58 protein-coding genes (2 of these 58 only partly in view) are annotated in these 55066 nt (G+C 60.1%); 32 read left to right on the top strand and 26 right to left on the bottom strand.

The window, feature by feature from the left end:
- From K0P33_RS27040 to K0P33_RS27025, 4 genes are all read right to left on the bottom strand, one after another.
- Window positions 1-1121: the 5' portion of a methyl-accepting chemotaxis protein gene (locus tag K0P33_RS27040; RefSeq protein WP_094949346.1), read on the bottom strand. Its footprint begins 799 nt before the window's first position; the window shows 1121 of its 1920 coding nt (coding positions 1-1121); the start codon lies at window positions 1119-1121; its stop codon lies beyond the left edge, outside the window.
- Window positions 1122-1286: 165 nt separating this feature from the next.
- Window positions 1287-3116, bottom strand: coding sequence for a CocE/NonD family hydrolase (locus K0P33_RS27035; protein ID WP_242156125.1), 1830 nt, complete (start codon window positions 3114-3116; stop codon window positions 1287-1289).
- Between the two features lie 19 nt (window positions 3117-3135).
- Entirely contained in the window at window positions 3136-4563 is a 1428-nt protein-coding gene (locus K0P33_RS27030) for an AbgT family transporter (RefSeq protein ID WP_242152481.1), read from the bottom strand.
- Window positions 4564-4672: 109 nt separating this feature from the next.
- Window positions 4673-5569 (bottom strand): LysR family transcriptional regulator, encoded by an 897-nt coding sequence (locus tag K0P33_RS27025; protein WP_094949349.1) that lies wholly within the window; start codon window positions 5567-5569, stop codon window positions 4673-4675.
- Between the two features lie 183 nt (window positions 5570-5752).
- On the opposite strand from K0P33_RS27025, the gene K0P33_RS27020 reads away from it, so the two are divergent.
- On the top strand, window positions 5753-6976 hold the full coding sequence (locus tag K0P33_RS27020; RefSeq protein WP_094949350.1) for an OprD family porin: 1224 nt from the start codon (window positions 5753-5755) through the stop codon (window positions 6974-6976).
- Window positions 6977-7081: 105 nt separating this feature from the next.
- Window positions 7082-7699 (top strand): FKBP-type peptidyl-prolyl cis-trans isomerase, encoded by a 618-nt coding sequence (locus tag K0P33_RS27015; protein ID WP_094949351.1) that lies wholly within the window; start codon window positions 7082-7084, stop codon window positions 7697-7699.
- 147 nt (window positions 7700-7846) lie between these two features.
- Here K0P33_RS27015 and K0P33_RS27010 read toward each other — a convergent pair whose 3' ends face one another.
- The 3 genes from K0P33_RS27010 to K0P33_RS27000 all read right to left on the bottom strand — a co-directional run bounded on the left by K0P33_RS27010 (window position 7847) and on the right by K0P33_RS27000 (window position 9772).
- Window positions 7847-8104, bottom strand: a complete 258-nt coding sequence (locus tag K0P33_RS27010; protein ID WP_003194088.1) for a hypothetical protein — start codon at window positions 8102-8104, stop codon at window positions 7847-7849.
- A 160-nt stretch (window positions 8105-8264) separates the two neighbouring features.
- Window positions 8265-8606, bottom strand: coding sequence for a zinc ribbon domain-containing protein YjdM (locus tag K0P33_RS27005; RefSeq protein WP_017254008.1), 342 nt, complete (start codon window positions 8604-8606; stop codon window positions 8265-8267).
- 197 nt (window positions 8607-8803) lie between these two features.
- Window positions 8804-9772, bottom strand: coding sequence for a polyprenyl synthetase family protein (locus K0P33_RS27000; protein WP_057724030.1), 969 nt, complete (start codon window positions 9770-9772; stop codon window positions 8804-8806).
- A gap of 239 nt (window positions 9773-10011) precedes the next feature.
- Here K0P33_RS27000 and rplU point away from each other — a divergent pair, with 239 nt between their 5' ends.
- From rplU to K0P33_RS26965, 7 genes are all read left to right on the top strand, one after another.
- On the top strand, window positions 10012-10326 hold the full coding sequence (gene rplU, locus K0P33_RS26995) for a 50S ribosomal protein L21 (RefSeq protein WP_003176051.1): 315 nt from the start codon (window positions 10012-10014) through the stop codon (window positions 10324-10326).
- A 34-nt stretch (window positions 10327-10360) separates the two neighbouring features.
- Window positions 10361-10618, top strand: a complete 258-nt coding sequence (gene rpmA / locus K0P33_RS26990) for a 50S ribosomal protein L27 (RefSeq protein WP_003176049.1) — start codon at window positions 10361-10363, stop codon at window positions 10616-10618.
- Window positions 10619-10811: 193 nt separating this feature from the next.
- Window positions 10812-12035, top strand: a complete 1224-nt coding sequence (gene cgtA / locus K0P33_RS26985) for an Obg family GTPase CgtA (protein ID WP_094949352.1) — start codon at window positions 10812-10814, stop codon at window positions 12033-12035.
- 124 nt (window positions 12036-12159) lie between these two features.
- On the top strand, window positions 12160-13278 hold the full coding sequence (proB, locus tag K0P33_RS26980; protein WP_094949353.1) for a glutamate 5-kinase: 1119 nt from the start codon (window positions 12160-12162) through the stop codon (window positions 13276-13278).
- A gap of 16 nt (window positions 13279-13294) precedes the next feature.
- Window positions 13295-13759: a CreA family protein gene (locus K0P33_RS26975; protein ID WP_015885841.1), complete on the top strand. Its 465-nt coding sequence runs from the start codon at window positions 13295-13297 to the stop codon at window positions 13757-13759.
- Window positions 13760-13860: 101 nt separating this feature from the next.
- Window positions 13861-14343 carry a glutathione peroxidase gene (locus tag K0P33_RS26970; protein ID WP_242152479.1) on the top strand — a complete coding sequence of 161 codons (483 nt, stop codon included), beginning with the start codon at window positions 13861-13863 and terminating at the stop codon, window positions 14341-14343.
- A 158-nt stretch (window positions 14344-14501) separates the two neighbouring features.
- Window positions 14502-15605, top strand: a complete 1104-nt coding sequence (locus tag K0P33_RS26965; RefSeq protein WP_094949355.1) for an NADH:flavin oxidoreductase — start codon at window positions 14502-14504, stop codon at window positions 15603-15605.
- 50 nt (window positions 15606-15655) lie between these two features.
- On the opposite strand, the gene K0P33_RS26960 is transcribed toward K0P33_RS26965, so the two are convergent.
- The 3 genes from K0P33_RS26960 to cysZ all read right to left on the bottom strand — a co-directional run bounded on the left by K0P33_RS26960 (window position 15656) and on the right by cysZ (window position 17963).
- Window positions 15656-15823 carry a hypothetical protein gene (locus K0P33_RS26960; protein ID WP_176462899.1) on the bottom strand — a complete coding sequence of 56 codons (168 nt, stop codon included), beginning with the start codon at window positions 15821-15823 and terminating at the stop codon, window positions 15656-15658.
- A 142-nt stretch (window positions 15824-15965) separates the two neighbouring features.
- Entirely contained in the window at window positions 15966-17144 is a 1179-nt protein-coding gene (locus K0P33_RS26955) for a glycosyltransferase family 1 protein (protein WP_094949356.1), read from the bottom strand.
- Between the two features lie 54 nt (window positions 17145-17198).
- Window positions 17199-17963 (bottom strand): sulfate transporter CysZ, encoded by a 765-nt coding sequence (cysZ, locus tag K0P33_RS26950; RefSeq protein ID WP_094949357.1) that lies wholly within the window; start codon window positions 17961-17963, stop codon window positions 17199-17201.
- Between the two features lie 294 nt (window positions 17964-18257).
- Here cysZ and trxB point away from each other — a divergent pair, with 294 nt between their 5' ends.
- A complete protein-coding gene (gene trxB, locus K0P33_RS26945; RefSeq protein WP_094949358.1) occupies window positions 18258-19220 on the top strand; it encodes a thioredoxin-disulfide reductase in 963 nt (320 codons plus the stop codon).
- 186 nt (window positions 19221-19406) lie between these two features.
- Here trxB and K0P33_RS26940 read toward each other — a convergent pair whose 3' ends face one another.
- The 6 genes from K0P33_RS26940 to K0P33_RS26915 are packed head-to-tail and all read right to left on the bottom strand — an operon-like array spanning window position 19407 to window position 22339.
- A complete protein-coding gene (locus tag K0P33_RS26940; protein WP_094949359.1) occupies window positions 19407-19745 on the bottom strand; it encodes a HopJ type III effector protein in 339 nt (112 codons plus the stop codon).
- Window positions 19738-20034 (bottom strand): DUF1244 domain-containing protein, encoded by a 297-nt coding sequence (locus K0P33_RS26935; RefSeq protein WP_065908484.1) that lies wholly within the window; start codon window positions 20032-20034, stop codon window positions 19738-19740. The genes K0P33_RS26940 and K0P33_RS26935 overlap by 8 nt, the downstream gene beginning before the upstream one ends.
- A gap of 23 nt (window positions 20035-20057) precedes the next feature.
- Window positions 20058-20429, bottom strand: coding sequence for a dihydroneopterin triphosphate 2'-epimerase (gene folX, locus K0P33_RS26930; RefSeq protein WP_003194073.1), 372 nt, complete (start codon window positions 20427-20429; stop codon window positions 20058-20060).
- Window positions 20430-20431: 2 nt separating this feature from the next.
- A complete protein-coding gene (gene folE / locus K0P33_RS26925; RefSeq protein ID WP_053257937.1) occupies window positions 20432-20992 on the bottom strand; it encodes a GTP cyclohydrolase I FolE in 561 nt (186 codons plus the stop codon).
- Between the two features lie 20 nt (window positions 20993-21012).
- On the bottom strand, window positions 21013-21723 hold the full coding sequence (gene folM, locus K0P33_RS26920) for a dihydromonapterin reductase (protein WP_242152476.1): 711 nt from the start codon (window positions 21721-21723) through the stop codon (window positions 21013-21015).
- A gap of 55 nt (window positions 21724-21778) precedes the next feature.
- Window positions 21779-22339, bottom strand: a complete 561-nt coding sequence (locus K0P33_RS26915; RefSeq protein ID WP_094949362.1) for an antibiotic biosynthesis monooxygenase — start codon at window positions 22337-22339, stop codon at window positions 21779-21781.
- Window positions 22340-22553: 214 nt separating this feature from the next.
- On the opposite strand from K0P33_RS26915, the gene K0P33_RS26910 reads away from it, so the two are divergent.
- The gene (locus K0P33_RS26910) at window positions 22554-23513 is read left to right on the top strand and encodes a MerR family transcriptional regulator (protein ID WP_094949363.1); all 960 of its coding nucleotides are present in this window, start codon (window positions 22554-22556) and stop codon (window positions 23511-23513) included.
- A 2-nt stretch (window positions 23514-23515) separates the two neighbouring features.
- On the opposite strand, the gene K0P33_RS26905 is transcribed toward K0P33_RS26910, so the two are convergent.
- A complete protein-coding gene (locus K0P33_RS26905) occupies window positions 23516-24121 on the bottom strand; it encodes a hypothetical protein (RefSeq protein ID WP_094949364.1) in 606 nt (201 codons plus the stop codon).
- Between the two features lie 59 nt (window positions 24122-24180).
- The gene (locus K0P33_RS26900; protein ID WP_094949365.1) at window positions 24181-24648 is read right to left on the bottom strand and encodes a PAS domain-containing protein; all 468 of its coding nucleotides are present in this window, start codon (window positions 24646-24648) and stop codon (window positions 24181-24183) included.
- Between the two features lie 129 nt (window positions 24649-24777).
- Between K0P33_RS26900 and K0P33_RS26895 the strand changes: the two genes are divergently transcribed.
- The gene (locus tag K0P33_RS26895; RefSeq protein WP_094949366.1) at window positions 24778-25233 is read left to right on the top strand and encodes a flavodoxin; all 456 of its coding nucleotides are present in this window, start codon (window positions 24778-24780) and stop codon (window positions 25231-25233) included.
- On the opposite strand, the gene K0P33_RS26890 is transcribed toward K0P33_RS26895, so the two are convergent.
- Window positions 25214-26110 (bottom strand): LysR family transcriptional regulator, encoded by an 897-nt coding sequence (locus K0P33_RS26890; RefSeq protein ID WP_094949367.1) that lies wholly within the window; start codon window positions 26108-26110, stop codon window positions 25214-25216. The two genes, K0P33_RS26895 and K0P33_RS26890, sit on opposite strands and share 20 nt — an antisense overlap.
- A 98-nt stretch (window positions 26111-26208) precedes the next feature.
- Here K0P33_RS26890 and K0P33_RS26885 point away from each other — a divergent pair, with 98 nt between their 5' ends.
- The 8 genes from K0P33_RS26885 (at window position 26209) to K0P33_RS26850 (ending at window position 36698) form a co-directional block, all read left to right on the top strand.
- Window positions 26209-26595: a CidA/LrgA family protein gene (locus K0P33_RS26885; protein WP_242152475.1), complete on the top strand. Its 387-nt coding sequence runs from the start codon at window positions 26209-26211 to the stop codon at window positions 26593-26595.
- A complete protein-coding gene (locus tag K0P33_RS26880) occupies window positions 26585-27271 on the top strand; it encodes an LrgB family protein (RefSeq protein WP_094949369.1) in 687 nt (228 codons plus the stop codon). Before K0P33_RS26885 ends, K0P33_RS26880 begins: the two co-directional genes overlap by 11 nt.
- A gap of 140 nt (window positions 27272-27411) precedes the next feature.
- A complete protein-coding gene (locus K0P33_RS26875; protein WP_094949370.1) occupies window positions 27412-28194 on the top strand; it encodes a class II aldolase/adducin family protein in 783 nt (260 codons plus the stop codon).
- Window positions 28194-29096, top strand: a complete 903-nt coding sequence (locus tag K0P33_RS26870; protein WP_094949371.1) for an alpha/beta hydrolase — start codon at window positions 28194-28196, stop codon at window positions 29094-29096. Before K0P33_RS26875 ends, K0P33_RS26870 begins: the two co-directional genes overlap by 1 nt.
- Window positions 29097-29412: 316 nt before the next feature.
- On the top strand, window positions 29413-30324 hold the full coding sequence (locus tag K0P33_RS26865; RefSeq protein ID WP_242152472.1) for an SDR family oxidoreductase: 912 nt from the start codon (window positions 29413-29415) through the stop codon (window positions 30322-30324).
- Between the two features lie 505 nt (window positions 30325-30829).
- Window positions 30830-32620, top strand: coding sequence for a DUF1302 domain-containing protein (locus K0P33_RS26860; RefSeq protein WP_242152470.1), 1791 nt, complete (start codon window positions 30830-30832; stop codon window positions 32618-32620).
- Between the two features lie 26 nt (window positions 32621-32646).
- Entirely contained in the window at window positions 32647-34005 is a 1359-nt protein-coding gene (locus K0P33_RS26855) for a DUF1329 domain-containing protein (protein ID WP_094949374.1), read from the top strand.
- 197 nt (window positions 34006-34202) lie between these two features.
- The gene (locus K0P33_RS26850; RefSeq protein WP_242152467.1) at window positions 34203-36698 is read left to right on the top strand and encodes a LuxR C-terminal-related transcriptional regulator; all 2496 of its coding nucleotides are present in this window, start codon (window positions 34203-34205) and stop codon (window positions 36696-36698) included.
- 32 nt (window positions 36699-36730) lie between these two features.
- Here K0P33_RS26850 and K0P33_RS26845 read toward each other — a convergent pair whose 3' ends face one another.
- The gene (locus K0P33_RS26845; RefSeq protein ID WP_242152464.1) at window positions 36731-37621 is read right to left on the bottom strand and encodes an AraC family transcriptional regulator; all 891 of its coding nucleotides are present in this window, start codon (window positions 37619-37621) and stop codon (window positions 36731-36733) included.
- A gap of 137 nt (window positions 37622-37758) precedes the next feature.
- Here K0P33_RS26845 and K0P33_RS26840 point away from each other — a divergent pair, with 137 nt between their 5' ends.
- Window positions 37759-38661: an EamA family transporter gene (locus tag K0P33_RS26840; RefSeq protein ID WP_242152461.1), complete on the top strand. Its 903-nt coding sequence runs from the start codon at window positions 37759-37761 to the stop codon at window positions 38659-38661.
- 122 nt (window positions 38662-38783) lie between these two features.
- Here the strand turns inward: K0P33_RS26840 and norR are convergent, their stop codons facing one another.
- Complete coding sequence (gene norR, locus K0P33_RS26835; RefSeq protein WP_242152458.1) at window positions 38784-40331, bottom strand: nitric oxide reductase transcriptional regulator NorR; 1548 nt, start codon at window positions 40329-40331, stop codon at window positions 38784-38786.
- A gap of 147 nt (window positions 40332-40478) precedes the next feature.
- Here norR and hmpA point away from each other — a divergent pair, with 147 nt between their 5' ends.
- Window positions 40479-41660 (top strand): NO-inducible flavohemoprotein, encoded by a 1182-nt coding sequence (gene hmpA, locus K0P33_RS26830; RefSeq protein WP_094949379.1) that lies wholly within the window; start codon window positions 40479-40481, stop codon window positions 41658-41660.
- A gap of 221 nt (window positions 41661-41881) precedes the next feature.
- Window positions 41882-42388: a disulfide bond formation protein B gene (locus K0P33_RS26825; protein WP_094949380.1), complete on the top strand. Its 507-nt coding sequence runs from the start codon at window positions 41882-41884 to the stop codon at window positions 42386-42388.
- Window positions 42389-42899: 511 nt separating this feature from the next.
- On the opposite strand, the gene K0P33_RS31455 is transcribed toward K0P33_RS26825, so the two are convergent.
- Complete coding sequence (locus K0P33_RS31455; protein ID WP_347341846.1) at window positions 42900-43154, bottom strand: hypothetical protein; 255 nt, start codon at window positions 43152-43154, stop codon at window positions 42900-42902.
- 27 nt (window positions 43155-43181) lie between these two features.
- Here K0P33_RS31455 and cyoA point away from each other — a divergent pair, with 27 nt between their 5' ends.
- The 6 genes from cyoA to queC all read left to right on the top strand — a co-directional run bounded on the left by cyoA (window position 43182) and on the right by queC (window position 48817).
- A complete protein-coding gene (gene cyoA, locus K0P33_RS26820) occupies window positions 43182-44123 on the top strand; it encodes a ubiquinol oxidase subunit II (protein ID WP_094949381.1) in 942 nt (313 codons plus the stop codon).
- 3 nt (window positions 44124-44126) lie between these two features.
- Window positions 44127-46145 carry a cytochrome o ubiquinol oxidase subunit I gene (cyoB, locus tag K0P33_RS26815; protein WP_094949382.1) on the top strand — a complete coding sequence of 673 codons (2019 nt, stop codon included), beginning with the start codon at window positions 44127-44129 and terminating at the stop codon, window positions 46143-46145.
- A 3-nt stretch (window positions 46146-46148) separates the two neighbouring features.
- Entirely contained in the window at window positions 46149-46775 is a 627-nt protein-coding gene (locus tag K0P33_RS26810) for a cytochrome o ubiquinol oxidase subunit III (protein ID WP_094949383.1), read from the top strand.
- On the top strand, window positions 46775-47116 hold the full coding sequence (gene cyoD / locus K0P33_RS26805) for a cytochrome o ubiquinol oxidase subunit IV (RefSeq protein WP_094949384.1): 342 nt from the start codon (window positions 46775-46777) through the stop codon (window positions 47114-47116). The genes K0P33_RS26810 and cyoD overlap by 1 nt, the downstream gene beginning before the upstream one ends.
- Window positions 47117-47127: 11 nt before the next feature.
- Window positions 47128-48015 carry a heme o synthase gene (gene cyoE, locus K0P33_RS26800; protein WP_094949385.1) on the top strand — a complete coding sequence of 296 codons (888 nt, stop codon included), beginning with the start codon at window positions 47128-47130 and terminating at the stop codon, window positions 48013-48015.
- A gap of 103 nt (window positions 48016-48118) precedes the next feature.
- On the top strand, window positions 48119-48817 hold the full coding sequence (gene queC / locus K0P33_RS26795) for a 7-cyano-7-deazaguanine synthase QueC (protein ID WP_094949386.1): 699 nt from the start codon (window positions 48119-48121) through the stop codon (window positions 48815-48817).
- 305 nt (window positions 48818-49122) lie between these two features.
- On the opposite strand, the gene K0P33_RS26790 is transcribed toward queC, so the two are convergent.
- Together K0P33_RS26790 and K0P33_RS26785 are read right to left on the bottom strand one after the other, a co-directional pair.
- Window positions 49123-50001, bottom strand: a complete 879-nt coding sequence (locus K0P33_RS26790; protein ID WP_094949387.1) for a queuosine precursor transporter — start codon at window positions 49999-50001, stop codon at window positions 49123-49125.
- Window positions 49988-50593 (bottom strand): helix-turn-helix transcriptional regulator, encoded by a 606-nt coding sequence (locus K0P33_RS26785; RefSeq protein WP_094949388.1) that lies wholly within the window; start codon window positions 50591-50593, stop codon window positions 49988-49990. The genes K0P33_RS26790 and K0P33_RS26785 overlap by 14 nt, the downstream gene beginning before the upstream one ends.
- A gap of 256 nt (window positions 50594-50849) precedes the next feature.
- Here K0P33_RS26785 and K0P33_RS26780 point away from each other — a divergent pair, with 256 nt between their 5' ends.
- Entirely contained in the window at window positions 50850-52205 is a 1356-nt protein-coding gene (locus K0P33_RS26780; RefSeq protein ID WP_242152455.1) for a serine hydroxymethyltransferase, read from the top strand.
- Window positions 52206-52301: 96 nt separating this feature from the next.
- Window positions 52302-53384 (top strand): pyridoxal phosphate-dependent aminotransferase, encoded by a 1083-nt coding sequence (locus K0P33_RS26775; protein ID WP_242152451.1) that lies wholly within the window; start codon window positions 52302-52304, stop codon window positions 53382-53384.
- A 118-nt stretch (window positions 53385-53502) separates the two neighbouring features.
- Here the strand turns inward: K0P33_RS26775 and K0P33_RS26770 are convergent, their stop codons facing one another.
- Together K0P33_RS26770 and K0P33_RS26765 are read right to left on the bottom strand one after the other, a co-directional pair.
- Entirely contained in the window at window positions 53503-54222 is a 720-nt protein-coding gene (locus tag K0P33_RS26770; protein ID WP_094949391.1) for a hypothetical protein, read from the bottom strand.
- Window positions 54223-54291: 69 nt separating this feature from the next.
- A complete protein-coding gene (locus K0P33_RS26765) occupies window positions 54292-54795 on the bottom strand; it encodes a DUF6622 family protein (RefSeq protein WP_242152448.1) in 504 nt (167 codons plus the stop codon).
- 201 nt (window positions 54796-54996) lie between these two features.
- Between K0P33_RS26765 and K0P33_RS26760 the strand changes: the two genes are divergently transcribed.
- Window positions 54997-55066, top strand: the start of a protein-coding gene (locus K0P33_RS26760; protein WP_242152445.1) for a c-type cytochrome. 1946 nt of this gene lie beyond the right edge of the window; 70 of the gene's 2016 nt are visible here — the first part of the coding sequence; its start codon is at window positions 54997-54999; its stop codon lies beyond the right edge, outside the window.

The raw sequence follows: 55066 nt of genomic DNA, 5'->3' as shown, positions 1-55066 counted from the left end.
GCGCTGGCGATCTGGGTCACGCCGTCGCGAATACCGCTGATCAATTCACGCAGGGTGGTGCCCATGCGCTGGATGCCTTGTTGCAACACGCCCAGTTCATCACGACGGGTCACTTGGATGTTGTGGCTCAGGTCGCCGGAGGCAATGCGCTCCACCACGGCCAGGGTTTCCTGGATCGGGCGAGTGATCTGGCGGGTAATCACCCAGGCAGCAATGATGCCGACCAGCAAAGCCAGCAACGTGCTGATCAGTTGCAGGCTACGGGCCTGGGCGCTTTCAACGTCACGGCGTTCGAGCTGGATGTCGTACAGCTTGTCGCTGATGGTGACGATATCCGCACCTTGGGTGGTCATTTCGGCGCGTGCGCTGACGATGTTGGCGTTGGCCGCCTTGTAGCTTTGTACGGCGCTGCGATAGGCGCCGAGTGCCGTTTCCAGTGAGGTCAAAGCGCTTTGTTGGCTGGTGCCGAATGCGGCGCTGAGATTTTTCAAACCACTGATGGCTTTTTCAATCTGTGCCGCGGCGCGGGCTTCGGTTTCTGCACTGGGACTATTGGTGTAACCGCGCACTTCGTAGCGGCCCAACTGGAATTCTTCTTTGGCGTGAGTGACGGCCTGGTACTGGGTGAAGCGCTCCGGGCTGTCGGGCATCTGCTGCACATTGGTTTCCAGGGCGTCGATCTGGGCGTTGGCGATGTCGGCCTTGTCGCCCATGACCTGGCGCGCGGCGTTGCCGTTACGGTAGGCCTCGCGCATTTTGTTCAGCGACTGTTGGTAAGCGGTGATGACGGCTTTCTGGTCGGTGAGCAGCTTGCGGTTTTCCGGGCTATTGAAGCTGTCCAGCAGCGTCTGTTGCTGGGCGGCGAAGGCGTCGAGGCTGGTTTGTACGTTCTGCGCCACGGCTTCGTCGCCGTTGGCCAGCATGTATTGCAAACGCACGATGCGTAGCTTGGTCAGCGAGGCGTTGAGCTGGGTGATGTCGCTCATCCAGTTGCTACGGTCGATCAGGCTGCCCAGGCTGGTCCAGCCCGTCAGGGCCAGGATCGAGGTGAGGACCAGCACCAGGCCGAAGCCCAGGCCGAGTTTGAGGTTGACGCTGATGTTGCCGAACCAGCTATTCATCGAATGCTCCGCAAGAGTGATGTCTGTCTGCTGGACGGTGTTGTTGTTTGAGCCAGCCAATTGTGTGTAGCGCTGTATCGGCGGCAAGCGATGATTCTGAAGTACTTTTCTTACGGGTGTGACGAGGGGTCGCCATCGCCGTGTGGCAATGGCGACCCTTCGGGCTCACAGTGCCGAGGCGTTGGGCACGACGGTCAGCCTCAGACAAGACGTGGCACCGGGGCTCATGTGCACGGTGTTATGTGCGACCCGCGGGTGGTTGGCCTGGCCTGAAGGTTCGCCACTGTTGGGGTTGACGTCAAAGCGCGGGAAATTGCTACTGGAGATGTCCAGGCGCAGGCGATGGCCGCGTTTGAACAGGTTGCAGGTGGCGAAGGGCTCGATCAGTACTTTTACTCGCTTACCGCGTGTGAGGAACGTCGGCTGCTCCCAGGATTCGCGATAGCGGCAGCGGTGGATGCCATCGGTAATATTCATCGCAAAGCCATCGGGGTAGTCGGCGCTCGGTGGATACACGTCGATCAGCTTGGCGGTGAAATCGGTGTCGGGCGCATCGCTGTCGATCCACAATTCGATCTGTACGCTACCGGCGACAATCAGGTCTGCCTCGAGTGGCTCGGTCTGAAAGCTCAGCACGTCATCGCGTTCGCTGAGTGGGCAGTTGTCGCCTCGGGTGCCGAAGAAATCGGCGCGCTCACGTTGATCGAAAGCACCGCCCACAAAAATTGGGGCGCCGGAAGTTAGCGCCCCGCCGAGGGTCGGGACCGGCTTTGCGGGGTCGGCGAAGTAACTCAAGTGCGCGTCGACGCCTTCGGGCGCGCTACGCGTCAGCTGCTTTTGCGCATTCAAGTACAAGGTCAATGGCTGGCTGCCTGGCAGTGGCCATTGCGTTGATTGCAGCCAGCGGCCACCGTGGTCCAGGCGACCGTTTTGGTCACGATTGCCACTGCCACCGCCCATCAGAAACACGTGAACACTGGCCGCGGTGGCCGGCGGCGAAGGCTTGAGGGTTTGCTCGAACCACGCCAGGCGGCAACTCAGCCAGTCGTGATCGACCTGGCCATCGAACACGGCCGCAGGGCCGAACTCCACGTCGCCGCTGTGGCTGATGTTGCGATCGCCATGCAGCCAGGGGCCCATGATCAGCCGCTGGTGTGCCGTGCCGTTTTGCCTGAAGGCGGTGTAGTTGGCCAGGGTGGAGCTGACGTAAGCGTCGTACCAGCTGGACATGAACAGCACTGGAATATCCGGCAACTGTGAGTAGTGGCCTTCGGCGTAGATACCGGACTTCTGCCAGTATTCGCTGAAGGTGCCCTGGGCCCATTGGTCAAGCACGTAGGCTTCGTACTCCGGCACATGGCGCAACGGAGACTGGCCGGGCTGCCACGGCATACGCGTAAACCACTGATGAATATCTTCCTGCTCCAGCGCCAGGCGAACCTGCGGATCGGCCAGTGCTGCCGGGCTCTCCTTGGCCTGGCGAAAGGCCCACGTGGCCTGCTTGAGTTCAAATGCACCACCTTGGCGGATCCCGCACTGGTAGGCGTTGGCGAATCCGCCACTGTCCAGCACCATGCTGCTCAAGCCCGGTGGGCGCAGGCAGGCCATTGCCAGTTGGGTATGGGCGGCGTAAGACAGGCCCATGCTGCCGACGTTGCCGTTGCACCAGGGTTGCTGGACGATCCAGGCCAAGGTGTCAAAACCGTCTTCACCTTCGGCGGTGTATTTGGTGAACAGCCCTTCGGACGCGTAGCGCCCACGGCAGTCCTGGAAGATGGCGACAAAGCCTTGTTCAGTAAAACGCGTCGCCATCTGTTCGCGGGAGATGTGTTGGCCATCGAGCTGTTTCTCCGAGCGCGAGGGCTTGCTCTTGTCGTAGGGCGTGCGCTCGATGACCACCGGGAACGGGCCTTCGCCGTCTGCCGGCAAGTAGATATCGGTGGCCAGGTGGATGCCATCGCGCATCGCGATCATTTGGTTGTGCAGGGTTTGCATGGGGAAAACACTCATCGACTCAGTACCCGCTCGTGACCGCAATGGCCAGTAACGCCATCGCCAGCACGGTGTAGATCAAGAACAGTGGCAGGATGTAGCGTGCCCATTGGCCCCAGCCGACATTGGCCGTTGCCAGCAGCACCAGCAGGCCGCTGGAGGTGGGGGTGATCATGTTGGTCAGGCCATTACCCATCAAAAACGCGAACACCGTGGTCTGCGGGCTGACGCCGGACAGTTGGCCCAACGGGCCGAAGATCGGCATGGTCACGGCGGCCTGGCCCGAGGTGGACGGGATCAGCACATCCAAGCCCAATTGCGCGAAGAACATGCCGTAGGCCGACACAATCGGGCCATGGTCGCCCACCAGATTGGCCAGGCTGTTGACGATGGTGTCCAGCACTTGGCCGGTACTGAGGATGATCTCCACGGCGGTGGCCAGGCCGATCAGCACGCCGGCAATCAGCACTTTTTTCATGCCATCGACAAAGGCACTGGCGGCGACACTCGCACCCAACCCGGCGATCACACTGAAAGCCACCGTCAGCAGCAGATAAAACGCCGACAGCTCATGGTATTTCCAAGCCCAGCGGTTGGAGGCGTAGACCAAAAAGCCGATACCTGTCAGCAGCACGATCAGGTTGATCAGGTGGCGCGTAGGCAGTGGTTTGCGCTCGAACGTGATCTGCGCCGTCGCATCGAAACCGTGCTTGCGAATACTCCACAGCACGAAGGCAATGCCCACCAGCAGGAAAGTGCAGTAGGCAAGCACGCGCATGCTCAGCCCACTGAATATCGGCAGCCCGACCATCGGCTGGGCGACGGAGAGCGCCACTGGATTGGAGATCGACGCCAGGTAGCCGATCTTCACCGAGATGGTGACGATGGCCAGCCCGATCAGGTTCGACAGCCCCAGCCGATTGGCCATGGCGACCATCAGCGGCACGATCAGGATGAATTCCTTGGCCAGCCCCATGAAGGTACTGCCGGCGGAGAACACCAGCATCAGGCTCGGCACCAGTACGTAGATGTTGCCTCGGGTCAGCCCCAGCAGGCGCTCCAGCCCGGCGTCAATCACGCCGGCCTTGTTAAGCACGCCGAACATGCCGCCGATGAACAGCACCATGAAAATCAATGCCGCACGTTTCTCGATGCCTTGGGGAATGGCCATGAAGCCTTCCACCAGTGACACCGGGCGGGCCACCGTGTCGCCGGCCTTGCGCGGCTCCAGTGAGAACAGTTGGCCCAGGGCGTCGTGCTTTTCCAGCACGTGATAGGAGCCCGGTACCACCAGGCCGTTCTGGCGCTCGAACTTGCCCGAGTTCACCGCGTAGGTAAACGCCACGGCGAGCAAGACAATGCTCAGCAGGATGATGGCCGGGTTGATCTGTTTGCGTTGCGTGGGTTTTTCCGCCACCGCCTGGGTGGGGGTGATCTGTGATTCGCTCATGCTGGCTGCCCCGGCGTTCGCCGTTTTTGTTATGGGGGAGTGACGCGTGTGGAGCGGACACTAGGGCAAAGTTTTTGCGCCGACAACGTTATGCGCAGGGCGGGTCGGGCTATGCGTTTTGTGCGTTCAAGCGCTGTTTGAGGTGCTCGGCAAACGCGACTACCAGCGGTGGGCGTGGCTCATTGGCGCGATAGGCCAGGCCGAACGAGTAGGGCAGCGCCGGGCGAAAAGGCCGGGTCACGATTGGCAAATGCAGGAAGTGGCTGGCGAGCAAGCCGTTGACGATCGACACGCCCAGGCCTTCAGCGACAAAACTGCAGGCCGCCCCCACGGAGTGCACTTCGACGCGCACTTGTGGCGTGAGGTTGGCGGCGCGAAACACTTGGTTCAGCTCTGCCCGCAGCGCGCGTTGTCGGCCCAGCATCACCAGCGGCACATTGCGCAGGTGTTGCACCTCGATACACGTGTGACGGGTCAATGGATGGTCGAGGGGCATCACGCAGACGCCCTCGGTTTCCAGCACGGGTTCGATGTCGAAATCGGCGATTTCCGTCGGCAAGCGCACAAAGCCCAGGTCGGCGGAGCGGTCGAGTACGGCGCGCTCGATCATGTCGTAAGAGCCGGTCAGCAACTCGACAACGATGTCGTCATGGCTCTTGAGAAAATCCGCGACGATCCGTGGCAACAGCTCCTGGGTCATGCTGGTAGGCACGCCGACCTTGAGCAGGCTCTTGCGCGAGCGGCCCACGCGCATCTCGTCGGCCAAGCGTTGGATGCGCTGCATGCCGTCTACCAGGCCGGCGACTTCGGTCAGCAACTCTTCCGCTTCTGCGGTGGCCATCAGGCGACCTTTTTTGCGCAGAAACAATGCGAAACCTAATGCCTCTTCCAGTTGGCTCAAGAGGCGGCTGACCGCCGATTGCGACAAGCCCATGCGCGTTGCTGCGCCGATGGTCGAGCCGGTGGACATGATCGCCTTGAAGGCTTCGAGCTGCTTGAGATTCACCGTGGTTTTCCTGTCGGTTGCGAGGGGCGAGCGGTGCGTTGCGCATAGCCTGATGCGCATCTCGCATAACATTGTGGGGCTTTGGACGAGCCGTTAGTGTCCGCTCCAACGCGACGTGTCGTCCAGTGTGTCGCGCGGTGCAACTGCCCATAAAAAATCACAACAGGCATTGAGGAAACAGCTATGCGAGCGTTTTTCACGAGGGGCAAAATCGCTTCGGCGGGCTTGGTGGCGAGCCTGTCACCGGCGCTGCTGGCCCAAGGTTTCTGGGAGGATTCCCAGGGGCGATTGACCTTGCGCAACTTCTACTTCAACGACGATTACCGCGACGGCGGCGACGATCGCAGGGAGTGGGCGCAAGGCTTTCTGCTCAACCTGCAGTCGGGTTACACCGAGGGCACGGTGGGCTTTGGCCTCGATGCGTTGGGGTTGTCAGGCCTGCGGCTGGACTCCAGCCCCACCCACGCCGGTACCGGTCTGTTGCCGGTGCACGACGACGGTCACGCGGCCAGCGAGTTCTCAAGCCTGGGCGTCACCGCGAAGATACGCTGGGGCGATGCCGTGGTGAAAACCGGCACGTTGCTGCCGAAGATTCCGGTGTTGGTGCACAACGATGGGCGCCTGTTGCCACAGACCTTCCAAGGCACCCAACTGGAATACACCGGTATACGCAACCTGTACCTGCACACCGGTCACCTGGATAAATTCAAGCAGCGAAACTCCACCGACAGTGTGGCTATTTACCCACAGGGCTACAGCGGCAAAAAAGGCAGCGACTTCGATTTCGCCGGCGCCACTTATGCTTTCACCCCGCGCCTGAGTGGCACCTGGTATTACGGTGAACTGCGTGAGTTCTATCGCCAGCAATTCTTCGGCCTTGTGCATAAACAGCCGGTGGGCAGTGGCACGCTGACCAGCGACTTGCGCTACTTCATGAGTGACGAGGCGGGGGCGGCGCGTAACGGCAAGGTCGACAGTGACATGTTCACCGGGCTGTTCACCTATCGCCTGGGCGCGCAGGCGTTGGGCGTCGGTTATCAGAAGGTCAGCGGCGAAACGGCATTGCCTTATGCCAGTGTGTCGACCGTGTACTCCTTCAGTAACGCCGGCGTGGGCAAGTTCATCCAGGCCGGTGAGCAAACCTGGATGCTGCGCTACGACTACGATTTCGCCGCAGTATTGCCGGGCTTGAGTTTCATGACCCGTTATTACAAGGGGCAAAACGGCGACTACAAAGGGCGTGAGGCGCGCGAATGGGAGTCCGATACCAATCTGCGCTACGTGGTTCAGAGCAGCACGTTTAAAGGCCTGGGTGTGGAGTTGCGCAAAGCGACCTACCGCTCGACTTATGCCAGCGACCGAGACAACTATCGGCTCTACCTGACTTACGACCTGGCACTCTGGTAGCCGGGGCAGGGGGCTGATAAGAGGCCGGTCTTGTGTGCTAGTCTGCTGGCCCTTTTAGTTTTGGATGGCACGGGACACCGTGCTGCCCTACAGCGGAGCCTCTTCATGTCCGAAGTTAATCTGTCCACCGACGAAACCCGCGTCAGCTACGGTATCGGCCGTCAGTTGGGCGACCAACTGCGCGACAACCCGCCACCGGGCGTAAGCATTGACGCCATCCTGGCCGGCCTGACCGACGCGTTCGACGGCAAGCCAAGCCGCGTTGACCAAGAGCAGATGGCGGCCAGCTTCAAAGTTATCCGCGAAATCATGCAAGCCGAAGCGGCTGCCAAGGCTGAAGCCGCTGCCGGCGCTGGCCTTGCCTTCCTGGCTGAAAACGCCAAGCGTGATGGCATCACCACCCTGGCTTCCGGCCTGCAATTTGAAGTGCTGACTGCAGGTACAGGCGCCAAGCCGAGCCGTGAAGACCAAGTGCGTACCCACTACCACGGCACTCTGATCGACGGCACTGTGTTCGACAGCTCCTACGAGCGCGGCCAGCCTGCAGAATTCCCGGTTGGCGGCGTGATCGCTGGCTGGACCGAAGCCCTGCAACTGATGAATGCCGGCAGCAAATGGCGTCTGTACGTGCCGAGCGAACTGGCTTACGGCGCTCAAGGCGTTGGCAGCATCCCGCCGCACAGCGTTCTAGTGTTCGACGTCGAGTTGCTCGACGTACTGTAAGGCCTGGTAGCACTGGCGTCGGCTTCATGTGGGAGCTGGCTTGCCTGCGATAGCATCACCTCGGTAGCAGGTTTGACCGAGTCGTCTATATCGCGGGCAAGCCTGGCTCCCACATAGAGCCGGTGCATTCAGGTTTTGCGTGGTCGTTCATGGATGGAACTTGCCATTGAGCTCCGTGGCCGGGCGCAACGCTCGGGCATAGCAGAACAGAAACAAATTACGTACCACTTCCTTGAGCACCCCAGGCTCACTGGAACTCAGGCCGTTGACGTCCAGGTCGCCCTGATCCTGCAGTTCATTCAGCGCTTCTTCTTCCAGCACAGCACAGACTTCCCCGGTTTCCCGATGCAGGATTCGCAGGTAAGGGTGTGGGCGGTCCAGCCAGGCATCTATCAAATAAGTCATGAGTGGTTCTCCTTGATGGGTTTCAATGAGAATAATTCTTATTCGTAGAATAGCAAGTGCCTATTGGCAATTTCTGGGTTTTTCTGTGTGGATATTGTGTTCGGTCAACGGAGAGGGCAAAACGCCATCCCGCGGCGGGCGCGGGATGGATGCAGCAGGTTCAGACCTTGCGCACGAACTCGGACTTGAGTTTCATCGGGCCGATACCGTCGATCTTGCAATCGATATCGTGATCGCCATCGCACAGGCGGATATTCTTGACCTTGGTGCCGACCTTGACCACCAGGGACGTACCTTTGACCTTGAGGTCTTTGATCACGGTGATGGTGTCGCCGTCCTGCAGGACGTTGCCTACAGAGTCTTTCTTCACGGTTTCATCGCCGGCTGCTTCGGCCTCGCCATTGGCGGACCACTCATGGGCGCATTCCGGGCAGATCAGCTGGGCGCCGTCTTCGTAGGTGTATTCGGAATTGCATTTTGGGCAGGGTGGCAACGTGCTCACTAAGGCTCCTTGAAAGTCAGGATTGGCTAAAGTCGCACATTATATAGGGTTTTGTGGCGCGGGCGGGGTCGTGAAGTGGTAATAAGGTCTAAATGTGGGAGCGGGCTTGCTCGCGAAGGCGGTGTGTCAGCGACTAAATCGCTGACTGATCCTCCACCTTCGCGAGCAAGCCCGCTCCCACATTAATCAGCGCCGAATCAGTGCGTACGCGCGACCGCGAATTCGCTCAGCTCAACCAGAGCGTCCCGGTATTCGCTGGCAGGCAGGGCTTCCAGGCACTTAATGGCTCGGGCTACATAATCACGCGCCAGTTGCGCGGTGTACTCCAGGGAGCCCGAGGCTTCGACGGCTGCGCGGATGGCTTCCAAGTCTTCGATCCCGCCTTTCTGGATCGCCTTGCGCACCAAGGCGGCCTGTTCCGGCGTGCCTTCGCGCATGGTGTAGATCAGTGGCAAGGTCGGTTTGCCTTCGGCCAAATCGTCACCGACGTTTTTGCCCAGGGTTTCGGCGTCGCCCTTGTAGTCGAGCAGGTCGTCGACCAGTTGGAATGCCACGCCCAGGTGATCACCGAAGGTGCGCAGGGCTTCTGCTTGTTCGGCAGTGGCACCGCACAAGGCGGCGGCGCTGTGGGTCGAGGCTTCGAAGAGCATCGCGGTTTTGCCGCGAATCACTTCCATGTAGGTTTCTTCGGTGGTGCTGGCGTCGCGAACCTTCGACAGTTGCAACACTTCGCCTTCGGCGATGATGCGGGTGGCCTGTGAAAGAATCTTCATCACCGGCATCGAGCCCAGTTCGACCATCATTTCAAACGAGCGCGAGTACAGGAAATCACCTACCAGCACGCTTGGGGCATTGCCCCACATGGCGTTGGCGGTTTCGCGACCACGGCGCATGCCGGACATGTCGACCACGTCGTCATGCAGCAGGGTGGCAGTGTGCAAAAATTCGATTGTGGCGGCCAGCAGGCGCAGGTCATCGCCTTCGCGGCCCAGGGCTTTGCCACACAGCAACACTAATAAAGGACGCAGGCGTTTGCCGCCCGCCGACGTAATGTAGTCGCCAATTTTGGAGACCAGCGGCACTTTAGACGTCAGCTGCTGCTTGATGATGCCGTCGACGGCGCTAAAATCGTCCGCGACCGCGCGGTAGAAAGCTTGGGGTTGCATCAGCGACAGTCGCTCCAGAAGGGTTGCGCGGCATGCTAGGACCCAGGCCTTCGAGTGTCAAGGCGCGATAGACGGCCTCTTGCAACACCCATTTACCTTGCGTACAATCGCGCACCCTGAACTTCCTGGGCAGCACCTGCCTTACGCAATTGCATTCGGGACGTCCATCCCATGCAGCCATGCCAGCCAATACCTCTTCTTATAAAGCGCTGGGTGAGCAGGATTATCGGAGAAATACCATGTCGTACGCAGTAATTGTTACTGGTGGCAAGCAATACAAGGTCGCCCCAGGTGAATACCTGAAGATCGAAAAACTGGAAATCGCTACCGGCGAATCCGTTACCTTTGATCGCGTTCTGTTGGTCGCCAATGGCGATGACGTGAACATCGGCGCTCCAGTTGTTGCTGGCGCTACCGTTGTGGCTGAAGTGATCTCCCAAGGTCGTCACGATAAAGTCCGCATCATCAAGTTCCGTCGTCGTAAGCACCACATGAAGCGTATGGGCCACCGCCAGTGGTACACCGAGATCAAAATCACCGGTATTCAGGCTTAATTTCAGCCTAATTCCTCACTAGGAGAATTGACTCATGGCACACAAAAAAGCTGGTGGTAGTACCCGTAACGGTCGCGACTCAGAAGCCAAACGCCTTGGCGTTAAGATGTATGGCGGCCAGAAAATCATTCCGGGCAACATCATCGTGCGTCAGCGCGGCACCCAATTCCACGCCGGTTACGGTGTTGGCATGGGTAAAGATCACACCCTCTTCGCTAAAATCGAAGGCGTGATCAAGTTTGAAGTAAAAGGCGCGTTCAACCGCCGTTACGTGAGCGTTGTCGCCGCTTAATTGCGCGATCGCTGGAAAAGCCCTGTCTCGCGACGGGGCTTTTTCGTTTGTGGAGTGAGTCTCTTGCAAAGCTGTTTGTGATGGGCTCAGGCGCTGGATAAGCGGTTGTTGTTTGAGGTCGCTGCGCTCATTTTTGCAAGAGTCTTATGTCTTGGTTTCTTAAGCTCGTCCATGCGACGAGAGGCGTTTTGTTATGAAGTTCGTTGATGAAGTTTCCATCCGAGTAAAAGCAGGCGACGGCGGTAACGGTTGCATGAGTTTCCGTCGCGAAAAATTCATCGAAAACGGTGGCCCTAACGGCGGTGACGGCGGTGACGGCGGTTCCATCTACATGATGGCCGACGAAAACCTCAACACCCTGGTCGACTACCGTTACACCCGGCACTTCGATGCCGAGCGTGGCTCCAACGGCGGCAGCACCGACTGCACCGGTAAAAAAGGCGAAGACATGGTACTGCGCGTACCGGTCGGCACCACGATTATCGACTCCGCCACCCAGGAAGTTATTGGAGACCTGACCAAGGCCGGCCAAAAGCTGATGGTTGTGCAGGGCGGCTGGCACGGTCTGGGTAACACCCGATTCAAGTCCAGTACCAACCGTGCTCCACGCCAGACCACGCCGGGCAAGCCGGGCGAGCAGCGTGACCTCAAGCTGGAAATGAAAGTACTGGCAGACGTAGGCCTGTTGGGCCTGCCGAACGCCGGCAAAAGTACCTTCATCCGCTCGGTCTCGGCCGCCAAGCCGAAAGTCGCTGATTACCCGTTCACCACCCTGGTGCCGAACCTGGGCGTGGTCAGCGTCGACCGCTGGAAAAGCTTTGTGATCGCCGACATTCCTGGCCTGATCGAAGGTGCTTCCGATGGCGCAGGCCTGGGGATTCGCTTCCTCAAGCACTTGTCGCGGACCCGTTTGCTGCTGCACCTCGTCGATATGGCGCCGCTGGATGACACCAGTGCACCGGACGCCGCCGAAGTGATCGTCAGCGAACTGACCAAGTTCAGCCCGGCCCTGGCCGAGCGTGATCGTTGGTTGGTGCTGAACAAGTGCGACCAGATCCTGGAAGAAGAGCACGAAGAGCGCGTCAAGGAAATCGTCGACCGCCTGGAGTGGGAAGGTCCGGTCTACGTGATCTCGGCCATCGCCAAAGAAGGCACCGAGCGCCTGACCCGCGACATCATGCGCTACCTGGAAGACCGCGCCGACCGCCTGGCGGCCGACCCGGTATTCAAGGCAGAACTGGCCGAGCTCGATCAGCAGATCGAAGACGAAGCCCGTGCCCAGCTGCAGGCCCTGGACGACCAGCGTGCCCTGCGCCGCAGCGGCGTGAAGTCGGTCCATGACATCGGCGACGATGACTGGGACGAAGAAGATGTGGATGATGAAGACGGTCCGGAAATCATTTACGTGCGCGACTGACCGGTTGCGATAAACTTAAACGCCGCTCTCTGGAGCGGCGTTTTGGTATCTGGGATTTACGTAGTCACTAATAACGTTATGGGTCGCGCTGGGTCGCGCAGCCCTCTCACTAAGGTTGAAGATGATGCGGAGCAAAGTGACAGGTGCGCAGCGCTGGGTCGTAAAGATCGGAAGTGCGCTGCTGACGGCGGATGGTAAAGGTCTGGATCGCGCAGCCATGAGCGTGTGGGTCGAGCAGATGGTGGCCTTGCATGAGGCCGGTGTCGAATTGGTGCTGGTGTCGTCCGGGGCAGTTGCCGCCGGTATGAGCCGCCTCGGCTGGACCTCGCGACCCAGCGCGATGCACGAGCTGCAAGCCGCCGCCGCCATCGGCCAGATGGGCCTGGTGCAAGCCTGGGAATCCAGTTTTGCCGAGCACGGACGCCACACGGCGCAGATCCTGCTGACCCACGACGACCTGTCCGACCGCAAGCGCTACCTCAACGCCCGCAGCACCTTGCGCGCTTTGGTCGAGCTCAAGGTCATCCCGGTGATCAACGAGAACGACACCGTGGTCACCGACGAAATCCGCTTCGGCGACAATGACACCCTGGCCGCGCTGGTGGCCAACCTGGTGGAAGCCGACCTGCTGGTGATCCTCACCGACCGAGACGGCATGTTCGACGCCGACCCGCGCAACAACCCCGATGCCCAGTTGATCTACGAAGCGCGCGCCGATGACCCGGCGCTGGACGCCGTGGCCGGCAGTGTCGGCGGCGCACTGGGCCGTGGCGGTATGCAGACCAAGCTGCGTGCGGCACGCCTGGCCGCGCGTTCCGGCGCGCACACCATCATCGTCGGTGGGCGCCTGGAACGCGTGCTGGATCGCCTCAAGGCCGGCGAGCGCATCGGTACGCTGTTGTCGCCGGAACGCGGCATGCTGGCGGCGCGCAAGCAGTGGCTGGCCGGGCACCTGCAAACCCGTGGCACGCTGGTGCTCGATGATGGCGCCGTGTCGGCGTTGTCCCAAGGCAACAAGAGCCTGCTGCCGGTGGGCGTCAAATTGGTGCAGGGCAGTTTCCGCCGTGGCGAGATGGTGGTGTGCGTTGCGCCCGACGGTCGCGAGATCGCCCGTGGCCTGGCCAACTACAGCGCCCTTGAAGCACAGAAAATCATCGGTCAGTCGTCTGATGCGATTGTGAGTCTGTTGGGGTATATGGCGGAGCCTGAACTGGTGCACCGCGATAACTTGATCCTGGTTTAAACAAAGGTAATAAACGATGCGTGTCATGAAGGGATTGCTCGGCCTGCTGTTGGCCATGCCGTTGCTGGCCTCGGCCGAAGAAATTGGCCAGGTGTCGACAGTGTTCAAGTTTGTCGGCCCCAACGACCGAATTGTGGTCGAGGCGTTTGATGACCCCAAGGTCGATGGCGTGACGTGCTACTTGTCGCGCGCCAAGACCGGCGGCGTAAAGGGCGGGCTGGGGCTGGCCGAAGACCGTGCCGAGGCCTCGATTGCCTGCCGTCAGGTCGGGCCGATTCGTTTTAAAGGCGAACTCAAGGATGGCGACGAAGTGTTCAAGGAGCGTACCTCGCTGGTGTTCAAGACCATGCAGGTGGTTCGCTTCCTCGACAAGAAGCGCAATACCCTGGTTTACCTGGTCTACAGCGATCGTTTGATCGAAGGCAGCCCGCAAAACGCGGTTACAGCCATTCCGATTTTGCCTTGGCCGACCGCTCAGTAGTTCGCAGGCGAGTTTTGTAATCGGCGACTATGATTGCAGACTCGCGGTCTGTAATCTCGAGCGGCTGTAACGCGAAGAACATGGGATATCTGGAGTTCGTCATGAGTGCTTTCCACGACCTGAAACTCAAAGCTTTGGACGGTCAAGAGCTACCGCTGGCGCCCTTCAAGGGGCAAGTTGTGCTGGTGGTCAATGTGGCCTCCAAATGTGGCTTGACCCCGCAATACGCGGCGTTGGAAAACCTCTATCAGCAGTATAAGAGCCAGGGGTTTACCGTACTCGGCTTGCCGTGCAACCAGTTTGCAGGCCAGGAGCCGGGCACCGAGGAAGAGATCCGGGAATTTTGCAGCCTCAATTATGGCGTGACGTTCCCGTTGGGCAGCAAGCTCGACGTCAATGGTCCGGAACGTCATCAGCTGTATCGCCTGCTGGCGGGCGAGGGCGCTGAGTTTCCTGGGGATATCACCTGGAACTTCGAGAAATTCCTGCTCGGCAAAGACGGGCGAGTACTGGCGCGCTTCTCGCCGCGCACAGCGCCGGATGACCCGACGATTGTCCAGGCCATTGAAAAAGCCCTGAGCTAATCGTGCCTGATCGTTCCCACGCTCTGCGTGGGAAAGCCTCTGCGGACCTTCTGCGTCTCACTTTTACCCCTTAATCACCCGAATCAATAGTGCTATCCAGCACATCGCACTGCCCATATTATCCACATCATAAATACATCTTCCCGTGGAGTGCTCCCATGCCTGTCCAAGCTTTGTTCAAACCCTTCCAGCTCGGTGCACTGCAACTGTCCACTCGCGTGGTCATGGCGCCGATGACCCGTTCGTTCTCCCCGGGTGGCGTTCCCAATTCCAAAGTCATCGAGTACTACCGTCGCCGCGCTGCCGCCGGCGTGGGCCTGATCATCACCGAAGGCACCGTGGTCGGCCATCAGGCCTCCAACGGTTACCCGAACGTCCCGCATTTTTACGGTGAGGCCGCGCTGGCCGGCTGGAAGAAAGTGGTCGACGCGGTGCACGCCGAAGGCGGCAAGATCGTCCCGCAACTGTGGCACGTGGGCAGCGTACGCCGTATCGGCACTGAGCCTGACGCCAGCGTGCCAGCCTACGGCCCGATGGAAAAACTCAAGGATGGCAATGTGGTCGTTCACGGCATGACCACCCAAGACATTAAGGACGTGATCAACGCCTTCGCCCAAGCCGCCAAGGACGCTCAAAGCATCGGCATGGACGGCGTAGAGATCCACGGCGCCCACGGTTACCTGGTCGACCAGTTCTTCTGGGAAGGCACCAACCAGCGCACCGACGAATACGGCGGCAGCCTGGCCAATCGCTCGCGTTTTGCCATCGAGCTGATCCAGGCTACCCGCGCCGCCGTAGGCCCGGACTTCCCGATCATCTTGCGTTTCTCGCAGTGGAAGCAGCAGGACTACACCGCACGTCTGGTGCAAACCCCTGAGGCGTTGGGTGAGTTTCTCCTGCCACTGTCTGACGCCGGTGTGGATATTTTCCACTGCTCCACCCGTCGTTTCTGGGAGCCTGAATTCGAAGGTTCCGACCTCAACCTGGCCGGCTGGACCCGTCAGCTCACCGGCAAACCGACCATCACTGTCGGCAGCGTCGGCTTGGACGGGGAGTTCCTGCAGTTTATGGTCAACACCGACAAGGTCGCGCAACCCGCCAGCCTGGAAAAACTGCTGGAACGCCTGAACAACGACGAGTTCGACTTGGTCGCCGTGGGCCGTGCCTTGCTGGTGGATCCGGATTGGGCGCTGAAGGTGCGCGAAGGTCGTGAAGGCGACATCTTGCCGTTCAGTCGTGAGGCGTTGACGACGCTGGTGTAAAGGGCTCAGCTCCCTGTGATTGCCACAGGGAGCTGCATAGCTTCAGTGACTCAATACTCCAGCGTCTTCCTCAGCTCGTGGCTGTGGTCGGTCTTGTGCCCTTCTTTTCGCTTGGCTTGGTCGTAGGTTGGCGGTTCTGCCCGAGATTGATCCAGCCATTGTTGCTGACGCGCCCACTCCGCCGTTCCATTGGGTGCACCCACTCCATTAGTAGCCATCTTTGTATCTCCATTTATTTGAAGGGCCTGCCTGAGCCGGCAGGTATCAGTGAGTGGGCATTCGCCGCTGGCCGTTCCCTCATTTAAATATCAAGTAATGCTTGAGTGAATAATGGCTATGGCGCCACTAAGCGGCTGTCGTTCAAGGCGTGTAAGGCTGTGCTGGCATCACACAATGCTCTGCGCACACACCGCGTAACTGGTTTTCAAACTGCTCGATAATTGCTGGCCAGCCCTGGCGGCTGGCGTGTTGGCGAGCATTCAAGCGCATGCGGCGCAGACTCTCCGCATCCTCCAGCAGCCAATTGGCCGCATCGCAAAACGCATCCTCATCCCCCGGCATCGCCAGCACGCCGTTGTAGCCATGGCGAATATGCTGGGTCGCGGCCGCCTGATCGTAGGCCACCACCCCCAAGCCCGAAGCCATGGCTTCCAGTACCACATTGCCGAAGGTTTCGGTCAGGCTGGGAAACAGGAATACGTCACCGGACGCGTAATGCCGGGCCAGTTCTTCACCGCGCAGAGTGCCGCAGAAAATCGCCTCGGGCAGTTCCTTTTCCAGCATCGCTCGTTGCGGGCCATCGCCGACGATGATCAGTTTCATCTGGCGCAGTGGATAGGTGTCTTGCAAGGCGTCGAAGCAGCGTTTGAGCAGCCCTAGGTTCTTTTCTTGCGCCAGTCGGCCTACATGCAGCACGGCGATTTGCTCACTGTTCAACGCCCAGCTTTCACGCAGTGCGTGATCGCGCTTGGCCGGGTGGAACAACTGGCTGTCGACCCCGCGTGAGAGCATCCCCAGGCGCTCGAAATTCCGACGCTCAAGCTCCAGGCGCTGGCTGGTGCTGGGAACCAGAGTCAAGGTCGAACGGTTATGAAACCAGCGCAGGTAATGCGTGACCATGCGGCTGAGCAGGCTCAAGCCGTATTGATTCGAATACTGCTGAAAATTGGTGTGAAAACCACTCACCACGCTGATTCCCAGGCGCCGTGCCGCGCGCAACGCCGACAGCCCCAACGGCCCTTCGGTGGCGATGTAAAGCACGTCCGGGCGCTGGCGAGTCCAGCGTCGCAGCAACTTGTGCATCGACGACTGGCCCCATTGCAGGCCCGGGTAGCCCGGCAGCGGCCAGCCACGGCACAGCAGCAGTGCGTCGTCGCTGGGGCGGCTCTGATCGCTGCCCTGGCGTGGGCGCACCAGCTCGACCTGATGGCCGCGCGCGCGCAACCCTTCACACAGGCGGCCAAGGGTATTGGCCACCCCGTTGATCTCTGGCGGGAAGGTTTCGGTAATCAGAGTGATGTGAAGCGAGGCTGTCGTCATGACCCACAGTGTCACCGTGGGCCATGTCGTCATTGTGTCATTGGCGTGATGGATTTATGACTGGGTCACCTTGGGCGCGGCCATTGCCTCAGCACCTTGCTCGCGCACCCAGAACAGCGTGGCCCCGGCCACCGCCGCCGGCATCATCAGCAGGTTGACCACCGGCACCAGCAGCACCAGGTAAACGATGCCGCCAAAGCTCATGCTCTGCCAGCGCTTCTGGCGCAGCCAGGCGAGCATTTCGTTCCAGCCCAGTTTGTGGTTGTCGGCCGGGTAGTCGATGTACTGGATCGCCATCATCCACACGCCGAACAGCAGCCACAGCGGCGCGGCGATCAGGTTGACTACCGGAATGAACGACAGGATAAACAGGCCGATGGCGCGTGGCAGGAAGTAGCCCAGTTTGCGCATTTCCCGCGCCAGGGTGCGCGGCACCATCGCCATCAGTTCGCCCCAGCTGAACGGGGGGAAGTCGTCGGTGCCACGCACCACCACTTCAACCTTTTCTGCGAGAAAACCGTTAAACGGTGCAGCGATGATATTGGCCAGCATGGTGAAGGTGAAAAACACCATCAGCACCACCAGCACCACAAACAGCGGCCACAGGATGTAACTGAGGAAACTCAACCAGCCAGGCAGCGTCGGCATCAAAGTGTCGACCCACAGGCTGAACTGATGGCCGGCGAAATAGATTAAGCCGACGAACAGCACCAAGTTGATCGCCAACGGCAGCAACACAAACAGGCGCAGGCCTGGGCTCAACACCAGTTTGAGACCTTCACGCAGGTATTGCGGGCCGGAAAGAGCAGGGGCGGGCATGGAGAACTCCGAGCAGGATGACGAACGCGCCGACCTTACCGCCTTTGCATCCTGGGCGAAAGCGGCGACATCAGCGGTAACATCTAAGCAACAATGGCGTCGATTAATCGGGTGTACTGCATAGAGACCACCTATGAGCTGGATTGTTATTCCGTATTTCCTTAATCTTGCCCCCCTCGATACGCTGCACCCATTATTTTTAGGATCTGCGAGTTCAAGCCTTCCCCAAGTGCTTCGCGGTCCTTTTTTATTCCAGCCGCCCTGTGTTTTCCGGGTGGTCGATAGGAGTGAGTCATGTCTGATACCCGTCATTCGCGAGTGATTATTCTCGGTTCCGGCCCTGCCGGTTACAGCGCTGCTGTCTACGCTGCCCGGGCCAACCTCAAGCCGCTGCTGATCACCGGCATGCAGGCGGGCGGTCAACTGACCACCACCACTGAAGTCGACAACTGGCCGGGCGACGTGCATGGCCTGACCGGCCCAGTGCTGATGGAGCGTATGAAAGAACACGCCGAGCGCTTTGAAACCGAGATCGTTTTCGACCACATCAACCAAGTCGACTTCTCGAAAAAGCCTTACAGCCTGACTGGCGACAACGGCGTGTACACCTGTGACGCGCTGATCATCGCCACCGGCGCCAGCGCCCGTTACCTGGGCCTGCCGTCGGAAGAAGCGTTCATGGGCAAAGGCGTTTCCGCCTGCGCGACCTGCGACGGTTTCTTCTACCGCAACAAGCCGGTGGCTGTGGTCGGTGGCGGCAACACAGCGGTGGAAGAGGCGCTGTACCTGGCCAACATCGCCAGCACCGTGACTTTGGTTCACCGCCGCGAGACCTTCCGCGCCGAGAAGATCCTGATCGACAAGCTGCACGCCCGTGTTGCTGAAGGCAAAATCATCCTCAAGCTCAACGCCACCCTCGACGAAGTCCTGGGCGACAACATGGGCGTGACCGGTGCCCGCCTGAAAAACAACGACGGCAGCTTCGACGAGCTGAAAGTCGACGGCGTATTCATCGCCATCGGCCACACCCCGAACACCTCGCTGTTCGCGGGCGTGCTGGAAGCCAAAGACGGCTACCTGGTGGTGCAGGGCGGCCGTGAAGGCAATGCCACTGCGACCAACATCGAAGGCATCTTTGCCGCCGGTGACGTGGCTGACCACGTGTACCGCCAGGCGATCACCTCGGCCGGCGCCGGCTGCATGGCGGCCCTGGATGCCGAGCGTTACCTCGACGGTTTGAAGGACGCTTCGTTCTAAACCCGTCGCAATAAAAAAACCGGCTGAGAGGCCGGTTTTTTTATGTCTGCGATTTAATCAGCGCGGCAGCCCAGAAGTGTCAACCCCATCACTGTGGGAGTCAGGCTTGCCCGCGATGACGGTGGCAGCTGACACGCCGCTATCGCAGGCAAGCCAGCTCCCACCTTGACCGGTTTTCAATTTGAATCAGCGGCGAGTCAAAGGCTGCTGAGTAAACTGAACCCCAGCCAAACCTTGCGCAATCAACGCGCGAATATTGCCGTGATCACTGCCCTGCGGTGTAGCCACCACCGACCGATAATGCTCACCAAACGCCAGCAGCGCTTCCTGATCGCTCAAGCCTTCCAGCAGCGCCAGGCCCAGTGTCTTGCACGAGCCCTCGTTCTGCCCGGCGGCGTTTTCCACGTTGCCATTGGTGAAGGCTTGCGGCTGGTAGTCGTAACCGGCGGCAACAAACGCCAAGGTGTCGGCAAAGACGTGTTCGCCGCTGTTGAGGCTGGCGCGCAGGGTGTTCAAGTCAGTCATGGGTTTTTCCTTTGGCAAACGCCGCCTGTTGGTCGGCGCTGGCTTCTTTCTGGTACTGGGCTTTCCACTCGGCGTACGGCATGCCGTACACCACTTCACGCGCGTCATCGAGGCTCAGCTCGATGTGGCGCTCGTCGGCCTCGGCTTTGTACCACTTGGACAAACAGTTGCGGCAAAAGCCCGAGAGGTTCATCAGGTCGATGTTCTGCACATCCTTGCGGCTGTCCAGGTGCGCCACCAGCCGGCGGAAGGCGGCAGCTTCGAGTTCGAGGCGTTGTTGATCGTTCATAGGGCTCACTGCAGATTCTGGGGTTAGCGGCTGGCCGCCAGGGTAATCGAAACCGACTCGGCAAAGCGCAACGCGTGGGGCTTGTCCACTTCGACTTCGGCGTACAGCACCGATTCGTTGCTCATCACCAGGTCCAGCAGCTCCTGGGTCAGGCGCTCGAGCAGGGCGAAGCGGTTGCCTTCGACGTGGGCGATGATCGCCTTGGTAATGGTGCGGTAGTTCAGCGCGTGGTCGATATCGTTGTCGCGCACGGCTTCCTGAGCGGCATACAGGATCGTCAGGTTGATGAGCACGTCCTGCTTGTTGAGGATCTCGTCCTCGTTGATGCCGATAAAGGTGCGCAGGCACAGGTCCTTGACCCGGATACGCGCCATGCCTGGTTGAAGTTGTGGCATTGCTACTTGCTCCGTCCAATCAGTTGCAGGAACTCCATACGCGTGGTGTTCGACTCGCGGAAGGCGCCGAGCATCACCGAGGTGTTCATGGTTGAATTCTGTTTTTCCACGCCGCGCATCATCATGCACATGTGCTTGGCTTCGATCACCACCGCCACGCCGGCGGCCTGGGTGACCTGCTGGATGGCGTCGGCGATTTGCCGCGTGAGGTTTTCCTGGATCTGCAGGCGCCGGGCGTACATGTCGACAATGCGCGCCAGCTTTGACAGGCCCAGCACCTTGCCGGTCGGAATATAGGCCACATGGGCCTTGCCGATAAAGGGCAGAAGGTGGTGCTCGCACAGCGAATACAGCTCGATGTCCTTGAGGATCACCATCTCGTCATTGTCTGAGGCGAACAGCGCGCCGTTGACGATTTCGTCCAGGTTCTGCTCGTAGCCATGACACAGGTACTGCATGGCCTTGGCGGCGCGCTTGGGGGTGTCGAGCAAGCCTTCGCGTTCCGGGTCTTCACCCAGTCCTTTGAGAATCTCGCGGTAGTGTTGGGGCAGGGACAAGGTCATACAACATCCTCACAAACGGCTTACTTGATATGCCGCCCGCCGTTGACGGTCAGGGTGGTACCGGTGACATAAGGGTTGTCCAGCAGGTAACGCACGCTCTGGTAGATCACCTCGGGCCCGGGCTCGATGCCCAATGCGGACTTGGCCAGGACCTTGGCGCGGTAAGCCGCATCGTCGCCGTCGTTGAACATCACCATCGCCGGCGCGATGCCGTTGACCTTGATCAGCGGCGCGAACTGCGCGGCAAACGACAGCGTGAGGCTGTCGAGCCCGGCTTTGGTGGCGCAATAGGCAATGTGCTGGCGGCTGCCCTTGCGCACCACGTCGTCGCTGATATGCACGATATCGGCAGGTGTTGAGCGTTGCAGCAAAGGTGAACAATGCAGGTTGATCAGGTACGGCGCAAGCATGTGCACGCTGAACATGTCGGTAAATGCGCGGCTTTCGTCGCCCGGCGTTTCCGCGACCCACGCCGAAGCGTTGTGGATGATAGCGCGCAGGCTGTCGGTATGGGTCTTCAGCGCAGAGATGAAGGCCAGAATCCCGGCCTCACTGGAGAAGTCGGCAAACACACCGACCGCGCCCCGCTCGCGCAAAGCCTGCACACCGGGGCGTTCGCTGCGGTAGCTGAAAATCACCGGGTGGCCCTCGTCCAGCAGGCGCTCGGCACAATGCAGGCCGACACGCTGGCCGGCACCGGTGATCAGGATCGGGGCGTTCGTTGCAGTCATGGGAGGCTCACGTCGCTGGCAGGATGAAACTATACCAGCGAGCGGCCCCCTGTACTCAAGCGGCGGCTTCTGCAGCCTTGCGCGGTGGCGGTGTAGGGTGCAGCCAGTTCGCCAGCAGGTGGGTCGACAGCGGGATGAACCAATAAACCATCAATGGGGTGAGCGCCAGGGTGCTGACCAGCACGCGCGGGGCCAGGTCCAGTTCGTTGAGCAGCGGGCCAAGGACAAAGTTGAACAACAGGGACACCGGGAAAAACGCCAGCCAGATTGCCACGGCCTGTTTCCAGCGCGGTGGCCGTGCACCTACCGCGCCGAACCAGCCGTCGATGCCACTGACGCGATGCTCGGACGGGTCGGCAAACAGCTCGCTGCCTCGGCTCAGCCAAGCACTGCGCGAAGCGGAAAACTCCCAGGCATGCAGGGTCTTCTCGTCGGCGAAACGGAAGATGATCTGGAATTCATCGTCATTGGGCGGCGGGGCGAGCACGCCGGAACCCAGGTAACCGGGGAAGTCCGTGGCCAATTGCTCGCCTTCGCGCAGCCAAGCCATCAAGTCTTCGTAGCGCCCTTTGGCCACGCGGCGCGCAACCATCAAGGTGACGGGAGAGGTAGACATTGTGTATCTCCAAATGTACGGGTGCGCCGAACCGGGTAGGTGGCGCACGAACGAGGCTGCGGGGTGGTGCAGCGACGTAGAAAAAACAGGCAAGGATTATTCCTGTTTTGCAAAAATACACCAGTGACATTGGTCTGACAGAGCGGGCCTTGAAAAGGACAAGTCTAAAAGCGTTAAATGGTATCCAAATTCACAAGGACGTTTTCTACCGCAGATGCCCGAAATTACTACTCATACTCGCGAAATTGCCCAGGGTCGTCCCGCTGACCCCGATGAGCTGTTCCCGATCCGCGAAGTGTCGAGATTGACAGGTGTCAACCCGGTCACCCTGCGTGCCTGGGAGCGGCGTTATGGCCTGATCCAGCCCACACGCACCGAAAGTGGGCATCGCCTCTATTCCAGCGACGATATTGTGACCATTCATCGTATTCTCGATTGGATCGAGCGCGGCGTGGCCGTGAGCAAAGTCGGCAAGATCCTTGCGCGCGACGATCAGCAGGCTGAAGCGATTCGTGCTGAGCGCGACACCGGCAGCGACAGTGAATGGCCACAGTGGCGGGCGCGGTTGGTAAACGCCATCAGTGGGTTTGACGATCGTCAACTGCATAGCCTGTACGCTCAGGTTCTGGCGAGCTACCCGCTCAGCGTGGCGTTCCAGGACATCCTGATGCCCCTTTGGAGCGACCTGCTGCGCCATCAGGGCCGCTTCGGCCAAGCCAGTGAATGGATTTTTTACGATACCTTCCTGCGCATGCAAACCTTCGAACACCTGCGACGTGCGGGCACCTCAACTGCGCCACGGGTATTGCTGACGGCTATGCCCGGGGAATGCCGTAAAGTGGAATTGATGGTGGCGGCGTTGTTGCTCAGTTGCGAGGACAGGCCTGTGAAGGTGCTGGGCATGGGTCAACCCTTGGACGAGTTGACACTGGTCTGTGAAAAGATGCGTCCTCAGGCGCTCATCCTGTTCTCCAACCACTCACACAACCATGACCTGGCCGGGCGTCTGACCCGTTTGGCGCTGACCCTGGATTGCCCGCTGCTGCTGGCCGGTGCCGCATCGGACCTGGCCGAAAAAGAGTTGGCCGGGTCCGCCATCGGTTGCCTGGGCAACGAAGGGCGCTTGATGCAGCGCCGCTTGCAGCAGTTTCTCAGTGGGCAGTTGGATACCTGATATCAGGCGTGCACGTGCGGGTGAACCAGGCGGTGCTGGTGCAGGATGAACTGGCGCAGGCGCTCGATTTCATCGGCATCGCTTTGGCTCAGGCGGTAGGCAAACAGGCCTCGAGCGGTTTCCCGCTCCAGCGTGCCGCGCAGTGAGATCCGCTCGTAGCCGGACGGGCTGAACCACAGGGAAAAGGTTTTCGGCGGTTTGACTCGGCCACGAATCTCCACCAGCACCCCCTTGAATGACACCTCGTGCACCCACAGGGCGGCGGGGTTGCCCCTGACGTTCTCCAGTGCCACCGGCGTTTCAAGCGCCAGGCGCCACGGGCGAATCATCGGGCCATCTTCAAAAATACTCGGCACGCCCAAACGCAAATGCACCGCGTGAAACTCATCCTCCACCAAGTGCAGGGGAAAGGTGAGTTGCTGGTTATCGAACTGCGCCTGGATGGTGACGTGGTCGTGAGCGGCCAACCGCGTGAGCAAGTCGCGAATCTGCGCACCGCCGTTGACGGTCAGGCTCGACCACGCATCCCGCAGGTTGAGCTGCGGGTTGTGCTGCATGTCCTGGATAAAATCCAGTTCGTCCTGCGTCAATAGCGCGTCGCGGTGCATTGATGTAGCTCAAAGGGTGAGGTATTAAAAAGCCATTATCACTCTAAAGGCCGCATTTACTACAATTTGTTAATTCCGCTCGTCGCCTCAAGTGCCGCCAAGCGCTCTTTGAGTTCGGCGACTTGCGCTTCCAACTGTGCCACTCGTTGCTGGGCTTTCACCTGGGTGGTGACGTCTTTTTGCACGCCAATGAAATAGGTCTGCTTGTCGGCCTCGTTGTACACCGTCGACAGCGACAACTCATTCCAGAACGGTGTGCCGTCCTTGCGGTAGTTGCGCAGGATTTCCCGGCAGGCGTCGTCGTGGTCGAGGGCGTCGCGAATGGCCATCAGGGCTGGCTGGTCGCGGTCACCGGCCTGTAGGAAACGGCAATCCTGATACAGGATTTCGTCCAGCGTGTAGCCAGTCATTCGCTCAAAAGCAGGGTTGACGTAGATCAGTGGCTTCTCTTCGCCTTCGCGTTCGGCGACGACGATGCCGTCGTTGGAAGCGTTGATGACCATCTGCATCAGCTTGGCGTTAATCATTGAGCGGTCCATGCCTTGTTTTTGAAGGCTAGAGTTTATGGCATACCTTGAATGTTGCGCCGCTTACGCCGAAATATTTGTGTCAGCTGTTAATATCCCAGGCTTTCGCTCAACCACAGGATCAGATTGATGAAAGTCGCCATCCTTTCCGGCTCGGTCTACGGCACCGCTGAAGAAGTCGCCCGCCACGCCGCCGGCCTCCTCAACGCGGCCGGTTTTGAAGCCTGGCACAACCCGCGTGCCACCTTGGCCGACGTGCAGGCCTTCGCCCCCGAGGCCTTTCTGGCGGTGACCTCGACCACCGGCATGGGCGAGCTGCCCGACAACCTGCAACCGCTGTATTCGAGCATTCGCGACCAGTTGCCCGCCGCCTGGCGCGGCCTGCCTGGCGCAGTGATCGGCCTGGGCGACGCCAGCTACGGCGATACGTTCTGCGGCGGCGGCGAGCAAATGTGCGAGCTGTTCGGCGAGTTGGGCGTGCGCGAAGTGCTGCCGATGCTGCGCCTGGACGCCAGCGAAAGCGTCACCCCGGAAGCTGATGCCGAGCCGTGGCTGGCCGAGTTGGTCACTGCACTGCGCGGTTGACCGGGAATTCGCGCAGCAATGCCAGCCAGGCCTGGGCGGCTCTGGACAGGTAGGCGCCCTCGCGCCAGATAAAGGCAATGTTCCAGCGCAGGTAGTCGGGCGCCTTAAGTGTCAGGCGCACCACGCCCGGTCGCACCAGCCCACGGGCGACCACGCTGGGCAACAGCACCACGCCTTGGCCGGCCGCGACCAGTGCGACCAGGAAGTCCGCCTGGCCGCTGCGGCCCACTTCCTTCGGCGTGAAGCCCAACTGCTGGCAGGCCTGCATCAGCCGATCGTTGAGGACAAAACTGCGCTGGTACATCAGGAACGGCGTGCCCGCCAATTCTTCCAGGCGCACGTGGGCGTTTTCGGCCAATGGGTGGTCCATCGGCAGCAGCGCGTCCAGCGGTTCATCGCAGAAGGGCTGCCAGGCGAAGGCCGGGTCGCTGGGCATCAGCGTGCCACCCACGTCCAGCTCACCGCTGAGAATTGCCTGCTCGATGGTGCGGCTGCCGCCTTCGAGCAGTTGGATAGTGACCTTGGGATAACGCCTGCGGTACTCGGCAAACAGCCCGGCAAACAGTGTGTCGCCGGCCAATAGCGGCAAGCCCAGGCGCAATTCGCCGCGCGCCAGTTGCTGCATATCATCGAGCTCGCTGAGCAATTCCGTCTGCAACCGCAACATCGCCTCGGCGCGCTGTAATACCACCTCACCGGCGGCCGTCAGGCGAATGTGCGAGCCCGTGCGTTCCAGCAGCGGTGTGCCCAGGCTTTGCTCCAGCTGGGCCACCTGTTTGCTCACCGCCGATTGGCTGATGTGCAAGGTTTTACCCGCTTGGGTAAAGCCGCCCCGGCGGATCACTTCGACAAAACTGCGCAGCTGTTTGAATTCCATCGGTCTGATTCCAGTTTGGAATAGCTGTCAGTCTAACAATTCGCTGTGGGGATGGGTGGGGCGTCTTTAAACTGAGCGCCTGTGAGGACCTAAAGCTTATGAAACGTTTCAGCTTCAAACATCTCGGGCGCCTGCTGATTGAGCTAGTGGTGCTGCTGGCGATCTATTTTCTGGGCACCCAGCTCGCCGTGTGGTTGGCGTGGCCGATACCGGGTGGCGTGGTGGGGTTGGGCCTGTTGCTGGCGACCTTCGCCACTGGCCTGGTCAAGCCGGCCGCCCTGCAATTGGGCGCCGGGGTGCTGATGGCGGAGATGCTGCTGTTCTTTATCCCGGCACTGATGAGCCTGCTCGACTACGGTGGTTTGGTGCGCAATGACGGCTGGCGCATCCTGCTGGTGATCGGCTTCAGCACGCTGTCGGTGATGCTGGTCACGGCCTTCACCGTGGAAATGGTCTGCCGCTGGAGCATGCGCCGTGAAGCTTGAACTGATGCCGGTGTTCTGGCTCGCCCTGACCCTGGCCGCTTACCTCTTCAGCCGCTGGATCTACGCCCGCACCGGGCGCTACCTGCTGTCGCCATTGATCCTGGTGCCGGCGCTGCTGTTGGCGGTGGCCGTGCCGATGAAGACCGCCTATGCCGAATACGCCACTGACACGCACTGGCTGATGCTGGTGCTGGGCCCGGTCACTGTGGCGTTTGCCGTGCCGATCTGGCAACAACGCCGCTTGCTGGCGCGGCACTGGTCGGCGTTGCTGCTGGGCATGGTCGCGGGCAGCGCGGCCTCCATCGGCACCTCGTTCGGGCTGGCCAAGGCGCTGGCTTTGAACACCTCGGTGACCATGTCTCTGCTACCGCGCTCAATCACCACGCCGTTTGCGATGCCGGTGTCCTCCGACCTCGGCGGCGTACCGGAACTCACCGCCGTGTTCGTGATGTTCACCGGCGTGTTCGGCGCCATGCTCGGCGGCGTGCTGCTCAAATGGTTGCCGCTGCGTACACCGTTGGCGCGCGGTGCACTGTTTGGCGTGGGCGCCCACGGTGCGGGTGTCAGTCGGGCGCATGAAGTGGGTGGCGAAGAAGGCTCGGTCGCAGGCTTGGTGATGGTGTTGACGGGGCTGCTCAACCTGTTCGCCGTGCCTTTATTGGCGGCGCTTCTCTGACGCCACGTGGACTATTCTCTTGGATGACTCGCTCGGTCATCAAGCTGGCTGCGAAGGCAACTCCTTGCGCCACGCGGTCTGACTAGACTGGCCCCTCACCCAAAAAAACAATAAGAAAGTGCACCAAGGAGGTCATTGCCGTGAGCCCAGCCCCCGTTCTATCGCTGCAGAATGTCAAAGAGCAGGTCAGCGCTGCCGAATGGCAAGCGCGCGTCGACCTGGCGGCCTGCTATCGCCTGGTGGCACTGCATGGCTGGGATGACCTGATCTTCACGCATATTTCCGCCAAGGTGCCGGGCACCGATGATTTCCTGATCAACCCTTACGGGCTGATGTTCCACGAGATCACGGCGTCGAGCTTGGTCAAGGTCGACCAGGCCGGCAACAAATTGATGGACAGCCCCTACGAGATCAACCCCGCCGGCTTCACCATCCACAGCGCCATCCACGACGTGCGCCATGACGTGGTCTGTGTGCTGCACACCCACACCGCGGCCGGTGTTGCGGTGTCTGCGCAAAAGCAGGGCGTGCTGCCCATCAGCCAGCAATCCACCTTTGTTTTGTCCAGCCTGGCGTATCACGCCTACGAAGGCGTGGCGCTGAACCCTGAAGAGAAGGCGCGCTTGCAGGCAGACCTGGGCGACAACAACTTCCTGATGCTGCACAACCATGGCCTGCTGACCTGCGCCGGCAGCATCGCCGACACCTTCCTGATGATGTTCACCTTTGAGCGTGCCTGCGAAATCCAGGTGCTGGCGCAAAACGGCGGCGCCGAACTGATTGCCATCGAGCCGCAGATTCTGGCGGGGGCTAAGGCGATGGTGGCAGTTGTCACAAAGAGCGCCCAAGGTATGGGAGGCGCGCTGGCCTGGCCGGCGCTGCTGCGTAAATTGGACCTGCAAGATCCTGGGTATAAAAGCTGATGCCACTCGCAGAAATCCCGCTCAGTGCCTGGCGCAAGCGTGGCCAGGCGTTCGTCTTTCGTGGCCGCACCGTGCGTTTCTGGGTGGCCGGGCAGGGCGAGCCGCTGCTGTTGATTCACGGCTTCCCCACTGCCAGCTGGGACTGGCACTACCTGTGGCAGCCCCTGGCCCAGCGCAACCTGGTGATTGCTTGCGACATGCTCGGGTTCGGCGACTCGGCCAAGCCGTTGGACCACGACTACTGCCTGTTGGAGCAGGCTGACCTGCAACAGGCGCTGCTCGACTACCTGCGCGTGGAGCAGCCGGTGCACGTGTTGGCCCATGACTACGGCGACAGCGTCGCCCAGGAATTACTCGCGCGCCATTACGAAGGTCGCTTTCAAATGGCCAGCTGTGTGTTCCTCAACGGTGGGCTGTTCCCGGAAACCCATCGCCCGACGCTGGTGCAAAAACTCTTGCTCAGCCCGCTTGGCTGGATGATCGGCCGCGCCTTTGGGCGTAATGCCCTGTCGAACAGCTTCAGCCAGATTTTCGGCCCAAGTACTCGGCCCAGTGAAAGCGCGCTGGATGACTTCTGGAGCCTGATCAATGGCAATGACGGCCCGCGCATCCTGCACAAACTGATTGCCTACATTCCCCAGCGCCGCCGCCTGCGTGAACGCTGGGTGGACGCGATGCAACGCGGCGATGTGCCGTTACGGGTGATCGACGGCGAAGTCGACCCGATCTCCGGCGCGCATATGGTGGAGCGCTATCACCAGTTGGTGCCCCACGCCGACACGGTGCTGCTGGCGAATATCGGCCACTACCCGCAGATCGAAGCGCCGCTGCAGGTGCTCAAGCATTACCTGACGTTTCGCGAGCGCATTGGCCAGTCGGTGCCGCGAGTGGCGTACTCCTGAGCATCATCGTAAGTCGTTTGTGGCGAGCGGGCTTGCCCCGCGTTGGGTGGCGAAGCCGCCCTAAAACCTGCGACCGCGATATGTCTGACACACTGCGGTGGCCTTATTGGGGCTGCTGTGCAGCCCAGCGCGGGGCAAGCCCGCTCGCCACAACAAGCCCACTGACCACAGAAAATGGGGTGGTCTTCCAGAGTTTGACCCAAGCAATCATCCCGCTGCCTTATCGAGCACCATTCAGCCTCGGCTGACTTTATTGTGACCCGCGCCCGTGTGCCTGACACTCAACCCATTCCCATTGTCGCCAGCGGAGTTCGGTATGAGTGAGTCAGTGCAGTTCCAGGATAAGGTCGTGATCGTCACCGGTGCCGGCGGCGGGTTGGGCCGGGCGCATGCGCTGCTGTTCGCCAAGCATGGGGCCAAAGTGCTGGTCAACGACCTCGGCGGTTCGACCCAGGGTGAAGGCGCCAATGCCTCGGCCGCCGACCGGGTGGTCGCCGAGATCCGCGAGGCCGGTGGCATTGCCGAGGCCAACCATGACTCCGTCACTGACGGTGACAAAATCGTGCAGAACGCGCTGGATGTCTTCGGCCGCATCGACGTGGTGGTCAACAACGCCGGCATCCTGCGCGATAAGACCTTCCACAAAATGGACGACAGCGACTGGGACTTGGTTTATCGGGTGCATGTCGAAGGCGCCTACAAAGTCACCCGCGCCGCGTGGCCGCATTTGCGTGAGCAAGGTTATGGCCGCGTTATCTTCACCGCGTCCACCTCGGGCATCTACGGTAACTTCGGCCAATCCAACTACGGCATGGCCAAGCTTGGCCTGTATGGCCTGACCCGCACCCTGGCGCTGGAAGGGCGCAAGAACAACATTCTGGTCAACGCTATCGCCCCCACCGGTGGTACGCGCATGACCGAAGGCCTGATCCCGCCGCAAGTATTCGAGCGGCTCAAGCCGGAGCTGGTCAGCCCGTTGGTGGTGTACCTGGGCAGCGAGGCGTGCCAGGAAACCTCGGGGCTGTTTGAAGTGGGCGGCGGCTGGATCGGCAAGACCCGCTGGGAGCGCAGCCTGGGTGTGGGTTTTGACCCTGAAGCGGGTTTTTCACCGCACGATGTGGCGGCGCATTGGGCGCAGATTTGCGACTTTGAAGGCGCCGCTCACCCCAAGGACAACATCGAAGCATTGAAGGAGATGATGGCCAACTTGCAGAAGTTCAGCCTCTGATCGTTGCTTGAACACTATTGAATACTCCGGGGCGCTGAGGGCGCCCCGTTTTATTGCGGGCATAAAAAAGGCCGCTGCAAAGGCAGCGGCCGAAGTAAGACGTTGGATCAAGGAGCGATAAATCAACGTCGGTGAACAGCGGTAATAGATTGATACAGCGGGCCAATCTATGGGAATCAGACTTTTCTTACTGTTGAGCAAGCGGGCCATTTGCCCTGAAAGTGCGTTAAGAATAGTCGTATGTAACAAAATGAGTAATCCCCATTCAGGACAATGACTGTTACCAAATCAGTAACGATTGTCCCGCACAGAGCGTGGGAACGCTCTTTGGCCTATTTATCTTTCTGATAGCGCGTCATCTACCGCATCCATGGCCCTGCCCAAACCCCGGCCTGAGCGCCTGTTAATCCTTTTGAGCGACAACACGAATACCCCTTTGGTGCGCTTATCGCTCCTGACGGGCGGCAGTAGGGTGGGGCCTTCTGTCACTCACCGGGGAAGACGCATGACAAAAACAACAATGCGCGCCATCTTCACGCCACAGGCGCTCGCTGCGGCGGTTGCAATGGGCTGCTGCGCCCAGGCACAGGCGGTTTCGTTCAACATTGGCGAGATCGAAGGGCAATTCGATTCTTCGCTGTCGGTCGGCGCCAGCTGGGGCATGCGCGATGCCGACAAAAAACTGGTGGGCGTTCCCAATGGCGGCACGGGGCAGGCTTCTACCGGGGATGACGGGCGACTGAACTTCAAGAAGGGCGAGACCTTTTCCAAGATCTTCAAGGGCATTCACGACCTGGAGCTCAAGTACGGCGACAGCGGCGTGTTTGTGCGCGGCAAATACTGGTACGACTTCGAACTGCAGGACGAAGACCGCGAGTTCAAACAGATCAGCAACAACCACCGCGACGAAGGCGCGCGCTCTTCCGGCTATGAGTTGCTGGATGCCTTCGTCTATCACAACTATTCCATCGGCGACCTGCCCGGTAACGTGCGCGTCGGCAAGCAGGTAGTGAGCTGGGGTGAGAGTACGTTTATCGGTAACTCGATCAACAGCATCAACCCTATCGACGTGTCGGCCTTCCGCCGGCCCGGCGCGGAGATCAAGGAAGGCCTGATTCCGGTGAACATGCTGTTCGCCTCCCAGAGCCTGACCAACCAATTGTCGGTGGAAGGTTTCTACCAACTGAACTGGGAAAACACCGTAGTGGATAACTGCGGCACCTTTTTCGGCAACGACGTAGTGGCCCACGGCTGCAACAGCAACTACACAGTCGGCAGCCCGGCGATTGCGCCGTTGCAGCCCGTGGCCGCAGCGTTCGGGCAGGGCTTTCAGGTTACGCGCGAAGGCGTGGTGGTACAGCGCGCCAAGGACCGCGAAGCCCGTGATGGCGGCCAGTTCGGTGCGGCCTTGCGCTGGCTTGGCGATGACACCGAGTACGGCCTGTACTTCATGAACTACCACAGCCGCACACCCACCGTGGGCACGCTGACCGCCAACACCAACCTGGCGACCATCGGGCGTATTGCGGCCGCCGCCAATGCGATCGCGCCTGGCAGCGGCGCGGGCCTGGCGCAAAGCACCATGCTCGGCCGTGGCCAGTACTACCTCGATTACCCCGAAGACATTCGCCTGTACGGCGCCAGCTTCTCCACCACCTTGCCCACCGGCACGGCCTGGACCGGCGAGATCAGCTACCGCCCGAACGCACCGGTGCAACTCAACACCACTGACCTGACCCTGGCCTTGGTCAACCCGATTGCCGGCAATACCGCCTCGCCGATCCGCAGTTCGTTCGGCTCGGACAACGTCGGTTATCGACGCAAGGAAATCACCCAGATCCAAAGCACCATGACCCAGTTCTTCGACCAGGTGCTGGGCGCCGAACGCCTGACCCTGGTGGGCGAGGCGGCCTATGTGCACGTCGGCGGGCTGGAAGCCAAAACCAAGCTGCGCTACGGCCGCGACTCGGTGTTCGGCGCCTACGGTTTCCAAGGCGATACCGACGGTTTCGTCACCGCCAACTCCTGGGGTTATCGCGCCCGCGCCATCTTGGACTACAACAACGCGTTTGCCGGGGTGAACCTCAAGCCCAACCTGTCCTGGTCTCATGACGTCAGCGGCTATGGTCCCAACGGGATCTTCAACGAAGGCGCCAAGGCGATCAGCGTCGGCGTGGATGCGGACTACCGCAACACCTACACCGCCAGCCTGAGCTACACCGACTTTTTCGGCGGCGACTACAACACCCTCACCGACCGCGACTTTATCGCCCTCAGCTTCGGCGTGAACTTCTGATCTGGTTTAAGGAAGGACAAGAACCTATGCGTAAGATATTTGCAGTGATGGCCCTGAGTCTGCTGGCTGCCCACGTGATGGCGGCGGTGTCGCCCGAGGAAGCCGCCAAGCTCGGCACCAGCCTCACGCCGGTCGGCGCTGAAAAAGCCGGCAACGCCGACGGCTCGATTCCGGCCTGGACCGGCGGCATCCCCAAAAACGCCGGTGCGGTGGACAGCAAGGGCTTCCTCGCCGACCCGTTTGCCAATGAAAAGCCCGTGTTCGTGATCACCGCTGCGACCGTCGACAAGTACAAAGACAAGCTCTCCGACGGCCAGGTGGCGATGTTCAAACGCTACCCCGAGACCTACAAGATCCCGGTGTACCCGACCCACCGCACCGTCAACCTGCCGCCGGATATCTACGAGTCGATCAAGCGCAGCGCGCTCAACGTGCACGCGATCAACGACGGCAACGGCCTGGAAAACTTCACCGGCAACCGCTACTACGCGTTCCCGATTCCGAAGAATGGCGTGGAGGTGCTGTGGAACCACATCACCCGCTACCACGGCGGCAACCTCAAGCGCATCATCACCCAGGCCACCCCGCAAACGAACGGCAGCTACACGCCGATCCGCTTCGAAGAAGAAGTGGCGGTGCCGCAGGCCATCCCGGATATCGACCCGACCAAGGCCGCCAACGTGCTGAGTTTCTTCAAACAATCGGTCACTGCGCCAGCACGTCTGGCGGGCAATGTGCTGCTGGTGCACGAGACCCTCGACCAGGTGAAGGAGCCCCGCCTGGCCTGGATCTACAACGCCGGCCAACGCCGCGTGCGCCGCGCGCCGCAAGTGTCCTATGACGGCCCGGGCACTGCCTCCGACGGCCTGCGCACCACCGACAACTTCGACATGTTCTCTGGCGCCCCCGACCGCTACGACTGGAAGCTGGTCGGCAAAAAAGAGATGTACATCCCCTACAACAGCTACAAGCTCGATTCGCCGACCCTCAAGTACGACGACATCATCAAGGCCGGGCATATCAACCAGGACCTGACCCGCTATGAGTTGCACCGGGTGTGGGAAGTGGTCGGCACCGTCAAGCCGAGTGAGCGGCACATCTACGCCAAGCGCCACATGTACATCGACGAAGACAGCTGGCAGGTCGCGCTGGTTGATCACTATGACGGCCGTGGTCAGCTGTGGCGTGTCGCCGAAGGCCACGCGCAGTTTTACTACGACCATCAGGTGCCGGCTTATACCGTGGAAACGCTGTACGACATCATTGCCGGGCGCTACATCGCGCTGGGGATGAAGAACGAGGAGAAGAGCAGCTTTGTGTTCGGCTTTGCGGCTAAGGCGGCGGACTACACACCGGCGGCGTTGAGGTCTGCGGGCGTGCGCTGATCTTCAATTGAAATGCAATCCACCTGTGGGAGCAGGCAAGCCAGCTCCCACATTGACCGGGTTCCACTTTATGGTGGGGTGGAATCCCGGCTTTTTTATGCCGACTAATCACCCCGCTGAATACTTCTTCAACAACCGCCGACCACAGGACTAGGGTAGGCGCCAGGTTGCATAACAATAAAAAGCAGGATGCAGCAATGACCGCCATGACACGCTGCCTGGACCGTCCTGGATTCATGCCACGGCTGTCCGCCCACCATCAGTTGCGCCCGCGTCTGGCCGAGCCTTTGCTCGCAGCGCAGGTCAGGGTGAAACTGCTCTGCGCGCCGGGCGGCAGTGGCAAGAGTACGTTGCTCGCCGAGTGCGCGTTGCAGGCGCCGGTGGGGTGTCAGGTGTATTGGCTGGCGCTCAATGGCGCCGTGCTCAGCGCCGAGGCTTTCTGTGCACGGCTGGCACAAAGCCTTGGTTTGTCGTTTATCGATGAAGCCAGTTTGCTGCTCGACCTCAGCCGCTGGCAAAACACCGCGTGGATATTCCTTGATGATTTCTGTCGCCAGCCCGCCCCCGAGCTGGACGCTTTGCTCGACCGCTTGCTCACCGCCGCCAGCCCGGCACTGACCTGGTGGCTGGGCGCGCGACGGCGCCCACTGTGCAACTGGCCACGCCTGCTGCTCGATGATGAGTTGTTGGAGTGCAGTGAGTTGATGTTCAGCCCTGCGGAAATCCAGCAGCTGCTCGGCCCAGGGCAAAGCGTCGACAACGTGATGCAGTTCAGCGGCGGCTGGTGCGCGGGTGTGCGTATCGCCTTGCTCGGTGACGGTCACCCGGACAAGACCCTGCTTGACTACCTGCAGCACGAACTATTCAGCAGCTTGCCCGCCGAACTGGCCGAGGCCTGGCGCGTGTTGGCGCATTTGCCGCGTTTCAATTCGAGCGTGTGTGAGCACCTGTTTGGCTCTGGCGACGGCGATCAGTACCTGCGCGATTTGCAGGCGCTCGGTGCGTTTATCCAACCGTGGGAGGACGCCACCGATTGGCTGCAGGTGTTCCCGCCCCTGGCTCAGTTAATCCGTGATGAGCCCTGGCCGGCCAAGCGTTCTTGGCATCGGCGCGCCTGCCAATGGTTCACCACCGAGCAGGACTGGCAGGCTGCCTTCGAGCAGGCGCTGCTGGCCGAAGCCTACGAAGTGGCGGTGAGCCTGTTGCAGCACTTCAGTTTTGAGGACCTGTTCCGTCAGCAGAACGCCGTACTGTTGTTGCGTCTGCACGAGCAGCATGGCGATGAATTGATGCTCGGCTCGGCGCAACTGGTCGGTTTGGTCACAGCGGCATTGCTGTTTGCCGGGCGCTTCGATCAAGCCGCGGTGTGTATCGATCAGCTTGCCCGGTTTGCGCCGCAGCCGACGGCGGCGCAACAGCGTTATCTGTTGGCGCGCTGGCAGGCGCAATGGGGCTGGCTGTTGCATTTGAGCGGTGATGCCGAGCGGTCCCGCGCGCATTTCCTGGAGGCGTTGCAAGCCTTGCCCGACAGCGCCTGGACGTCGCGCCTGATGTGCCTCTCGGGCCTGACCCAACAAGCCTTGTTGCGCGGTGAACTGGACGTGGGCCAAGCGCTGAACCGCGAAGCCCTGTGCCTGGCCCGCGCCCATGGTTCGTTGGTGTTGGAGGCTTTGCTGGAGCTGGATCACGCCCAACTGCTGGAGCAACGCGGCGCGCCGTATCGGGCGCAAAGCCTGCTGGAAACGGTGCAGGCGATGCTGGTGGGGCAGCGGCTCAAGGCTGGGCCATTGGTGGGGCGCATCGCGTTGCGGCGCGGGCATTTGGCGCTGCGCCAAGGTCAGGATGCGCTGGCGGCCGAGTGTTTCGAGGGCGGATTGACGATGTGCCTGCACAGTCAGGACAAGCGCGTGCTGTACGGCTTTCTCGGCCTGGCGCTGTTGGCGGCGAACCGTGGCGATTACGCCCAGGCCTTCATTCAATTGCGTGAAGCTGAGCGCCTGATGCAGCAACGCCACGTACCGGACACGGTGTACCGCGCGGTGTTGCTGCTGGTCAGTGGGCACTTCTGGTTGCAACAAGGTCGCGCCGACTTGACGCTGGAAGCGATGCGCCGGGTGCTGCGCCATTTTCGTGGGCCGTGTGCCAAGCAGGCGCCGCCGGCCACGCTGGAGCTGATCCCGCGCCTGGAATACTTGCTGGTGTTGGCCGAGGTGAAGCTGGGTTGTGCCGATCAACCCATCGCGCGGCTGACGGCCTTGCTTGAAACCACCCGGCAACGCGGCATGCTTTGCCTGGAAACCGAATTGCAGTTGGTGCTCGGCGAGGTGGCTTGGCAACTCGGCGACTCGGCATTGGCCCGTCGTGCGCTGCAAGCCGGCTTGGCGTTGGCCGCGCGTTGCCAGGTGCAGCAGGCGATTCGTGAGCTTCGGTTGCGCTCGCCGGGGCTATTGAGTGAGCTGGGCCTGGAGACGCAGGCGTCGCCCAGCGGCGTGGCGGAAAATCCCCTGAGCCTGCGCGAGTTGGAGGTGTTGCAGTTGATCGCCCTTGGCAACTCCAACTTGGAAATCGCCGATCGGCTGTTTATCTCGCTGCATACCGTCAAGACCCACGCGCGGCGTATCCATAGCAAGCTCGGGGTGGAGCGGCGTACGCAGGCGGTGGCGAAAGCCAAGACATTGGGGTTGATGGGGTAGCGCAGGTACACGCCACAGGAAGAGCTCGGCGGTTACAGAGTGTGTGTTCTGGCGCAGAACGCTTGGCGGTATTCGCCGGGGGTTGCGCCCAGGGCTTGGCGAAAGCGTTGGCTGAAGTGGCTGGCGCTGGAGAAACCGCACATCCAGGCGATGTCGGCCAGGGGCAGGGCGCCGCTGCGTAGCAGGCTTTGCGCGCGCGTCAGGCGTCGCGCCAGCAGGAATTGATGGGGCGGCAGGCCGAAGCTTTGGCGGAACATCCGCGCAAAATGGTATTCGGACAGCGCGCACAGGCCGGCCAGTTGCCCGAGGCTGATCGGGTCTTGCAGGTGATGGTCGATGTAGTCCACCAACAGCCGCCGCTGATGCGCGGCCAACCCGCCTTTCAAGCGCAGCCCATCGCGCGCGCCGACTTGGCTGAGCAAGGTGTGACTGAGCATTTCGTGGGCCAGGCTGCTGGTCAGCAGGCGCTCGGCGGGCTCGTGCCAGTTGAGGGCGATCAACTGGTGAAAGCGCCGGGCCTGGCTCGCATCCTCTAGAAAGGTGCTTTCGCGCAATTGCAGTTCGCGCGGTTCGCGGTCGAGCAGGGTGACGCAGCCGAGGGCGAATTGCTCCGGGCTGAAATACACGTGGGCCAGTCGGATTTCACCGTTGATCACCCACGCTGACTGGTGCTCGGCCGGCAAGATGCACAGCTTGTCGGGGCCACCCTTGGTGCCCGGCTGGTCGCGGCGAAAGGTGCCGGTGCCGCCGCCGATGTAGCAGGACAAGGTGTGGTGGGTGGGCGCCTGATAGTCCTGGGAATCGTGATGGTTGCTCCACAAGGCCGCAGACAAGCCGTCACCGAGCTCGGCGCAGGCTTCCAGGCGCGCGTTGGGCGAGCGGTTAAGGGCTTGAAAGACTTGCAGGGATTCCAGCTCTGGCATGGTTGTTCTCTCCGACGCCTTGCATCCTACTCCGCGTCGCCGTTGCTGTGATCCCGGCACCCGACAAAAGCGCAAGAATATGCAAGAGCGCGCCCGGCTGTGCGGGTGACACTGTGGCTCAATCACCGGAGCCCACCATGAACCTTTCCCTGTATTTACTCACTGTGCTGATCTGGGGCACCACCTGGATCGCGCTTAAATGGCAATTGGGCGTCGTGGCGATTCCCGTGTCGATCGTCTATCGCTTCGGCTTGGCGGCACTGGTGCTGTTTGCGCTGTTGCTGCTCAGCCGCAAGTTGCAGGTGATGAACCGGCGCGGGCACTTGATCTGCCTGGCTCAGGGCGTGTGCCTGTTTTGCGTCAACTTCATGTGCTTTCTGACAGCCAGCCAGTGGATACCCAGTGGCTTAGTGGCGGTGGTGTTTTCCACGGCGACGCTGTGGAACGCGCTCAATGCGCGGGTGTTTTTCGGCCAGCGGGTCGCGCGCAACGTGTTGATGGGTGGCGCGCTGGGGTTGCTGGGGTTGGGCTTGTTGTTCTGGCCGGAACTGGTCGGGCACACCGCCAGCCCGCAGACGTTGCTTGGCTTGGGCTTGGCGTTGTTGGGGACGATGTGTTTTTCGGCGGGCAATATGCTCTCCAGCTTGCAGCAGAAGGCCGGGCTCAGGCCGTTGACCACCAACGCCTGGGGCATGGCGTATGGTTCGGCGATGCTGGCGACTTACTGCGCAGCGCGTGGGATTGCGTTTGAGATGGACTGGAGCGCGCGGTACATCGGCGCGTTGTGGTACTTGGTGATCCCGGGGTCGGTGATTGGGTTTACCGCGTACCTGACGCTGGTGGGGCGTATGGGGCCGGAGCGGGCGGCCTATTGCACGGTGTTGTTTCCGGTGGTGGCGCTGAATGTGTCGGCGTTTGCCGAGGGGTATCAGTGGACGGCGCCGGCGTTGGCGGGGTTGGTGCTGGTGATGTTGGGGAATGTGTTGGTGTTTCGCAAGGTTAGGCCTGTGAACCCGGTTTTCAGAGCGAAGCAGGTTTAAAAATGTGGGAGCTGGCTTGCCTGCGATGGCAGTATACCTGCCAGCTCATTCTGTATTGACCCACCGCTATCGCAGGCAAGCCAGCTCCCACAGTTGACCGAGGTATCTTCCTGATCTTTTGGTTATTTGAGGCCCAGGCGTTTGGCCATGCGGCCGAGGTTGGCACGGTCGAGGCCGAGTTCGCGGGCGGCGCTGGCCCAGTTGTGTTGGTGGCGCTCCAGGCAGGCGCTGATGACTTGGCGTTGGTAGTGCTCGGTGGCCTGGCGCAGGTCGCCGGTGACGATGGGGGCCACGTCGGCCGGTGCTTCGATCATCGCCGGTGCGCTGACGTCAGGCAGGTCCAGGTCCTGGGCACTCAGGCTCAATATCTTCGGACGTTCGCGACAGTTTCCCAGGGCTTTGAGTGCGCTGCGTCCGATCAAATGTTCCAGCTCGCGCACATTGCCCGGCCAGTTGTAGGCCAGCAGCGCTGCCTGGGCATCGCTGGTCAGGCGCAGGCTGCCCAGGCCCATGCGTGAACGGTTCTGCTCGAGGAAGAAGCCCGCCAGCAGCAGCACATCACGGCCGCGTTCACGCAGCGCCGGCACTTGCAGCGGGTACACGCTCAGGCGGTGGTAGAAGTCGGCACGGTAGCGGCCGTTGCGCACCTCTTCGGCGAGGTCGCGGTTGGTGGCGGCGATCAGGCGCACGTCCACTTGATGCTCCTTGTCCGAGCCCAGGCGCTGCAACTGGCCGCTTTGCAGCACGCGCAGCAGCTTGGCCTGCACCGTCAGTGACAACTCACCGACTTCATCCAGAAACAAAGTGCCGCCATTGGCCAATTCGAACTTGCCCCGACGCTCATTCAGCGCGCCGGTAAAGGCGCCGCGCACGTGGCCGAACAGCTCGCTTTCCACCAAGGTTTCCGGGAGGGCGGCGCAGTTGAGGCTGATCAAGGGTTTGTCTGCCCGTGGCGACGCGGCGTGGATGGCCTGGGCCACCAGCTCTTTGCCGACACCGGTTTCACCGGTGATCAGCACGGTCAGGTCACTGCCGCCCACCAGGTTGATTTCTTCGACCAGGCGCTTGTGTGCCTTGCTCTGGCCGATCATTTCCTTGTGCTGCTGGCCGCTGGCCTGGCGATAAATTTCGGCGCGCTGATGCTCATCTTCGGCGCGCAACGCCAGGCGCTCAATACGCTCGGCGACATTGACCGTGGCCGCAGCCAGGCTGGCGAAGGCTTGAAGGGCGTCCAGTTCGACGCGTTCGAAGCGTTCGGTGTCCAGCGCATCAAGGGTCAGCAGGCCCCAGGGTTTGTCGTCGATAAACAGCGGGCAGCCCATGCAGTCGTGAACTTGCAGATGCCCATGCAGGCCATCGACCAAACCGTCGTAGGGGTCGGGCAGTTCGCTGTCGCTGTCAAAGCGCGTCGGGCCGGGGCTGCTCAGCAACACGGCGAAACGCGGGTGCTCGCTGACTTTGAAACGCCGGCCGAGCGTATCCGGGCTCAAACCATCGACTGCCAAGGGCACCAGCCATTCAGCGTCCAGGCGCAACAATGCGGCGGCGTCGCATGGCAGCAGGGCGCGCATGGCTTGCAGCAGGCGCCGGTAGCGCTCGCCTTCGGGCAGCTCGCGGGACAGGTCGGCGACCAAGGGCAGCAGGGTGGTGAGCAGTGATTGCGCAGTCATAATGACTCCTTGTAGTCCTTATGACTATAAAGTGTAGGCAGTCATACTGACTACATATTCTTCAAGTTATTGAAATATAACGAGTTATAAGTTGGCACGAATGCTGATTAGGTAAGGGTAATCAGTAAAAAGACCCAGGAGTCTGCCATGCTTAGTGCCCAAGACCGTGCCATCATCAAATCCACTGTGCCCCTGCTGGAAAGTGGCGGCGAAGCGCTGATCACCCATTTCTACCGCATGATGCTCAGCGAGTACCCAGACGTTCGCCCGCTGTTCAACCCAGCCAATCAGGCCAATGGCGACCAGCCCCGCGCCCTGGCCAATGGCGTGCTGATGTATGCGCGGCATATCGACCAGTTAGACCAGTTGGGCGATCTGGTCGCTAAGATCATCAACAAGCACGTGTCTTTGCAGATCCTCCCGGAGCACTACCCGATCGTGGGTACCTGCTTGCTGCGGGCCATTTGCGAAGTACTCGGCAGCGAGATTGCCACGCCTGAGGTGCTGAGCGCCTGGGGCGCCGCTTACGGCCAGTTGGCCGATATCCTGATCGGCGCCGAAGCCGCCATCTATGACGAAAAAGCCCAGGCCCCAGGCGGCTGGCGCGGCGCGCGGCCGTTCCTGTTGGTGAAACGCGTGGAGGAGAGCGACGAGATCATCTCGTTCTATTTTGCCCCGGTGGACAACGGCCCAATCCTGGCGGCTGCGCCGGGCCAATACATCGGCATGAAGCTGATGCTGGATGGCGAAGAAGTGCGCCGCAACTACTCGTTGTCCGCCTTGAGTGACTCGGGCCTGTACCGCATCAGCGTCAAGCGCGAAGCGGGTGGGCGAGTGTCCAACTACCTGCATGATCGGATGCACGTCGGCGCGACCCTCGACCTGTTCCCACCATCGGGCGAGTTCACCTTGGTGACCAGCGACAAACCGCTGGTGCTGATCAGCGGCGGGGTGGGCATCACGCCAACGCTGCCGATGCTCGAAGCGGCCCTCGCCACCGAGCGCCCGGTGCACTTTATCCACTGCGCGCGTAATGGCGGCGTGCACGCGTTCCGCGATTGGGTGGACGCCCTGGCCGCCAAGCATCCGCAACTCAAGCGCTTCTACTGCTACGCCGAAGACGACGGCGTGAGCCCGGCGGCGGACAAAGTCGGGATGCTGAGCCAGGAGCAACTGGCGGCCTGGTTGCCTGAGCAACGTGACCTGGATGCCTACTTCCTCGGCCCTAAAGGCTTCATGGCGGCGGTCAAGCGCCACCTCAAAGCCCTGGGCGTGCCCGATAACCAAGCCCGCTACGAATTCTTCGGCCCGGCTGGGGCCCTGGAATAAAGTTTTAACCGGCGCACCGAGTCGGCACTATCGCGGGCAAGCCCGGCTCCCACATGGAAATGCAATCCACTGTGGGAGCCGGGCTTGCCCGCGATGGCGTCCGCACAGCTACAACATTCCCGTCGATTAATCCGCCGTTAACCCCTCTCTGTTTTAACCCTCCCCTGTGTGTAAACTTGCGGCCATCAGGCACAACCATAATCTGGCAAAGGGAAACGGGGATGAGTGACGAATTGCGTTTAGGCAGGGAGCGGCGCTTTCTGGTGTTGCTGGGCATCATCTGCCTGGCGCTGATCGGCGGTGCGCTGTACATGCAAGTGGTGTTGGGCGAGGCGCCGTGCCCGCTGTGCATCCTGCAGCGTTACGCCTTGCTGTTGATCGCGGTCTTTGCCTTTATCGGTGCGGCCATGCGCCGCAAAGGCGCGGTCACCTTCTTTGAAGGGCTGGTGGTCCTCAGCGCCCTCGGCGGCGTGGCTGCGGCCGGCCATCACGTGTACACCCAGTTCTTCCCTGAGGTCAGCTGCGGCGTCGATGTGTTGCAGCCGATCGTGGATGAACTGCCACTGGCCAAGGTGTTCCCACTGGGCTTCCAGGTGGATGGCTTCTGCAGCACGCCGTACCCGCCGATCTTGGGCTTGTCCCTGGCGCAATGGGCGTTGGTGGCGTTCGTGCTGACGGCGATCCTGGTGCCGCTGTGCATCTACCGGAACCGCCAACGCCAGGCCTGAAGCGATTAACCGAAACGCCCCGATCTTCCTTGAAGGAAGGTCGGGGCGTTTTTGGTTGTAGGTATTTGTGAAGAGGCCGTGACGAGGGGCAACATCCGGTGCGCGCAGCGTGCGACATGTTGTCACACGGAGGCTGGCGCAGGACGTTTTTGACGTGCTGAGCAACGCCTTAAATTTGCGCCAGGCGGCTAAATTGTGCTGTCAGTTCATCGTTTGAGCGATGCCACGAACCTCGCCGCGTCTGAGCCATTCAGTGATGTCCCAATGCCTTGTTTTATGGGGACTTGGATACGTTTTGCATGCCCTTACAAGGTGTAAGGGATGGGGTGCTTTACGCAATAACACGGCAATTTTTGTGGTTTTTGTTGAGAATCGAACACGATAAGATCCCGAACCTTTGCAAGATTGGTGAAGGATTGTTGCTGGAATCGATAAAAATTATTTCTTTATAAGACATGGTTTATACATCGCCAGCTAACTACAATCGCCCGCACTGAATGTCTGGTGCTGTTCAATTTTTGAGCATTGGAGCGGTCGAGGGGCAGATGGATGGCTCTATGCGACCCCAGGTTCCGGCAAGCCTTTCAACTATCCGCACCAAATGGAATTGGTCTGTAACAAGGCCTTTAACCACGAAATCGAATAAGAACTCACCGCAGGTCCGTGAAACGCCAATGTATGGCGTGCCGGGCAGGCTCTTATTCAATCGAAGAGAAATGCCAACCCTTGGCAGGGTGAAGTGTTGGCGATCAAAACCCAACTGCATTGCGCAAGCTGCTTTAGAGGTCGTGAGATGAGTAAAAACAGGTACCCCCGATTACTAGGCTTTTTGCCGCTGCTTGGCATGCTTTTAATGCTGGGAGGCTGCAAGTGGACCTTGATGGACCCGAAAGGACAGATCGGTCTGGATCAACGCAACCTGATCATCACCGCCACCCTGCTGATGCTGTTGGTCGTGGTTCCCGTGATCATCATGACGTTTGCCTTCGCCTGGAAATACCGCGCGTCGAACACCAGCGCTACCTACGCGCCGAAGTGGTCGCACTCCACCAAGATCGAAATCGCCGTTTGGCTGGTGCCGATCCTCATCATCATCGCCCTGGGTTACATCACCTATAAGTCGACCCACGAGCTGGACCCTTACCGTCCGCTGGAATCCGACGTCAAGCCGATCAACATCGAAGTGGTCGCGCTGGACTGGAAGTGGCTGTTCATCTACCCGGACCTGGGTATCGCCACGGTTAACGAAATCCAGTTCCCTGAGAACACCCCGCTTAACTTCCGGATCACCTCCGATGCTGTGATGAACTCGTTCTTCATCCCTGCACTGGGCGGCCAGATCTACGCGATGGCAGGCATGCAGACTCGCCTGCACCTGATCGCGAACGAGAAAGCTGAAATGGAAGGCATCTCCGCTAACTACAGCGGTGCTGGCTTCACCGGCATGAAATTCAAAGCGATCTCGACTAGCCAGGAAGATTTCAACGCCTGGGTAGCCGCAGTCAAGGCCGCACCTAAACAGCTTGATCAAGCTGAATACGACGCCCTGACCAAACCAAGCCAGAACAACCCAGTCGCTCTGTACTCCACGTATGAGCCGAACCTGTTTCAGAAAATCGTCGACAAGTACGAAGGTATGAAGCCAGGCAAGCCGGTCAAGCACGAGAAGAAAGAAGTGGCCGTGGTTGAAGGTTCTGACACGGGCTCGCATTCAACTGCTGGGGCAGAGGAGTAAACGATGTTTGGTAAATTAAGTTGGGATGCGGTCCCGTTCCACGAGCCGATCGTGATGGTGACCATCGCCATGATCGCGCTGGGTGGTCTGGCACTGTTTGCTGCAATCACGTACTACAAGAAGTGGACCTACCTGTGGACCGAGTGGTTGACGTCTGTCGACCACAAGAAAATCGGTGTCATGTACGTCATCGTTGCCATGATCATGCTGCTGCGTGGTTTTGCCGACGCCATCATGATGCGTACCCAGTTGGCCATGGCCACCGAGGGTTCGCCTGGCTACCTGCCGCCTGAACACTATGACCAGATCTTCACCGCTCACGGTGTGATCATGATCATCTTCATGGCGATGCCATTCTTCACCGGCTTGATGAACCTTGCCTTGCCGCTGCAGATCGGTGCACGTGACGTTGCCTACCCGTTCCTGAACTCCTTGAGCTTCTGGCTGCTGGTTTCCGGCGTGGTGCTGATCAACCTGTCCCTGGGCGTCGGCGAGTTCGCCAAGACCGGTTGGGTTGCTTATCCGCCGCTGTCGGGCATTCAGTACAGCCCTGGCGTGGGTGTGGACTACTACATCTGGGCGCTACAGTTATCAGGACTCGGGACGACACTGACGGGGGTCAACTTCCTGGCCACCGTCCTGAAAATGCGCGCCCCTGGCATGAAACTGATGGACATGCCGATCTTCACCTGGACCTGCACCTGGGCCAACGTCCTGATCGTGGCTTCGTTCCCGATCCTGGCCGCTACCATGGCGCTGCTGTCGCTTGACCGTTACCTGGATTTCCACATTTTCACCAATGAACTTGGTGGCAATCCAATGATGTACGTGAACCTGTTCTGGGCATGGGGTCACCCTGAGGTGTACATCCTGATCCTGCCAGCGTTCGGTATCTTCTCTGAAGTGATCTCGACCTTTACCGGCAAGCGCCTGTTCGGTCACCACTCGATGGTCTACGCCTCCGGCGCGATCTCGGTGCTGGGCTTCATGGTGTGGTTGCACCACTTCTTCACCATGGGCTCGGGGGCCAGCGTCAACGCCTTCTTCGGCCTGGCGACGATGCTGATTTCCATCCCGACGGGGGTGAAGCTATTCAACTGGCTATTCACCATCTACCACGGCCGTCTGCGTATCACCAGCCAGGTTCTGTGGACCCTGGGCTTCATGGTGACCTTCGCTATCGGCGGCATGACCGGCGTACTGCTGGCCATCCCGGGTGCTGACTTCGTACTGCACAACAGCCTGTTCGTGATCGCTCACTTCCACAACGTGATCATCGGTGGTGCTGTATTCGGTTACATCGCTGGTTTCAGCTTCTACTTCCCGAAAGCGTTCGGCTTCAAGCTGCACGAAGGCTGGGGCAAGGCTGCATTCTGGTTCTGGATCTCGGGCTTCTTCGTCGCGTTCATGCCGCTCTATGCACTGGGCTTCATGGGCATGACCCGTCGTCTGAACGCCACTACCAACCCTGAGTGGGTACCGTACCTGTACGTTGCCATGTTCGGTGCGGTAATGATCGCTGTGGGCATCGCCTGCCAGCTGATCCAGCTGTACGTGAGTGTCCGTGACCGTAAGCAGAACGCTTGCGACTCCGGCGACCCATGGAATGGCCACACCCTGGAATGGTCGACCTCGTCGCCACCGCCGTTCTACAACTTCGCTGTGATCCCTACTGCGAACACGATCGATGCGTTCACCGAAGCGAAGGAAGACGGTACTGCGTACCAGCAACCTAAGCACTACGAGCCGATCCACATGCCGAACAACACCGCCACTGGCGTGGTGATGGGCGCGCTGTTGACCGTATTCGGTTTCGCGATGATCTGGCACATCTGGTGGCTGGCAATCGTGGGCCTGGTAGGCACCATCGGTTACTTCATCATTCACGCTGCCCGTGATGATCAAGGCTACATGGTGCCGGTCGAGACGATCGAGCGCATCGAAGCCGAGCAACACGCTCGCCTGGTAGCCGAGAAGAAGATCCCGGCCAACCGTGTAGAAACCTCGTTGGAACAGGCTTAAACCATGTCGAACTTAGTGACCAATGCTGGACACGCCCATGTCGATGACCATGGGCACGATGACCATCACCACGACTCGGGGCCAACAACCGTCTTCGGTTTCTGGCTCTACCTGATGACCGACTGCATCTTGTTTGCGTCGATCTTTGCGGTGTACGCGGTACTGGTAAATAACGTAGCGGGTGGCCCATCGGGCCACGACATCTTCGAACTGCCTTACGTGCTCGGCGAAACCGCCTTGCTGTTGTTCAGCTCGATCACCTACGGTTTCGCCATGTTGGCCTTCTTCAAGGGCAACAAGAAAGGCGTACTGACCTGGCTGGGCCTGACCTTCCTGCTCGGCCTGGGCTTCATCGGCATGGAGATCAACGAGTTCCACCTGCTGATCTCCGAAGGCTACGGCCCGCACCGTTCCGGTTTCCTGTCGGCGTTCTTCACGCTGGTCGGCACCCACGGTCTGCACGTAACGGCTGGCCTGCTGTGGATGGCGGTGATGATGTATCAGGTCAATAAGCACGGCCTGACCAACACCAACAAGACTCGCCTGACTTGCCTGAGCCTGTTCTGGCACTTCCTGGACGTGGTCTGGATCTGCGTCTTCACCGTTGTTTACCTGATGGGGACTCTGTAATGGCTAATGCACACTCCCATGACCATGACAGCCATGATTCGAGCCACGGCAGTGTTAAGTCGTACGCCATCGGCTTCATCCTGTCGGTAATCCTGACGCTCATCCCGTTTGGTCTGGTGATGTACCCGACCCTGCCGAAATCGATCACGTTGATGATCGTTCTGGTATTCGCGGTGATTCAGGTTCTGGTTCACCTGGTGTACTTCCTGCACCTGGATCGTTCTAAAGAGCAGCGCGATAACGTGATTGCGTTCGTGTTCGCAGGCTTAGTAATCCTGCTGCTGGTTGGCCTGTCGATATGGATCATGTTCAGCATCCATACGTTCATGATGGCGAAGTGAGGTAAGACCCGATGTCGCTTAAGCACTTTATCCAAATCACCAAACCGGGGATCATTTTCGGTAACGTGCTTTCTGTGGCAGGCGGTTTCTTCCTGGCCTCCAAGGGACATGTCGATCTGGCCATTTTCCTGGCTGCAATGATCGGCACCTCCCTGGTGGTAGCTTCCGGTTGTGTGTTCAACAACTGCATCGACCGCGACATCGACATCAAGATGGAACGCACCAAGAATCGCGTGCTGGTCCAGGGCCTTATCTCCCTGAAACTGGCACTGCTGTTCGCGACCGTCCTGGGTGTTGCCGGTGTGGTGTTGTTGTACACGGTGGCCAACCCGCTGGCGGCGCTGTTTGCCGTGATCGGTTTTGTCATCTACGTCGGCCTCTACAGCATGTACCTCAAGCGCAAGTCGGTTCACGGCACGCTGGTGGGCAGTCTGTCGGGCGCGATGCCGCCGGTAATTGGTTATGTGGCTGTGACCAATAGCTTCGACATGGCCGCGCTGGTGCTACTGGTGATGTTCAGCCTGTGGCAGATGCCGCATTCCTATGCCATCGCGATCTTCCGCTTCAATGACTACCTGGCTGCGTCAATTCCGGTTCTGCCGGTCAAGCGTGGCATCCAGGTGGCCAAGAAACACATCCTGCTCTACATCCTGGCCTTCCTCGTGGCGACCTTGATGTTGACCTTCAGTGGCTACGCCGGCATGAGCTACCTCGCTGTCGCCGCGGCCATGGGCATGTACTGGTTGTACATGGCCTGGACCGGCTACAAGGCGGTGGATGACACCGTCTGGGCGCGCAAGCTGTTCGTGTTCTCGATCTTCACCATCACCGCGCTCAGCGTGATGATGTCCCTGGATTTCCAAGTGCCGAAAGAGCTGTTGCTGACCTACGCTCACTGAGTGGTTGAGTATTAAAAAACCCCGCCTTCGAAAGAAGCGCGGGGTTTTTTATTGAGTGGCCTTTAAACTATGCGCACATTCTACAAATGCAGGAAGCAACGTAATGAGTAAAAAAGCTGTGATCGTGTTCAGTGGTGGGCAGGACTCGACGACCTGTCTGATCCAGGCATTGCCGCTGTATGACGAAGTGCACTGCATTACCTTCGATTATGGCCAGCGCCATGTGGCGGAAATTGAAGTCGCGCAGAAGCTCGCCAAGCAGCTGGGCGCCACCGTTCACAAAGTCATGGATGTGTCCTTGCTCAACGAGCTGGCCATCAGCAGCCTGACCCGTGACAACATTCCCGTACCGACCGTGGACAGTTCAGGCGGCAGCCTGCCCAGCACCTTTGTGCCGGGCCGCAATATCCTGTTCCTGACATTGGCGTCGATCTACGCCTACCAGGTTAAAGCTGAAAGCGTGATTACCGGCGTGTGCGAAACCGACTTCTCGGGCTACCCCGATTGCCGCGACGAGTTCGTCAAAGCCTTGAACAAGGCGCTCGAGCTGGGCATGGAATACCCATTGCGCCTGGAAACCCCGTTGATGTGGCTGAACAAGGCCGAGACGTGGGCGCTGGCCGATTACCACAACCAGCTTGAGCTCATTCGTCACCAGACGCTGACCTGCTACAACGGCATCATCGGCAGTGGCTGCGGTAACTGCGACGCGTGCAACTTGCGTGCACGCGGTTTGAATGAGTACCTGCAGAACAAGGCGGATGTCATGCAGAGCCTGAAGCAGAAGTTGCAGCTGAACTAAGCGATTGGCGCCGCAATCCTCTGTGGCGAGCGGGCTTGCCGTAATGCCGTTCAGTTAAGCGCAGATCCCCTGTGGGAGCGGCGGTGCGACGATTCGATTTGCCCGCGAAAGCGGTGGGTCAGTCAACATCCATGTTTGCTGGGCCGACGTCATCGCGGGCAAGCCCGCTCCCACATTTTATCTTCGCTGCTTTGGGCATTGCGTTCGCTTAACTGAACGGCATTAGGGCTTGCCGCGCGTTGGGCTGCGCAGCAGCCCTAAGACCAGACGCCGCATTCTTTCTGACAAGAGGCGGCGTATTTGAATCAGGCAGCGCTGCCGGTGATCCAGCGCTTGAACAACGCACGCGCACCATAGGCCGGCAAGATGTTGAAGAACGCAAAGCCGACTTTGATCGCAATCTGCACGTAGATCATGCTCAGGATGTCACTGGTTTGCATGGCGCCATAGAAGGCGATGAAGCAAAACAGAAAGCTGTCGATGATGACCGCAAAGAACGTACTGAGGAATATGCGCAGGTACAAGTATTTGGAGTTAGTCAGCTCCTTGATCTTGCACAACAGGTACGAGTTTATATTCTCCGACACCAGGAACGACACGGAGGAGGCGACCAGTACCGAGGACACTTGAATGATCACATCGTTATACGGCCCATCCAGCTTCCAGCCCGGCAGCCCCGGCAGGAAGGTCGAGCCATAGAGCAAGATGATGATCATCGCGTTGCTGGCAAACGCAAACAGAATGGCCCGTCTGGCCAGCCGCAGGCCGAATTGCTCGTTGAGCAAGTCCACGATCAAGAAGGTCAGCGGGTACAGAAAGGTGCCCGGCGTGACGATGATGCCCAGTGATTCCAGGTAAAGAGGCTTGGTCGCGGCAATACTGGTGAAGATGTAAAACGTGAACAACAGCAAGTTCAGGATGATGTAAATCATCCAAGAATTTTCGTTGCGGTCGTTTATGTCGTAGGCGGTGAGTGCCCCTCCTTGTGAATAAAACTTCTTGTACATGTTCTTAACTTCCATTTTGTTTAGGTCGTCCATTATTTCGCTGTTGAGTACTTCGCTCAGTTTCAGCTTCATGACCTTGCCCGTGGCGATCACCATGATCACGGCCAGGCGCTTGTCATTTTCAAAGCCCAGCAGCTTGTATTTGCTGTTTTCGATGCCTGCTTCATGCGTTGTCATTGAAGCGCTCCTCAATGATATCGCCGACCACGCACAGGCGATCTGAGTGAGCACAGGTTTCAAGGGTAATCAGCATGCGTTTGGTGGCCCGGTCGTACACCAGCTTTTCTTTGCCGTCGCTCGACGAGCCTTTTTGCACAATCAATACATCGCCCGGTTCATTGAGGCCGGGGATCGCATGTTCCAGTCGCACCGCGATCAGGTTATGCGAGGTGCCGAAGTAGTAGGTCAGCGGATACAACGTCGCCAATTCGCCAATGCGCTTATCCAGGTTCTGGATAACCAGGCTTTCCTTGAGGATCGGCACGGCCGCCGGGTTCATGTTGCCCTGTGGGGAAACACTGCTCTCGATGATTTCCTTGGCTTCAAAATCGATGGTTTCAATTTCGTCGTAAGAGACGCCGAAGAAATCCGAAATCTTGCGGAGGGTGGACTGCTGGACGTTGACGACCTTGCCTTCCAGGATGTTGTAGATGGTGGTCCTGGTCAGCCCGGCGGCACTGCATAACGACAGCTGCGTCTCGCCTCGGCTTTTGATCAAGTACTTGATGTTGCTCTTCAAGTGCTCGGTTTTTTCCCGTCTGTGTATCACGTGCTCACCACTTCCTTTTAGTCATAGCCGTCCTTGTGCGCGGCGCTTGCGGCGTCGCGGCGGCGGGAGTGTTGCATGCGTGAGCCCTAACAATAAAGTCCCGGATGCCGTGTTTGTGCGTTGCAGTCGTGTCCGGCTCGGGCAAAAAAGCACATTTAATTTGGAAAATGTTTAATTTCCTGTTTAATTTCCTGTTTAATAAAATCCCTCGGTTCAGGACGAACCGGCACGCACGCCAAGGAAGGGACCCGCACTGATGGCAGTCAATACCCTACACCTCAAAAATCAGGCCGACCTGCTGCGTCGCGGCCTGGCGGATCTGCACGCTGAAGATTTCGAGCTGGCGAGCCTCCTTGATGCTGAGGTCTTGCGCCAGCATCGCACCCTCTCTCTGGTTTCATCTTCCTGCGCGGTCACACCGCGAACCTTGGTGGCCTGCGCTTCGGCATTGGTCAACGTGAGCGCCGAAGGCATGCCCGGCAAACGCCAGCGGGCCGGCTGCGAGAACGTCGACTTGGTCGAAGCCCTGACCATTCGCCGCGCGCGGGAACTGTTCGACGCCCATTACGCCGGCGTGCAGTCGCACTCGGCCTCCAACGCGATTGCCCAGGTACTCTCGGCGTTGCTTGAGCCGGGCGATACATTGCTCGGCATGGCCCATGACCATGGCGGCGACCTCACCCTCGGCAGCCCGGCGGTGTTCACCGGGGCCTATTACAAGGCCATCCGCTATGGCACCACCGACGACGGCCTGATCGATTACGAGCAGGTGCGTAGCCTGGCCCTCGCACATCGCCCACGCATCATTATTTGCGGTGCGTCGGCTTACTCGCGGGTGATGGATTTCGAGCGCTTTCGCGCGATTGCCGACGAGGCGGGCGCGATCTTGTTGGCGGATATTTCCCATATCGCCGGGCTGGTGATGACGGGCCGCCATCCGAGCCCGATCAACGCCGCACACGTCACCGTCACCTGCACGCACAAACAACTCGGTGGCCCTCGCGGCGGGCTCATCCTGTCGGGCCGCGACGCCAACACCAAGGTGCCCGGCTTGCGCTCAACCTTCAGCCGGGTCCTTGATCAGGCCGTGTTCCCGCGCATGCAGGGCGCGCCGGCGGTCAACCTGATCGCGGCCAAAGCCGCCGCTTTGGGCTACGCAAAATCGCCGGAATTCGACGCCTGCATGGGGCGGGTTCGTACGCTGGCCGATGAAGTGGTCGGCGCGTTCCAGGCTCACGGCTACACCGTGGTCGGCGGGCGCAGTGACAACCATGCGGTGTTGATCCGGTTGCAGGGCGCCATGACCGGTGCCATCGCCGAGTCGGCGCTGGAGCGTTGCGCCATTGTGGTGAACAAGCACCGCGTACCCGGCGAGACGCGCTCGTCATTGGTCACCAGCGGCGTGTGTATCGGCACCGGTTCCCTGGCGCAACGCAGGCTCGACCGCGAAGGCTGCCGCCAAGTCATCGAACTGGTTTGCCGGGTGCTGGACAGCGTGACGCCGCTGGGCGAGCAGGATTACCAGCTGGAGCCTGCGGTGTGTAAGCAGGTGCGCAGCGAAGTGGAAGCCTTGTGCGCGCGCTATCCCATTGCTGACTACCTGGAGGGCTGATTCCCCGGTGCTCGGTTAAATCCGCCGAGACCTTCCTCGTCATACTTCCTTGTACGCACTGTGCGAATCGATCACCCGTCTACAAGGAGTAGTCCCATGATCAGCGTAAGTCGTCGGTCCCTTCTGGCCCTCGGTGCGGCCCTCCCGGTGCTGGCGCGCCTGGATTGGGCGGTCGCCAGCCCGCCGCCGGCAAAGGCTGACACGGTGCGGCTCAACTACAACGAAAGCCCCTACGGCCCCTCAACCGCCGCCCGCGAAGCCATGCAGCGTGCAATCGCAACGTCCGGGCGTTATCCGTACAACGACATGTACGCGCTGGCTGGGTTGTTTGCCCAGCAACAGGGGCTTGCCGAGGAACAGGTCGCAGTGTTTGCCGGCTCCATGGTCGCGCTGCGCTACGCCGTCTTGGCGTTTACCAGCGCACGCCGCAGCCTGGTCATGGCCACGCCGTCCTACGAAGTGCCGCGCCAAGCCGCCGAGTCCTGGAAGGCGCAGGTTCACGCAGTGAGCCTCGACGCCCAGCACGCCCATGACGTGCCGGCCATGCTCGCCGCCGATCCCCAGGCGGGCATGCTGTACCTGTGCAACCCCAACAACCCGACCGGCACGATCACGCCCACTGAAGCGATCCGCCAGGCACTGGCGAACAAACCCAAAGGCAGCGTGCTGGTGGTGGACGAGGCCTATATCGACTTCTCCGACACCCCAAGCGTCGTCAGTTGGGTCAAGGACCACGACGACCTGCTGGTGCTGCGCACCTTCTCGAAAATCTACGGCATGGCGGGCGCGCGCCTGGGCCTGGCGATCGGCCACCCGGCGCTGCTGGAGCGGCTGGCGGTGTTTGGCGGCGACAATGTGCCGGCTGCCGTGACCTTGCTCGGCGCCCGGGCGAGCCTGGAAGACATCAAGCTGCTGCCACAGCGCAAGGCGCTCAACGCCCAGGTGCGCGATGAGACGGTAGCGTGGCTTAAGGGCCGCGGGTTTACCTGCACGTTGTCGCAGAGCAACTGCTTCATGATCGATGTGAAGCAACCGGCGGAGCGGGTGATCGAGAAGCTCGCCGCACAGGGTGTATTGATCGGGCGAGTGTGGAAAGACTGGCCGCACTGGGTGCGGGTGACGGTGGGCAATAAGCAGGAGATGCAGCGTTTTCGTGAGGTGTTCGCGGCCGCCGTTTGAGTCGACGCAAATCCACTGTGGGCGCTGGCTTGCCTGCGATACAGGCACCTCGGTGTGTCAATCACACTGCGGTGATGCCATCGCAGGCAAGCCAGCTCTCACATTTAGTTCATCGGTATTACTGCTGCGCGATGCTGTACCCATCAAACGCCGTCTGCTGCTGCAATGCAGTGATCACACTCTTACGGCTCAATGGCTGCTCAGCCCCCAAGTTATCCACAAAGCTTTCGACTTCCAGCTCGGCTTCATCGCCTTCACCCACAAAGCTGAAACCCAGGAACTCGAACGCCTCGCGGTCAACGCTCAGCTTGGAGCGCGGCGTGCGCAGCGGCAGGGTGACGCTGATGCCGTCCTTGCTGATCACAAACACTTCGGCTTCTTTCTTCGGCCGTGAGGCCTTGCCCTTGCCGGCGCTTGGGTTGCTGATGGCCTGGTGCGACTGGTTCAGCACTTTGAGAGCCAGGCCGTAGACCAGCTCCTGAAACTGGGGGTCGTCCTTAAAGCTGGACAGGATGCGGCTGATCGAGAATTTGCTGCTGAGGTCTTCCAAGGCGATGTTATCGGCAGCCTCGGCGTCTTTGAGTTGCTTGAGCTGGCCCATCAGGTCGTAGGCGGTGTCGTCGTCAAAGGCGTCGTGGGCCTGGCGGATGGCCACACGCAGCTCGCGGATCTGGTCGCTTTCCTTGGAGGTGTGGAACGCATCCAGCACCATCTCGCTGATGATCTTGGCCGCAGGCACATGCTGTGAAAGATTGATGGCGTTTTCGTATTCAGCTTTGGATTGCAGGGCTGTTACGGATTCTTCTTGGGCTGATTGTTCGGTGTAAGAATCGGACATTGAAATTTCACTACTTCAGTAAACGGGACAAAAAAGCGTCGCGCATTTTCAGTGGCTGGCGAGATCAGGTCAAGGCAGCACAACGCCCTTATCGCGGCGCAAGGCCGTCAGCGCCCGCTGCAGCCGTACGGCGCGCCCGCAGAACAGACCAACGGTAAACCCCGACACGGCGCCCACTGCCACCAGCATCTCTGGCGTGCTCAGCAGCAGCGGATGCACCGCCTGCTGATAGCCGAAGTAATACTTCACCGCGAAAAACAGCTGCGAGATCAGCAAGGTTTTCCAGGTGCCCGGCAACACCAGGGTTTCGCCATTGGCATCGAGCCGCGCGCCTTCGGCGTTGAACAGCAACATGCCCACCAGGCTGGCGACCAAAGCACCGCCAACCCAGGCGCTGCTCGACAGTATCGAAGGCGTCAGCGAGATCAACGACCACACCACCAACACCACCGGCAGAATCATCAACGAACGACGATTCTCGCGCCCACCCAGGCAGGCCTTGATGCCGTAGTAACACACCCACAGGTAAACGGCGTACACCCAAAGGGGCGTGCCTTGGAGGATATCGAGCATGGGGTGCTTGCGTGCAGTGTGGTTAGGCAGTGGATAGTCGTTGAGACTTCACGGTTTTGTCCATCGATTTGTCCCTGACCCACATCAACACCCCGCGCCGCGAAATCCGTTAGAACTCAGAGGCCTGATGAACCCATAAAAACGATGACCTACCTGCGCCGAGGGGACCACTCCAGGCCAGGTTATTAAAGGATTAATGCCATGGCCTTTTCCCTGTCCCGCCTGGCCTTGCTGGGGGCGACGCTCTGTCTGGCGCTACCCCTGCACGCCG

It is taken from the genome of Pseudomonas sp. ArH3a (genome assembly GCF_022648765.1).
Taxonomy (GTDB): domain Bacteria; phylum Pseudomonadota; class Gammaproteobacteria; order Pseudomonadales; family Pseudomonadaceae; genus Aquipseudomonas.
The sequence above is the reverse complement of the archived record's forward strand: the minus strand, read 5'-3'. Positions and strand labels throughout refer to the sequence as shown.

Coding starts and splice junctions, on each gene's coding strand:
- K0P33_RS27035 (WP_242156125.1), bottom strand. CDS start 3,116: ATGCAAACCCTGCACAACCAAATGATCGCGATGCGCGATGGCATCCAC.
- K0P33_RS27030 (WP_242152481.1), bottom strand. CDS start 4,563: ATGAGCGAATCACAGATCACCCCCACCCAGGCGGTGGCGGAAAAACCC.
- K0P33_RS27020 (WP_094949350.1), top strand. CDS start 5,753: ATGCGAGCGTTTTTCACGAGGGGCAAAATCGCTTCGGCGGGCTTGGTG.
- K0P33_RS27015 (WP_094949351.1), top strand. CDS start 7,082: ATGTCCGAAGTTAATCTGTCCACCGACGAAACCCGCGTCAGCTACGGT.
- K0P33_RS27010 (WP_003194088.1), bottom strand. CDS start 8,104: ATGACTTATTTGATAGATGCCTGGCTGGACCGCCCACACCCTTACCTG.
- K0P33_RS27000 (WP_057724030.1), bottom strand. CDS start 9,772: ATGCAACCCCAAGCTTTCTACCGCGCGGTCGCGGACGATTTTAGCGCC.
- rplU (WP_003176051.1), top strand. CDS start 10,012: ATGTCGTACGCAGTAATTGTTACTGGTGGCAAGCAATACAAGGTCGCC.
- rpmA (WP_003176049.1), top strand. CDS start 10,361: ATGGCACACAAAAAAGCTGGTGGTAGTACCCGTAACGGTCGCGACTCA.
- cgtA (WP_094949352.1), top strand. CDS start 10,812: ATGAAGTTCGTTGATGAAGTTTCCATCCGAGTAAAAGCAGGCGACGGC.
- proB (WP_094949353.1), top strand. CDS start 12,160: ATGCGGAGCAAAGTGACAGGTGCGCAGCGCTGGGTCGTAAAGATCGGA.
- K0P33_RS26975 (WP_015885841.1), top strand. CDS start 13,295: ATGCGTGTCATGAAGGGATTGCTCGGCCTGCTGTTGGCCATGCCGTTG.
- K0P33_RS26970 (WP_242152479.1), top strand. CDS start 13,861: ATGAGTGCTTTCCACGACCTGAAACTCAAAGCTTTGGACGGTCAAGAG.
- K0P33_RS26965 (WP_094949355.1), top strand. CDS start 14,502: ATGCCTGTCCAAGCTTTGTTCAAACCCTTCCAGCTCGGTGCACTGCAA.
- K0P33_RS26960 (WP_176462899.1), bottom strand. CDS start 15,823: ATGGCTACTAATGGAGTGGGTGCACCCAATGGAACGGCGGAGTGGGCG.
- K0P33_RS26955 (WP_094949356.1), bottom strand. CDS start 17,144: ATGACGACAGCCTCGCTTCACATCACTCTGATTACCGAAACCTTCCCG.
- cysZ (WP_094949357.1), bottom strand. CDS start 17,963: ATGCCCGCCCCTGCTCTTTCCGGCCCGCAATACCTGCGTGAAGGTCTC.
- trxB (WP_094949358.1), top strand. CDS start 18,258: ATGTCTGATACCCGTCATTCGCGAGTGATTATTCTCGGTTCCGGCCCT.
- K0P33_RS26940 (WP_094949359.1), bottom strand. CDS start 19,745: ATGACTGACTTGAACACCCTGCGCGCCAGCCTCAACAGCGGCGAACAC.
- K0P33_RS26935 (WP_065908484.1), bottom strand. CDS start 20,034: ATGAACGATCAACAACGCCTCGAACTCGAAGCTGCCGCCTTCCGCCGG.
- folX (WP_003194073.1), bottom strand. CDS start 20,429: ATGCCACAACTTCAACCAGGCATGGCGCGTATCCGGGTCAAGGACCTG.
- folE (WP_053257937.1), bottom strand. CDS start 20,992: ATGACCTTGTCCCTGCCCCAACACTACCGCGAGATTCTCAAAGGACTG.
- folM (WP_242152476.1), bottom strand. CDS start 21,723: ATGACTGCAACGAACGCCCCGATCCTGATCACCGGTGCCGGCCAGCGT.
- K0P33_RS26915 (WP_094949362.1), bottom strand. CDS start 22,339: ATGTCTACCTCTCCCGTCACCTTGATGGTTGCGCGCCGCGTGGCCAAA.
- K0P33_RS26910 (WP_094949363.1), top strand. CDS start 22,554: ATGCCCGAAATTACTACTCATACTCGCGAAATTGCCCAGGGTCGTCCC.
- K0P33_RS26905 (WP_094949364.1), bottom strand. CDS start 24,121: ATGCACCGCGACGCGCTATTGACGCAGGACGAACTGGATTTTATCCAG.
- K0P33_RS26900 (WP_094949365.1), bottom strand. CDS start 24,648: ATGATTAACGCCAAGCTGATGCAGATGGTCATCAACGCTTCCAACGAC.
- K0P33_RS26895 (WP_094949366.1), top strand. CDS start 24,778: ATGAAAGTCGCCATCCTTTCCGGCTCGGTCTACGGCACCGCTGAAGAA.
- K0P33_RS26890 (WP_094949367.1), bottom strand. CDS start 26,110: ATGGAATTCAAACAGCTGCGCAGTTTTGTCGAAGTGATCCGCCGGGGC.
- K0P33_RS26885 (WP_242152475.1), top strand. CDS start 26,209: ATGAAACGTTTCAGCTTCAAACATCTCGGGCGCCTGCTGATTGAGCTA.
- K0P33_RS26870 (WP_094949371.1), top strand. CDS start 28,194: ATGCCACTCGCAGAAATCCCGCTCAGTGCCTGGCGCAAGCGTGGCCAG.
- K0P33_RS26865 (WP_242152472.1), top strand. CDS start 29,413: ATGAGTGAGTCAGTGCAGTTCCAGGATAAGGTCGTGATCGTCACCGGT.
- K0P33_RS26860 (WP_242152470.1), top strand. CDS start 30,830: ATGACAAAAACAACAATGCGCGCCATCTTCACGCCACAGGCGCTCGCT.
- K0P33_RS26855 (WP_094949374.1), top strand. CDS start 32,647: ATGCGTAAGATATTTGCAGTGATGGCCCTGAGTCTGCTGGCTGCCCAC.
- K0P33_RS26850 (WP_242152467.1), top strand. CDS start 34,203: ATGACCGCCATGACACGCTGCCTGGACCGTCCTGGATTCATGCCACGG.
- K0P33_RS26845 (WP_242152464.1), bottom strand. CDS start 37,621: ATGCCAGAGCTGGAATCCCTGCAAGTCTTTCAAGCCCTTAACCGCTCG.
- K0P33_RS26840 (WP_242152461.1), top strand. CDS start 37,759: ATGAACCTTTCCCTGTATTTACTCACTGTGCTGATCTGGGGCACCACC.
- norR (WP_242152458.1), bottom strand. CDS start 40,331: ATGACTGCGCAATCACTGCTCACCACCCTGCTGCCCTTGGTCGCCGAC.
- hmpA (WP_094949379.1), top strand. CDS start 40,479: ATGCTTAGTGCCCAAGACCGTGCCATCATCAAATCCACTGTGCCCCTG.
- K0P33_RS26825 (WP_094949380.1), top strand. CDS start 41,882: ATGAGTGACGAATTGCGTTTAGGCAGGGAGCGGCGCTTTCTGGTGTTG.
- K0P33_RS31455 (WP_347341846.1), bottom strand. CDS start 43,154: ATGCAGTTGGGTTTTGATCGCCAACACTTCACCCTGCCAAGGGTTGGC.
- cyoA (WP_094949381.1), top strand. CDS start 43,182: ATGAGTAAAAACAGGTACCCCCGATTACTAGGCTTTTTGCCGCTGCTT.
- cyoB (WP_094949382.1), top strand. CDS start 44,127: ATGTTTGGTAAATTAAGTTGGGATGCGGTCCCGTTCCACGAGCCGATC.
- K0P33_RS26810 (WP_094949383.1), top strand. CDS start 46,149: ATGTCGAACTTAGTGACCAATGCTGGACACGCCCATGTCGATGACCAT.
- cyoD (WP_094949384.1), top strand. CDS start 46,775: ATGGCTAATGCACACTCCCATGACCATGACAGCCATGATTCGAGCCAC.
- cyoE (WP_094949385.1), top strand. CDS start 47,128: ATGTCGCTTAAGCACTTTATCCAAATCACCAAACCGGGGATCATTTTC.
- queC (WP_094949386.1), top strand. CDS start 48,119: ATGAGTAAAAAAGCTGTGATCGTGTTCAGTGGTGGGCAGGACTCGACG.
- K0P33_RS26790 (WP_094949387.1), bottom strand. CDS start 50,001: ATGACAACGCATGAAGCAGGCATCGAAAACAGCAAATACAAGCTGCTG.
- K0P33_RS26780 (WP_242152455.1), top strand. CDS start 50,850: ATGGCAGTCAATACCCTACACCTCAAAAATCAGGCCGACCTGCTGCGT.
- K0P33_RS26775 (WP_242152451.1), top strand. CDS start 52,302: ATGATCAGCGTAAGTCGTCGGTCCCTTCTGGCCCTCGGTGCGGCCCTC.
- K0P33_RS26770 (WP_094949391.1), bottom strand. CDS start 54,222: ATGTCCGATTCTTACACCGAACAATCAGCCCAAGAAGAATCCGTAACA.
- K0P33_RS26765 (WP_242152448.1), bottom strand. CDS start 54,795: ATGCTCGATATCCTCCAAGGCACGCCCCTTTGGGTGTACGCCGTTTAC.